The organism is Variovorax paradoxus, from assembly GCF_902712855.1.
GTDB lineage: Bacteria > Pseudomonadota > Gammaproteobacteria > Burkholderiales > Burkholderiaceae_C > Variovorax > Variovorax paradoxus_Q.
The window spans coordinates 1,183,083-1,240,753 of the sequence record NZ_LR743507.1 but is presented as its reverse complement, the minus strand read 5'-3'; the positions used below and the strand labels follow the sequence as shown (position 1 = coordinate 1,240,753).

Below are 57,671 nucleotides of genomic sequence, written 5' to 3'. Positions count from 1 at the left end.
AACAACTGAAATGGAAACGCGCGCGCCGCAGCTCATGGCCGCGCTCCGCCGTCCGGTGCGGTCGCTGAGCGGCGCAGCAGCGCGGCGAACACCTGGCGTTCGCCGGCCTCTGCGGGCGGCTGCCCACCACGCACGCGCACCTCGGACATGTCGGCCTGCGCAGAGGCCACGCCGAACAGGCGCGGCGCGCTGTACGGCGTGGCGGGCACGGCCATCACGAGCAGCCGCGCATCGCCGGCGGCGTCGAGCCACGGCAGGTCGAAGCGGCGCGCCGAGGGCTGCTCGGGCGTGCCGCGCTTGAAGCGGTTGGTCTCGCCGGGCTCGTCGGGATAGACCGACTGCAGCGCGCCGCGCGCATCGATGCCGGCAACCACGAGATCGATCGAACGGCCGCTGGTGTTGCGCACGTTCAGGCGCACGCGCTCGCCGGGCGCCGGCGAAGGCAGTGCGCCGGCGGCCTGCGCCTGGCCGAGCGGCTGGCTGCGCACGAGCCGGTCGCCCGCCCAGGTCTCGAGCACCGCGTCGAAGCCGTCGAGCTGGCCGCCGCTGCCGTAGGCCTGCAGCTGCGCGAGCCACTTGAGTTGCGCGAGCGCCTGCAGGCGCCTGCGCAGCGCGGCGGTGTCGGGCACGGTGACGGTCGACACGCTGGCACCGAACAACGGCGCGAGCGGTTCGAGACGGTGGCCCGCGGGGCCCAGGTCGGTCCATCGCACGTCGGCCGTCGCGGGATCGTCGGCGATGCGGATCGCGGCCGGGTAGTCGAGGCTCAGGCCGGCGGGCAGGGGCCTGTCGGCGCGCACGCGCAAGGCCGTGGCGGCGGGTTCGGCGATTGGCGTGACGCTCCAGAACGCACTGCCCGGCACGTCGCGCAGCGGCGCGGGCACCGCGAATCCGCTGTTGCCGAGCCGCACCTGCGCGACGGTGGCCGGCGCGCTGCGCACCTTGCCGTCGTCCAGCGTGGCGAGCACGCGCACGTCCTGCTGCGCGGCAAGGCCGTCGAGCAGGCCGGCCTTGACCGCGAGGCTGTCGCCGCTGCGCTGCGCGCGCCACACCGGGCGCGTGGAAGCGGGCGCGTTGCTGTTGGCGAACAGCGGCGCGTCGAGGTTGCCCTCGGCCACGGGCGACGGCAGCTCGCGCGTGGGAAAGCGCTGGGCGAGCTCGTCGATGACGGGCGGGTACAGCGCGAGCACGCCATCGAACAGGTCGCGCCAGGTGGCAGGCCTGCGAGCGAGCGCCTCCACCACGGCCCAGGTGAGCAGGCCTTGCGGGCGGGCGTCGCGCGCCTTGCGCGGCAGGCGCAGCTCGGGCGTGATCTGGTGGCTCTCGGAGGCGAAGAACGCGACGTAGCGCGCACGCGGGACGGCCTCCGCGGGCGCGGGCAACGCCGGTGCGCGCGCGGGCGGCGCACCGGCCGCCAGCTGCGCGGGGCGCAGGCCGCGCCAGCGCACTTCGTCGTCCGGCGGACCTTCGGCGGTGGCGGGCGCATCGGCCGTGCCGCGTGTCATGGAGTTGGCGGAGCAGGTGTCGAACACCGAGGCGATGAACACGTTCTTCGCCAGGAAGGACTGGATCCACACATCGAAGTCGGCGTCGCGCAGGTCGCCGGTGAGCACCGTGTCGCTGCCGAGCGTGCCGCGCACATCGCGCGCGAGGAAGTTCTCGGACAGGCCATCGGCTTCCTGGTAGCGCTTGGCGATGTCGCGCAGGCGCGTGCCGTGGCCGGAGAAGTAGAGCAGCACGAAGTCGCCGCTCCTGGATTGCGCAAGCAGGCGGGCCAGCGCCTCGTGGATCGCCTGCGACTCCGGCAGCGCCGCGCCGCTCACGCCGTCGGCGAGCACCGTGATGTCGGCAGCGCCGAAGCCCTGCCTGAGCAGCGCGTCGCGCATCAGCATCACGTCGTTGCGCGGCGCCTGCAGCCACAGCGCCTGCGGCTGGTTGACGAGTTCGGAAACGCCCACCAGCAGCGCGCGCTGCGTGGCGAAGGCGAGGCTGCCGCAGGCGAGCAGCCAGAGCACGAGGAGCGCCTGCAACAGCCGGAGCTGCCGTGCGCCTTCGGGTCTTGGGGAGCGGCGCGCGATGGTGCGCCGCTTGCCCCCACCCTGCCCTCCCCCGGAAGGGAGGAGAAAGACATTGGCTCCGTTTGCGCGAGCCAGTCCCGCATTGCTCCTTCCCCCTCTGGGGAAGGCTGGGATGGGGGCAGGCTGAGCGCCCGTTGGATGCGCCGCTCGCCCCCGCCCCTGCCGTCCCCCGGAAGGGAAGGAGAAAGACACCGGCTCCGTTTGCGCGAGCCAGTCCGCATTGCTCCTTCCCCTCTGGGAAGGCTGGGATGGGGGCAGGCAGAGCGCCCGTCGCATGCGACGTCGGCCCCCACCCTGCCCTCCCCCAGAGGGAGGGAGAAAGGAAGCGCCTGCTTGCGCAGAAGCCTCGAACGAGGCCGCGCAGCGCGCCTCGTGGAGATGCAGGGCGCCCCCGCTCCTCCCCGCCCCGGAACGGCAGCGAGAACGACGGCGCATGCGCGGCGCGCTTCATGGCCGCTGCTCCGTCGCCGGGCCGGCCGCTTCGACCAGCGGCGATGACGCCAGCACCGACAGCGCATCGACCGGCTCCGGCACGCGCAGGCGCCACGCGCTGCTGCCGCCCGGTCCGCTCACCACGTCGGCAGAGATCGACTGCAGCAGCCGGTCGGCCTCCTCGATGCGAACGCCCGGCTTCCAGCGCACGAACAGGTCGGCGCGCGCGGGTGCGGGCGCGGCGGGCGCCGCGCGGAAGCGCACCTCGTCGTCCTCGGCCGCGTCGCGTCCGCCGAGCAGCCCGACGTTCTGGATCACCACGCACAGCGCGAGCACCGCGAAGGCCGGGCGTGCCCAGCCTTCCGCGCCGAACCAGCGGCGCACGCTGCCCCACCACCCGCCGCCGGGCCTCGCCTGCGGTTGCGCGCGCGGCGGCGCAAACGAAGCGGCGATCTCGCCTTGCGGCGGCACCAGCGCACGGCTGAGCGCAAGACCCGCGTCGCGGTACAGCGCCTGATGGTCGGCGCGCGGGTCCAGCGGCCCCAGCGGCGTGCCGGACAGCACCGAGAACGCGCCGCCCACGCTGCGCAACGCGATGCGCCCCGGCTCGGGCGCGATGGCCGGTGCGGCATGCGCAGCCCATTCGTCGTGCACCGCGCGGATCGCGGCCAGCCGCGTGGCCGACACCTCGCCGAGCACGCGCGCGCACCACTGCGCGCCCGGCGCGAGCGTGAGCACGTTCCACGCCTGGATCACGCCGAACATCGGCTCGAAGGGTTCGTCGTCGGGCTCCAGCAGCACGTCGAAGGCCGAGGCCCAGTCGGGCTCGCCGGCGGCCATCCAGCCTTGCCAGCGTTCGCCCTGGATGCAGCGGTCGAGCAGCACGCCGAGCAGCCTCCCTTCGTGCACCACGCTGACAAGGCGGCCCGGCGCCCAGCGGGCCGTGAAGGCGCGCCGCGCGACCGCCTCGCGGCGGCGGGCCAGTTCGGCGAGCGGCAGCAGCAGGTCGTGCAGCGGCAGTGCGGGTTCGGCTGCCGGAGCCGGCGCCAGACCCGGCGGCGTGACGACCGCCGTGTGGCCGTCGCCACCGGCCGGGGAACCGGGCACGGGCGGGCCGGTTTCGAACGCGCGGCGGATCACGTCGAGCGGGGGCCAGAGATCGGTGGTCATGGCGTCTGTTCCTGAATCGGCTATGTCTTCAGACATAAGACGCTTCAGCCCCCAGGATTTTGAAGACCTGCAGGATCGCGGCCATGTTGTCCGCCTCGATGGCGATGCCCAGCGTCTGCTGGAGCCAGCCGCCGAGGCGGGTCTTCGCGTAGTCGGCGGTGAGCCCCTCGCGCTTGTGGACGAGGCCCAGCCGGCCCGCGCGGTAGTGGTACGACGCGATCGCATGGCGCGAGGCGATGCCCGACAGCCCGCCCTCGGCCTCCTTGCCGAAGCCTTCGCACAGCAGCAGCCGCTCGGGCTCGGGCAGCCCCGCGATGAAGGCGCGCGCGGCCAGCTGCACGCGCTGCACGCTCAGGCCGTGCTCGGCCAGGCAGCCGTCGAGCTCTTCGCTGGCGCCAACCTCGTCCTCGAGCTGCGCCTCGGTGATCTGGTCGCCGATCGAGAGCTTGCGGCGGAACGCGCTCGCGCGCGTGCAGTCGATGAGGTAGCGGCGGAAGTACGCGCACAGCGCGAAGGCGGTGGACGGTGCGCTGTGGCCCGCGCGCTCCTCGGCCTCGCCGGGATCGGCAGGGTCGGCGTTCAGCCGCAGCACCTTCACGTAGATGAACTGCGCCACCAGCTCCTGGCGGCCTTCGCCCAGCACCTGCAGCTCGGGCGGGTTGCACGCCCCGAGCGCCTCGCCCACGATGCGGTACATCGCACCCATGTCGTCCGGAGACAGCGTCTGCCTGCACCGCCAGAGGCGGACGAGGTCGGCGCTTTCAGCGGACGACAGTGTCTCGATCATTGGCACACCCCCAGGCTTCGCGCACTGCGTGTCGCTTCTCCTTCCCCCTTGCAGGGGGCACCACCGGCGGCCCGGCAGAGCCGGTTCCGCGGTGGTCCTTGGCACACCCCCAGGCTTCGCGCACTGCGTGTCGTTTCTCCTTCCCCCTTGCAGGGGGCAACACCGGCGGCCCGGCAGAGCCGGTTCCGCGGTGGTCCTTGGCACACCCCCAGGCTTCGCGCACTGCGTGTCGCTTCGCCGGCCAGCGGGGTGACCATTGGCCCGGGGGCTTGCATCCTTCGATCCTTCAATCGTCGACGCAGCTGCCTTCGGAGGGCACCAGGCATTGCGGCAGGTTGGCGCCCACGGGGCCGCCGCGGGTGCGGATGGCCGACGAGGTGGCGGCCTGGGCCACGGCGAGGCCGCGCGGCAGCAGGATCCACAGCTGGCCGCGCTCCTTCATGCGGCGCGCATTGGTGGCGGCCTGCTGGCCGTTGCCGAAGAAGTAGTCGGCCCGCACCGCGCCGCGGATGGCACCGCCGGTGTCCTGCGCGATGGTGAGGCGCTGCATCGGAGCACCGCTGCCCGGCGTGCGCGTGGACACGAACACCGGGTAGCCCAGCGGCGTGCTGCGCGGGTCGACCGCGATGGAGCGACCCGCTGACAGCGGCACGCCGAAGGCGCCCACCGGCCCGCCGACCGGCGAAGTGGCTTCCTTGAAGAACACGTAGCTCGGGTCCTTGATGCCCGAGCCCGCCACGGCGCCCGCCGCGCGCCGCCCCGGCACCACGACCGGTCCGCTGGCCGCCGGCCGCGCGAGCGTGAACCCGCGCGTGCGGATCGCACCGCTGTCGACCGCGCCGGCCGCACCGATGTCGTCGTCGTCGCCGTCGTCCAGCTGCAGTTCGATGGACGAGCCGCGCACCTTCACCGGGCTGCGCGGCTTGCCGTTGGCGGCCTGCGCCAGCGTCGGGCGGAAGGGCTGGCCGTTCTGCTCGGCATAGGCCACGCGGATGACCTCGCCGCTGGCCAGCTTGATGCGGCCCGAGCCCTGGATCTGCATCTCGTACAGCGCGGTGGCGCTGCTCACGAAGGCCAGCACCTTCGCGTTGGGCGCGCCCTTGGTCTCTATCTCCTCGCGGGTGTAGTACGGCAGCAGCTGCTTGCCCTCGACGCGCAGGCGCACCTTGCGGTCGAGCGTGTCGCGCGCGATGCCCGAGAGATCGAGCACGTAGAGCCCCGGCGCGCCCATGTCGCGCGTGCTCAGGCCCGTCTGCACGACCACGTTGCGGCCTTCCACGCGCGCGGCGACGGTGCCGTTGCCCGCGGGCAGCTTGCGTGCATCGGCGAACAGCATGTCCTCCGGCTGGCCGTACACCGGGTAGATGAACGGGGCGCCGTACTGGCGCGCGCCCGCGATCTCGGGCTCGAAGTAGCCGGTGACCACGCCGTCGGGGCGGCGGTCGTCGTCGCGGATCTGGTAGGCCGAGAACTCGCTTTCGAAGAACCCCCGGATGGCATTGGTGCTCTTGCCGTCCACGCGCAGCGCGCGGGCGCAGACGTCCTTCCATTCGGCGCCGCGCCCGGTCAGCACCTTGCAGCTGCCGAGGAAGGCGGGCCAGCTCTCGGAGAAGTCGTCGCGCGACCAGCCCGGCACCGCGTCGAAGCTCACCGAGGTGTAGGTCGCGAGCTGCGTGGAGAAGGTGCGCGCCTGGCCGGCCACGCTGGCACCGGCCGGCGGCGGCGTGCGCGCCGTGGTGGCCGATGCGTCTGGCGTGGTGGCAGCAGCCGTGCCGGTGGCGGACGGCGGCGGCGCGGCACAGCCGGCGAGCGAGGCGATGGCGGCGGCGATGGCCCAGCGAAGCGCCGGGGCGAGGTGTTGCGGTTGCGATGGTGCGGCGTTGGCGGTCATGAAAATCTCCTGGTCCGGACAGAGCCGGCCCGAGGGGCCGGCGCTCCCTTCAGACGATTACTTCTCGACGATTTTGAAATTCGCGACGCCGTATGCGTCGTTGCAAGGGGTGCCGGGCGCGCACACGGGCTTGCCCAGCAGCGGTGACGGACCGGTGCCGCGCGTGGCTTCGAGCGCGGCCAGCACCGGCAGCGGAAACACCGGGAACACGCCGTCGTTCTGCACGCCGGCGGCGCTGAAGTCGCGCTCGTGCTCGCTCACGAGCACCGCGAACTGGTCGGTGCCGGCCGGCCCGCCCGCGTCCATCGGCCACGAGGCGCGCGGCAGGGAGAGCGTGCCGCCGGCATTGATCTTGTTGTACTTGTCCAGCAGGTTCGGGAACAGCAGGAACATCTCGCCGCCGCTGGACAGCAGGAACACATAGACGAAGCCTTCGCGCTTGCTGCGGACCTCGAAGGCGAGGCGGTCTTTGCCGATCGCGACCTCCTGCTTCTTCGGCGCGGCGGTCACGTCGAAGCCCGGTGCGGCGCCGGCCGCAAGCGACTGGATCGACTCGGTGGGCGTGCGCGGCGCCGGGGGCGGTGGTGGCGGCGGCGGCGGAGGGCGCTGGGGTGCCTCCGCCACCTTGGTGTCGGGCGGCGGCGCGGACGTGCCGGTTGCGGTCGTCGTCGTCGTGGCCTGCCTTGCGCCGCTGTCGGCGGCGTTGTCGCTGCCTCCACGGCCCTGCATCCACCACCAGCCGCCGCCGGCCGCGGCCGCGAGCACTGCGATCGATGCGATGGCGACGGCGGCCTTGCTGCTCTTTCCGCCGACGCTCGAAGGCGCGGGCGCAGGCGGCGGGGCATTGCCTGCGGACCGGTTCGTGGTCTTGCCGGTGCCGGCGATGACCGTTGCCGCATCGGCGTTGGCGTTGGCCGTACCGGCGCTGCGTGGCGGCTGGGTGCGCGGTGTCGGCGCGATGCTGTGGCCGGTCTCGAGGTCGAGCGCCGCGCGCAGCTCGGCCATCGACTGCGGCCGCTGCTCGGGCCGCACGCCCAGGCCCGCGTCGATCGCCTCGAGTAGCCGCATGCTGTAGCGCCCGCGCAGGATCTCGTTGCCCGCGAGCGGCACGTAGCTGTCGGACAGCAGCCGCGCCACCGAAGGCGGCGGCGCGCGCCCGCACACCGCCACGTGCATCACGGCCGCGAGCGCATACACGTCGGTCCATGCGCCCTGCGACATGTCGGGCATCTCGGCGTACTGCTCGATCGGCGCGTAGCCGGGCTTGAGGATGACCGTGATGGCCTGCGTCTTGTCCGTGATCACGCGGCGCGCGGCGCCGAAGTCGAGCACCACCGGGCGGCCGGAGCCTTCGAGCAGGATGATGTTGTCGGGCGCGATGTCGCGGTGGTAGCAGTTGGCGCCGTGCATCACCGCGAGCGCCTGCGTGATGCCGTCCATGATGCGGATGAGCCAGGCCTCGTCGACGCCCGCGGGAATGGCCACCAGCGCCTCCCGCAGCGTTTCGCCCCGGTAGAAGGGCATGACCATGTAGGTGGTGCCCTTTTCCTGCCAGAAGCGGTAGACCTTGAGCAGCGACGGGTGGTCGAACTGGGCGAGCAGGCGGGCTTCGTTGATGAAGCTGCGCATGCCGAGGTCGAAGGTTTCGCGGTGTCTTTCGGACAGGGGGACGACGGTGCCGTCGTGCTGCCTTGTCGACAGGGAGGTCGGGAGGTACTCCTTGATCGCGACGACGCGCTCCAGTGTGTGGTCCCAGGCTTCGTAGACGACGCCGAAGCCGCCCTGGCCGATGACGCGCGTGACTTCGAATTCTGCGAGGCGGCTGCCTACGGGGAGGAGGCCGGCTTCGGTTGCACCTGTGGCGGGGCTGGTGACGGGGCCTGTCGTGGCCTGCACGGCGCCGGCCGTGATGACCGTGGCTGACGTGTCGCCTGTCGCCGCTGGCTGCGATGGCGGATTTGACCTGGGGACTACACGGGTGCGGTCGTCTTCGTTGGAGTCGGTCATTGACTGGCTCCTTGCTTGGTTTTGCCGATTGATTGCTTCCCGGGGCCGGGTCTCGCCCCGGCAGGCGACCTACTTTTCTTTGCTTCGCCAAAGAAAAGTAGGCAAAAGAAAGGCGACCCCACTGTCTGCGACCCCTTCGCTTCGCTACGGGGCAACCTGCGGTGCTCGCGTTTCGCGGGGTCCGCAGAACTCGCTTCGCTCAAACAGCTGCGGCCCTGATCCGCGAAACACTGCGCTCCTCGGCGCAGCCAGAGGGGGTGGGAGCGGGAACCACACAGGCCTTTGCTTCGCTCGGCCACTGATGCACAGCAGGCGCGCAGCGCCTGCTGTGCTTGCTGTGCTTGCTGTGCTTGCTGTGCTTGCTGTGCTTGCTGTGCTTGCTGTGCTTGCTGTGCTTGCTGTGCTTGCTGTGCTTGCTGTGCTTGCTGTGCTTGCACGGCTTGCACGGCTTGCACGGCTTGCACGGCTTGCACGGCTTGCACGGCTTGCACGGCTTTCAGTGTGTGCAGTGCCTGCTGCGTGTGCTGTAGCTGGTGTGCCCATCGTGCCTGCCGCATCTGCGATGCCTGTTGCATCTGTCGCGCGTGTTGCGCGTACGGTGCTTTGACCGAGCAGCTGTATTCGCTCAAGCAGTCGAACCCTGCCGCATCGCCGAGCGCAGCGAAGGCCTGTCCAGTCGACTCAAAGGCCGAGCGAAGCGATGGCGCGTGTCGATCCCTTCTGGCTGCGCCGAGGAGCGCAGGCGTAGGAGGGATAAGGGCCGCAGCTGTTTGAGCGAAGCGAGTTCTGCGGACCCCCTCCTGCGCCGAGCACCGCAGGTTGCCCGTAGCGAAGCGAAGGGACGCAGACAGCAGGGTCGCCTTTTCTTTGCTTACTTTCTTTTGGCGAAGCAAAAGAAAGTAAGTCGCCTGCCGGGGCGAGACCCGGCCTCGAAACAGCAACCGAGAAGAGGCCTTCATCACCCCTCCTCCGCAAACCCAAGGAACAAAGCATCGAACTGCTCATCCCGAGGCAGCCCGGTACTCAACATCCGAATCCCATGCTCAGCGGCAGGATCACTCAACCAGAGCGAAGCCCCCGCCAGAGGCAAGTCCAGCGATTCGACCGAAATCTCAGGCACACCAGAAGAAGCGCCTTCAACGAACAGCCGATGCAACACAGCATCGAACCGCAAAGCGTCGAGATCACCATCGAGCCCTTCCAACGCAGCCCGCGTCGCATGAGCCCACCACCGCAACGCAGCAGCCAGCGCCTCCCCCTGCAAGCACCCAGGTGCCGAATCATCGAGCTCGATGGCCAGAGCAAACGGAAAGTACCGCCCCACTCCATCGACGGAAGGCATCAGCACGCCGATCCACGCCTGCTCCCCCGCCACCTGCCGACCGAGCGCAAAGCACCACAGAGGCGCCTCCAGATACCGCTCGGTCCAATCCGCCCGGTCCCGCAGCCGCGACATGCCGCGCTGCAGCCACTGGTCCCACACCGCGCGAAACGATTCGGGCAACCGCCTATGCGCGAAGTCCCCCATGCCCGGCAGCTTGCCGAACCACCCCGGCAGCGCGGTCGATGCCAACAGCGGTGCAGAAGAAGAAGCCTGGCTCACAGCCCCTCCGGACAGGCAAACTCGCGCAGCTCGCGCAAGCGAATGGGATGCTGCACGCTGTTCGTGGTCACCTCGAAGCGCGTCTTGCGCGCACCGATCTGGAAGGTGATGAAGAACTTCTCCGGCGCGTCGCCCGCTTCGAGCTGGCCGTCGTCCAGCGTGCGGAACAGCGCCCAGGGCCCGTCCACCGCCGATCCCGAACTGCCGGTGGTCGAAGGCGGGCTCACCTGGATGCGCACCTGGTTGCTGCCCTTCGGCCCCGGCCACTGCACCGCCATCGGCACCACCGGCCCGTGCGCGTACTTCACGAGCTGTCCGTCGACGTCGAGGATGAACTGCGTGATGCCCGCGTCCATCTCCACCGGCTTGAAGTCCAGGCGCATCGACGGGCCGCGCCCGCCGCCGCGGAAGAAGATCTCCTTGATGCGCGCGGCGCGCTCGAACTGCGCCAGCGCCTGCGTGGTGACGGCACCGCGCTCGGCCACGGGCTTGTAGCGCCACGGGCGGGTGCTGGTGTCGACCAGCGCGGCCAGGCGCTTCTGGAAGAAGTCGTCCATCAGGCCGCCGGGGCCGAACATCTGGCCGAAGTCCTCGGGCAGCACGTCGCGCTTGCTGCTCTGCACGAAGGGGTAGCGACCGGCAATGGCGCGCGCGCAGAACTCGGCCACCGGGCGCAGGTCCTGGCTCAGGTTGCCGCGCTCGGCCACCTGGGCCTGCGTGGCGCCGGCCTGGCTCAGGTTCTCGATCATGCTGCGCACCGGCTCGGGCAGGCGGCCCGCGTCCGACTTGAGCTTGCCGGCCACGTCGCCCGGCGGCGGCGAGGTGCGGCCCTTCACGGCCGTGTCGACCGCGTTGAGGTACACGTACACCTCATTGAAGAGCTTCAGCGCATCGTCGATGGGCGCGGGCTGGCTCGGTCCGCCCGCGGTGACGAGCCGGCGCAGCGACTCGAAGCGGTCGTCCACGATGCTCTCGATGCGCTTGCCCGGCGCCACCTGGCGGCCGGGGTCGGCGCCGAACAGGTCTTCCAGACCCTTGCGCGTGTTGCGCACGGTCTCGGTCGCCTTGCTGACGACGTCCTTGTTGGCATCGGCCGCGGGAATGAGCGTGGTCTGCCTGACCACCGCGCGCAGGAAGTTCGCGAGCGGCGAATCGACGCCCGACAGGATGCGCGCGGTCTCGATGTTCTTGTCGAGCCCGCTCACGCGGATCAGGCGCACGTCGGCCAGCAGCGCCTCCCACTGCTTGACGTACTCCTCGAGGTACAGGCGGCGCACACGGTCGGTGAGCGCGCCGAGCGCGGCCACGTCGCGCAGGCGGTCGGCGGCGTTGCGGTCCTGGCCGAGCACCCACGGGTCCTCGTTGGCGAGCAGGCCGGTGAGCACCACCACTTCGTTCTGGAAGCGCTTGTGGTAGCCGTCGTAGGTGAACATGCCCGGCACGCCTTCGGAGAGCGGCTTGCCGCTGATGCGCTCGAACACCAGCGGGCCCGAGGGGCCGGTGGCCTGGGCGACGCTGAAGGCCGGGATGTCCTTGCTGGCGCGCTGGCGCTTCAGGCGGCTGAACACGCGCTGCTCCAGCGGGTAGCTCGCGAGCACGGCGCGCACGCTGCGCACCAGGTTCTCGTCCATCTTGAGCGGCGAGCGCGGCGGGCCCTGCGCGATGAGCACGTCGAGCTGGTCCTCGAGCGCCTTGCGCTGGTCCTCGGGAATGCCGCGGTCGAGGTTGCGCGACCAGTCGAGCGTGATCCAGGCCTTCAGCGCCTCGGGGTCGAAGTGCTCCGGCTGGTAGAGCATCAGGTAGCTCTTGAGCGCCTCGTAGGTGAACTCGAGGTTGTCCTTCTGCGCGGTGCGCAGCTGGTCCTCGATGCGCTTGGCGATCTGCGGCAGGAAGGCGTCGTTGAGCGCGCGCTGGTGCGTGAGCATGGCGGCGGCGTCGAGCTTGTCGCCCTGGTAGAGCCCCAGCGTCATCGACAGCGGCTCGTCGCCCTGCCGGTTCTCGGGCGTCTTCCAGATGTCGCGCAGGCCCTGCAGCACGGGCGCGACCTCGACCAGGTTCTGCACGCGCGCGGGCAGCGCGGCCAGGTTCTGCTTCGCGGGTTCGACGCGGGCCTCGACCGACTTCAGGTAGTTCATGTTCTGCAGCGTGCTGTAGCCCCACGCCGCGAGCAGGCCGACGGTGACCAGCGTCATGGTGGTGACGCCGGCGACGCGCAGTGCGTGGCGACGGCGCTCCAGCTTCACGTCCGCGCCGGCCAGGCGCTGCTCGGGGAACACCACCTCGCGCAGCAGCGAGGTGAGGAAGTAGCTGCGCCCGCTGCTCTTCTGCGGCGCGAGCATCGCGCGCTCGATGCCGAAGCTGCGCGCGAGGCTGCCCATGACGCGATCGATCGGGCTGCCCTCCTGCGTGCCGCTGGTGAAGTACACGCCGCGCACCCACGGCGGCTGCGCGAAGCGAGAGCCGGTGAACACCTGCTCGAGCAGGTCGGACAGCAGCGGCCCGATGGAGCCGAACTGCGCCGGAAAGCCGAAGATCGCCGCGCGGCGCGTGCCGTCGGTCTCGCGCTGCATGCGTGCGATGAGACCGTCGTTGACGCGGTCGTGCAGCAGCGCGAACTCGCGGTGGAAGGCGGCCGACAGCCCCTTCTCCTCGAGCTGCACGTTCTCGCCCGCCGGCAGGGTGAAGCCGAAGACCTGTGCGCGCTGTTCCTTGCCGAGGTCGTCGAAGTAGTCGGTGAAGCCGTAGAGCAGGTCGCTCTTGGTGACCAGCACGTACACGGGCAGGCGCGTGGTGAGCTTGCCGTCGAGTTCGAGCAGGCGCGCGCGGATCGAGGCCGCGAGCTGCGTGCGCGCCTCGGGGCCCTGGCTCAGCAGGTCGGCCACGCTCACGGTGAGGAACACGCCGTTCAGCGGACGGCGCGGCCGCGCCTTTTTCAGCAGGCCCAGGAAGCCTTCCCATGCGCTCTTGTCTTCCGACTGGTGGCTGTCCTGCGTGGTGTAGCGGCCGGCGGTGTCGATGAGCACGGCCTCGTCGGTGAACCACCAGTCGCAGTTGCGCGTGCCGCCCACGCCGCGGATGGCGCCGGGGCCGAACTTCTCGGCCAGCGGAAAGCTCAGGCCCGAATTGACGAGCGCGGTGGTCTTGCCCGCACCGGGCGCGCCGATGAACACGTACCAGGGCAGGTCGTACAGGTAGCTGCCGCCCGAGATGGAGAGCCAGTCGCGCCAGCCCGGCTTCTTGCCGGCGGCGTGAAGGCGCATCTGCTTGAGCGTGGCGACCGCCTCGCTGAAGCGCGTGTCGAGGATCTGCTGCTCGCCGCTGACGGGTGCGCCCGTCCTGGCGGCGGCGGGCGCCTTCATGAGCCCGTCGGTCAGGTGCCGGCTCGCGCGCCGTGCGCGCCAGCGCCGGTACAGCGCGCGCAGCACCACGACCAGCACGATGACGCCGATGACGATGGCGCGCACCGTCTCGCTCTCCAGCGGCGCGAGCGAACCGATCTTCACCAGCGGGCCGATCCACCAGACCAGCACCGCGACGACGATCAGCGCAAGCAGCGTCAGCAGCAGCGGGCTGAACAGGAAGCCGAAGATTTTCTTGATCATTTCGTCGCTCCCGTGGCGGGCGCGACCGGTGCCGGCACCGCCGCCGCGGCCGTGGTGAGCCGCTCGGGTTCGGTCAGCAGCACGATGTCGACGCGCCGGTTGCGCGCACGGTTGGCGGGCGTGTCGTTGGCCGCGACCGGCTCGGCGTCGGCCTTGCCGTCGGCGCGCATGCGCGCGGGGTCGACCAGCGTGGAGAGCGCGCCCTTCACCGCGTCGGCGCGCGCGGCCGACAGGTGCCAGTTCGACGGATAGCGCAGCGAGCGGATCGGCTGGTTGTCGGAGTGGCCGGTGATCAGCACCTCGCCCTTCACCTCGGCCAGCGCCTGCCCGATGCGGCGCAGCACCGGCAGCGACTGCGCCATCGGCTCGGCGCTGCCGGAGCCGAAGAACGAGTCGCCGCGCAGGCGCACCACGCTGCGGTCGGCCTCGTCCGTCACCGTGACCAGGCCCTGCTTGATCTCTGGCTCGAGGAAGCGCGCCAGGCGCGGCGTCTTCGCGGGCAATGCCGGCGGCGCGATCTGGAGTTGGGGCGCACGCAGGCCCGACACCGCGGCATAGGTGGTGTCGGAGCGGTAGTTGAGGGTGAGCCGCAACCCGAACCAGGCGAGCGCGAGCAGCAGCGCGAAGCCGGCCGCGAACACCCACAGCGGCAGCGACTCGCGCAGCCGCACCGTGCCCGCGCCCTGCCCGCGCCAGTGCGGCGAGAGCTCGGGCTCGACCGCCGGGCGGTCCTTCGCGATCAGGTCGGCCAGGCGCTGGCGCACCGAGTCGAGCTGCGCGCGGCCGTTGTCGACGACGCGGTAGCGGCCTTCGAAGCCGAGCGCGAGCACGCTGTAGATCAGCTCCAGCAGCTGGCGGTGCGTGGGCACGTCCTGCGCGAGCTTGGCCAGCAGCTGGAACACCTTCTCGCCGCCCCATGTCTCGTTGTGGAACTGCACCAGCAGGCTCTGCTTGTTCCAGCCGGCCTGCACGCCCCAGGGCGTGTTGGCCACGGCCTCGTCGAGCGCGGTGCACAGCACGTAGCGCGCGGCCAGCACCGACTCGTTGCCCACGCCCGCGCGTCGCGCGCCCTGGTCGAACTGGTTGACCGCCTCGGCGGTGGAAGCGCGCAGCGCCGGCACATTGGGCGGCTGCGCGAGGTTGCGCAGTTTGCCGATCAGCACCAGCAGCTTGCCGGCGGCAGAGACCAGCGGGTTCAGCAGGCCCAGCTCGCCGACGTCGGCGGCCGGCACCGGATCGGCGCCGCCGAAGAACGGTGCGGGCGCCGGTGCCGGCGGCATGCCGCCCGGTGCGCGCGGCTTGGGCTTGATGACAGTGCGCTCGGATTCGAAGGCGGCAAAGGGATCGGGAGGCGTGCTCATGATGGCTCCACGCAGACGGTGCCGGTTCGTGGAATGCCGCGGAACCGGCCTGGCCGGACCGCTGGCGTTGCCCCCTGGAAGGGGGTTGGCTTGGCGACACGAGGCGCGCGAAGACGGGGGGTCATGCGCGTATCGCCCAGAAAGCCAGGTCCAGCCCGGGGAAGTCGCCCGCGATGTGCATCGCGATGCCGCCGGACTGCTCGAGCTGGCGCCACAGGTCGCTGTTGCGCGTTTCGAGTTCGAAATAGTTGGCGCCCGTGTGGAACGGAATCTGGCGCGGCGCCACCGGCATCGGCGTGAGCGTGACGCCGGGCAGCGCGAGGTTCACGAGGTCGCGGATGCGCTCGACCGGGCCGATCTTCACCTGCGTGGGGAAGCGCGCGCGCAGTGCCTCGCTCGGCATGTTGGCGTTCACCGCGAGCACGAAGGTGGCCTTGCGCTGCAGTTCCACGTCGGTCACCACCGCCACGCGCACGCCGTGCTTGCGGTCGTGCAGGTCGATGCGGATGGCCGACTGCTCGAACACCATCGAGAGGCTGCGGCGCAGGTCGTCCATCACCGGACGGAAACTCAGCGCGAGGTCGTCGTGGATGTAGGGGCCGAAGCGCGCCACGCGGCGCGAGTCGCGAAAGCTCGACAGGTCGCCGGCCAGGCCGAGCGCGTGTTCGAAGAAATGCTGCGGGTGCAGCATCGCGCTTTTCGCCAGGTGCGCGAAGATGGCCTCGTTGCGGTTCACGGCCTGCAGCAGCATGAAGTCGGCGATCTCCGCCACGCCGCCGGTGCCGCCTTGCGTCATGCGGCCTGCGAGGGCTTCGCCGCGCTGCCGCAGCAAGCCCAGCAGTTCGTCGAGCCACGCGCGGATGACCGCATGGCCCGCCACGTCGAGCAGCGGCGGCAGCATCGCGCGGTCGAGCTGCACCTGGTTGTCGACGCGGCGCTCGACCACGCGTGCCACGCCCACGGTCGTCCAGGCATCGGTCGCTTCGCCGGCGCGCATCAGGCGCGTGTGGAGCTGGCCGAGCTGCAGCACCGCGGTGCGTTCGCCGGCGGTGTTCGAGTCGGGCACTTCGGACTCGAGCACGCGGTGGCGCACCAGCTCTTCATAGTCCTCGGCATCGGCCTCGCGCGCGCCGGCGCGGCGCAGCGGCAGCGCCAGCACCACGGCCTCGTCGCGCATGGAAGAAGGAATGTCGATCGGGTCGGGCAGCGGATCGACCGCGGGCATGTCGAACACGGTGCCGTCGCCGAAGACGCCGACCGCGCGCACCAGCGCCAGCTTGCCCAGCGTGAGCGCGGCCGCGTCGATCTCGAGTTCGGCAAAGCCCCAGGCGTAAGGCGTGGTGGAGCGCAGCAGCACGTGCCGCGCGTGGTCGGCATGACGCTCGCTTTGCTGCAGGTGCTGAGGCTGCAACAGCATCCCCTCGCTCCAGACCACTTTTGTTCGCCAACTCATCCGCGCTCCGTCAACGGCAAGGGTGCCGGGAAGAAAGAAACACGAAGTTTCCGGCGCCAGGAGCGGGAGGCAAATCCGCCTTAAGGCCTAGCTAACGGCCTAGGCGAGGGGGAGAGGAGGTACGGCGAAGGGAGTAGACGGGGCGTTCGGTGCGGTGCAAGGGGCGCCGATGGCGCGGCGGAGCGGAGCCGCCGCGCTCCGGCGGCACCCCGAATCATCCGCGAAGCGAGTCCGCCCGGCGCGCCCCGAATTTGGCGTCGGCCGCGTGGATCTTCAAGGCGGCCGCTGCGCTGCCGGCCTCCACAGACCCCATGCACGCATACCCTTTGCGGATCTGCCATCGCGCGCGCAACCAGTTGCCGATGCTTCCGAGGACGATGCTATTCAGGAAGCCGAACAAGGCAATCGCGCCCAAGGTGGCCTCGCCCTCCCCTCCGATTGCCTTCGCGATGCCGGCAACCAGCATGCCAAGCGCCAGAAGCGCCAGCGCAAGCGGCCACACGCCATGGCACAGCGCCCATATCCACCCGAAAAGGAACGCCGTCCAGCTCCATTCTTCCTTGATGGCTGCCACGTCACCCGAAGGGTGCTCGAAAATCTTGTAGCTCTTCATTTTTTTCACTCCCATTTCTGCTTTTTCTTGATCTCGGCGATCTCTGTCGCCCCACACACATCGGCGCGTCTGGCCTGATGACCTCCCTTCCCTTCCCTTCCTTTCTTTCCGCCGCAATGGCGTTCGATTCAAGTCAGGTGGCGGTCCGGACCGCAGCTTTCGATATGCGTCAGTGCGCGGATCGAGCTCTGTGACCATGGGGCCGATCGCATCGACGATGTGTCGCGGCCACTCCACCTTCTTTGAAGTGGCGATCTGGCACCCGCCAGCGCCAAGAACTGACAACGTTCGACTGTCCGTGACGCCCGGATCACAGTGGCGGCGGCCGCCCGGGCCGCAGCGCGCCGTACTTGTCCGAGCGCAGGTCCGGTTCGTTGATCAGTCGCCCGATGGCATCTTTGATCTCCTTCGGTGGTTCAACCTTCTGCGCAGTCCACACGGTCAACCGACTGAAGAGCAGCCAGTTCACATACAACGGCACGGTGATGGGCAGGCCGATGTGCTTGAAGAGCGCCCGCCATGGCTGCTCTTTCCAGTGGCGAGCCGGCTGATCGAGAAGCGGCACGACAGCACCCAAGTCGCTCCATCGCATGTGGGCCCCCATGTTCGACGCCGGCGGAAGCCGCCCTCCACGAGCGGCGCGCTGCGGTTTTCCATGTCGCGTCCCCAAGCACCCGTCAGGCAAATCCGCTGAAATTCGATGACGTTGGGGTACACGCCCGTGAGGCAACTTTCGTGACTGGCCATGCTCCCCGCGTGACGCCGCCTGTCATCGCGCTCGACCAGACCAAAGACACTTCCTGAGTCGCGATGCTTGTCGGTGCTCCTGCCGTTGACGTCGGTGCCGTCCGTCGTCGGCGCTGCTCCTGGGCGAACAGCCAGAAATAATGAAGCCAAGGCGATGGCGATCCTCGCGTAGACGTCCTGCTTTCCAATTCAACATCCTTCATCACATCTCCGGAGGCGGTCCTGGACGCAATCCGCTGTGCTTGTCGGTGCGCAGATCCAGTTCTGTGACCAAGGGGCCGATCGCATCGACGATGTGTTGAGGCCACTCCACCTTCTGCGCAGTCCATACGGTCAAGCGGTTGAAGAAGAGCCAGAGGATGTAGAGCGGCACGGTCACCGGCATCCCGATGTACTTCAAGAGCGTCTTCCAAGGCTGCTCCTTCCATCGCCGTGCCGGCTGGTCGAGGAACGGCACGACGGCGCCAAAGTCGCTCCATGGCTGGTACACGCCCATCGTCGACTGCGGCGGGAACTCACCCACCGTCAAGGGCGGGGCCTTCTCCTCCATGTAGCGGCGGATGTACTCCCACAGCGCCGGGACGATTTCGACGTTCGTGAACTCGAAGTGGTCGACGATGGTGGGGTCGGTGCTGCTTTTGCGCACCAGGAAGACCAGATGGTGATTGCGCTGCGCCGCCGCGCTTGACACCTGTACGGTGACATGGTGCTCGGCGTCGATCAGCCGCCATTCATAAGCCGTCAGGATGGCCTTGCGCGGTCCGAGGCCGCCCCAGCGCCGCTGGCCTTTGGAGACGACCTTGTAGACCTTGCGGTGCTTGCGGTCGAAGTAGAGTGGTTGGTCGGCAGGGGAAAAAAGCTCGATGTATGCAAAGAGCCCGAAGAGCGCCCATGCGATGGCGTGCCAAAAGACGATAGATACATACCCCTTCAGTTCGAGAAGGCCGGGAACAATAAGCGTTTGCAAGAAAATTGTTCCTAGCACTCCCGACGCGAATCCGTATGTCACCCAGAAGCCGCCGCCCTCCAGGAACGGCATGCGTTGAAATTCGATGGTGTTTGCATGCACGCCGGTCAACCGACCCCAATGGTCGGACTGTCCGGATGCAGCGACCTTCTTCCTGTAACGCTGCACAAGGCCGGGGAGTTTATTCGCCGATCTGTCTTTCTCCGTACTGCTGCCTTTGACGTTGAGCCCGAACATGGCGTCATCCCCACGTGCCCGGGGCATCAAGGAATAACGGCGGCATCTCGCTCTGGGGCACATTTACTCTGTTCGCATTGCGCTTTCTCTCATTGGCCTCCATGGCTTCGAAATTCACGTTAATCATGTCGAACTCCCACGTTTCTGTAGCCATGTTGTTGTAGGAGAGTTTTCGATCTGTGCCGAAGTAGCTTCGGCTCACCCATCGCTGAAGGTTGTTTCGCTCGGAGGCTGCGCCGGTCACCGCGAATACCACTCCTAGAACGAGCATGCCCCAGCCTAGGGTTGTGACAGTTGTCAGCACAAGACCACCAAGGGCCGCACCGCTCATCCCGACGATTGCAGTGACAAGGGCACGTTCGACGCCACGCTGCAGGAGGACCTGAGCCACTCGCTGTGCACCTGCTCCGATGAAACGACTGGATGCGCCGCTGCTCAAGGCATCGGCCACAACGGCAATGTTGAAGAGACTCTGCATCCCGAAAGCGGCAGACGAAGCAAGATGCGCCTCGTAAGCCATGTTGTCGCCTTGCGCATGTGCCTTTTCTGACTTGCGGTACGACAGGTATGCATCGATCGCCCCGGTCGCCAGTCCCGCCATCGCCAGCGCGATGCGGATGTTGGCGAGCTTGGCCGTGACGACGGCGCGGGTTGATCGATCAGCCGCGTCGACCACGTTGGGCGTGCGCGAGAGCATAGATCTGTTTGCCGCACCGCGCAGTTCCACCAGCGATGCAGTGAAGCTCATCAGGCCGCTGAAAAGATTCAGCCCCTGGTCAAAGCGCTCTCGCCGGTCGGGTCTGTCGAAGGACTTCCAGAAGTCTCGCACCGCCCAGACCAGCCCTGCCGCCTGCACGATTGCCACCCCATAACCGAGCCGGCGGTCTGCCTGGATTTCGGCTTCGACATTGGCTCGTCCGGCTGCAAGGTGGTCTTGAAGATGGCGTCGGCTCCGTGGTGAGACCTGCTGGAGATTCACGGACCTGGCGTACTCGTCGAACCTGGCAAGCTCCTTTCCGCCCTTGCTGCGCGGAGAGCTTCCCGGCGCATGCGCCCGCTCGCTCGGTACTTCATGGAGCAAGCCATCATGCGCACCGATATGCCAGATACGTTTCACCATCACCTTGCCGTTCACCTTCCGGTTCTTCAGCAGTGACCGGCGATCCGCATCGGAATAGAAGCCCCGGTGCTCCGTCGAATGCATGTGGGCATCGACATCGGCAAGGTCCCAGACCTCGCTGAGCACCACGGGCAGGTAAGCCTGTCCGCTGTCCACGGCTGTTCTCATGGCCTGGAGCAAGGTTTGCTCCACAACACTCAGGTTGACGATCTTCTTCATGCGCAATTCATCCGCGCCAGGGAGATCCAGGACCTTCTGCCTGTGAAGCGCGGCCACACCCTGGAACACCGCTGCTGCCATGGCGGCAAGATGGCCCGCGGCCAGCCCCACCACGATATTCACCATCCAGCTGTGCTTGCGGCCCCATGACGCCGTCAGCATGCCCTTGAAGATGTCCACCACCTTGTCGCGCATGTTGTTTTCGTTGCTGCGGTCCCACTCGCCATCGAGCATGGCCGCCACCTGCTCGACGACCGATTTTTGGTTGCCCACCATGGCTCTCAGGGCAACAGCACGCGGATCGACGATGGGCAGCGTCATCGTGTGATCTCGATAGTCATTGATGCAGGCCTGAATGCTCAACGGCTGCGGCACATGGATGCGATCGCTTTCCTGTGCATAGATCAACCCATGACTCACGGGATCTGTCAGCCTGTTGGGCGCGTCTTCGTCGAAGTGATGTTCGAAGTAAGTCAGAGTATCCCGGCGACGCATCGCGGCCAGCCAGTCACGCTCGAAGGAAGCGAGCGCTTCGGCTTCGGCATGACGGTCCTTCCGAAACGCGGCCTCCCACGCTGCACGTCGCGGTTCGTCGATCTGACTTGACACCTGCTCTCGCCAAAGGCGGTTGAAGTTGGCAATGCGGCTTCGGTGGATTCCGGCCTGCTGCCTCAGGTTGTCGGGTTGAAGCATGCGACCATTGGCACTACCGTCTTCCGCTTCGCCTCCGGTGCTTTCCCAGATGTACCCCATCTCCTTGACATAGGTGCTGTCCTTGACCGCATCCCATTTCTTGGCCGAAGTGCTGCCGTATGCATAGGCTTCCGTACTCGTGGCTGCCGCTGCCTCGAATGCCTCCTTGAGGCCCTTGAGCAACTGGTTGCTGGCAAGCGGCCAGGCCACCTCAGGCGCCAGCAGCCTCTGCTTGTGGACCCGATCGACCGCCAGCCGGATGCCGTTGAGATCGGCCGCAAGGCCAACCGGATCGGGAACGGCCACCACCATCGGCTGGCCTTGGTGGCCATCGCTCTGCTTGCGCATGACCTCGGCCATGGCGCGGGCTGCCTGCATGGCCGCGACGTGGCCGGCTGGATAGAACGGCGTCGCCTCTTCTTCAAAGCCGCCGTGCTTCAGGTGCTGCACCGCATAGTCGGCCACGTGCGCATTGAGCATCGGCGCCTCCGCCGCAAAGCCGTGCGCCGGTGGCAAGCCACCAAGGCTCAGTTCAACCATGCCCGACGTTTTCAGGTTCCTGGCCACGCGGGCCTTGATCGCGTCACTCCACCAGTTCATGCTGAAACCGACCCACACCGTGGCAATGCGCTCGGGGTCCGCGATACAGATCGTTCGCATGTCGTGCGGGTGCGTCACCTTCTTGTCGCAGGCGAAGCTGCTGTCTTCGAACACAAATTCGCCCTGACGGATCAGCGCTGCCTTGTCGTGCACCCGGTAAGCAAGCCAGCGTCCGACCTGGCCCTCCGGCTTTTCGCCGGGAAAAAAGACGTAGACATAGCCCTCGCGGCGCAGCAGGCGCAAGGCATATTTCGATTTCGCCTCGAGAGGGGGCAAGCCGAATGCCGAGACGGTGCCTGCATGGGTGCGGATTGCGGCACTGCCTTGGGGTGCAATCTCGGGGTCGGTAGCAACGGCTGTGGGCCGCACGAGCAGGATCGACAGGCCGCTCTTCTGGCATTTCTTGCAGGTCATGGTGTTCGGTGAAAGCGTGCAGAGATGGATCGTTCGAATCAGGACCAATGGCAGCGAAGCGCTCGCAACCTGTCGGCCAGAAGCTGCTGCGTCTGGTGTGCCCGGTCGATGCATCCCTGCAGTTCGGGGAACTGCTCGAAGGCCGGGAACCGCAGTGCCTCGACCACATAGGCGGCAAGATCCACCGGCTCATGCAAGCCGCGAGAGCGGGCGCGTTGGAGCACTGCCGACACCTGGGCCAGCGCGTCGTCCGGCAGCGGATGCCGAAATCCTTGCCATGCCATCAGGCTTCGATTGACGACCTCGGCTTCGGCCACGAGTCGCCGGTGCGCCACATCCAGCCGCAGGGACTTGTGGGCGACCGGCCCCTCCCGACCTTGCAGCACACGCAGCTTGAAGTTGGAGTCCAGATAGATCCAGCGCGCGATGCCCGTCAGTTGCTGCGCCCAATCGATGCCGCATGTCTCGACCGGCGGTTGGAACGGGTTCAGCAACGCGAGAACACGGCGATCGGCCAGTCGCAGATAGCGGGTGCGAGAGCTTGCATCTGCAATGAGCAGCGCCCCCAACTGTCGCGACAGGGCTGAGCCGCCGTTCCCGGCATGCGGCTGAAGCCACCCACCGATGCGGTATGCGCCGCTGCCGTTGATGCAGGCACGCAGATGTTCATGCGCTGCCCACTCGATGCTCCGGGCCAGCAAGGGGTCTTGCGCGTCCTCGAGCTCGATCACGTAGGGCCATCGTGCTGCAGGCACTTGCGTTCCTTCGCCCGGTACCGCATGGCGTGGATGGCCGTCGATCGGCGGTTCCACGTCGCCCAGGAAGGGATCGATCAGAAGATACACGGCACCGTCGTGCAATTCCTGCCGGAGCGACGTTTCGAGGGCATTCAGCAGTGCCTGCGGTACCTCGTTCCATGGCCATTCGGGAAAGGCTTCGTCCGAGATGGTCTGCGGGGCCTGCACTTCAGATCAGTCCCGCGCCGCCGGCCACGGCCTTGCTGTCGGAAGGCGAGCAACCGTCGTAAGTCTGCGGATTCAACGGCGAACTGGCAGGCCCCGCCTTGACATGGCTGGCCGCATGCTCGACCCACGCGCCTGTCGTGCCATGCAGGATGCCTGCGTTGCTCCACTCGGTGAAGCTGCCCCCGCCATTGACCACCACCTTCACCGGTGCGCTGATGCAGATTTCGGCGGTGGTGCTGGTGATCCGCACGGCCTTCCTTGCCGCCAGATCGATCCGGTCCTTGTGCGCCTCGACCTGTACCTTGCCGTTGCCGGCAATCCATTTCATGCCGTTCTTGAGCGCGAACAAGCGGATGCCATCCTTGGCGCTTATCAGCAAACGCCTGGCAGCGCTGAAGCTCGTGTGGCCTTCGCTGGAGATCGCGACGTGGTCTCCGGCTTGCAGATGCAGACTGCCAGGGGTGGTGGCGGCGATGCCGGCCGCACTGGCAAGCACGAGGTGCGGCTCTTCCAGTTCGGGGAAATGGCCTTGGGACGCGTTGCCGTCGCTGCCCTTGATGGCACCGGCCTGTGCCTTGAGTGCGGTGGCGACAAGGGCTTGGTCCCGTCCGCTGTCCTGCAGCTTCGCCGTCGTCGCCGCTTCGGCCAGTGCGTCGTGCTGCTCGCATGCAGCTTTCAATCGGTGGGTCGTCTCACCCATGTCCTTGGCGTGCCGAGCAGCAGCGGTGCGCGCTTCGGTGGAGATGAGCAGTCCGTCCTGCGCCCGCAGCACGCCATGGCCGTCGGTGCGCAGCTCGAAGCCCTCGCCGCGCGGCTCCTTGCGCCCGGCGTTGTCTTCCACGCGCGTGATGAACCCCAGGCTCAGGCTTGAGCTCTGGTGGTCGCTCTTGAGCTGCGCCTGGATCCGGCCCTCGGTGTCGTCCATCAGCAGGTGGTTGGAGCGGCCCGCCGCACCGTTGCCGCCACCGGGCGTCAGCTCCCGGCTTCGGAAGCCGCTCAGCGCGCCCTGGCCGGGCAGCGCCCACGGCGGCATGTTGACCTGGTTGTGCACGCGCCCCGTGCAGATCGGCAAATCCGCATCGCCACCGATGAAGCTGACGACGACCTTCTGGCCGATGCGCGGCAGGTGGATGCCGCCCAGCTGGTTGCCAGCCCAGGGTGAGCTCACGCGCAGCCAGCAACTGCTGTGCGCATCGCTGCCGCCGATGCGGTCCCAGGGAAACTGCACCTTGATGCGCCCGAGCGCGTCGGTCCAGAGGTTCTGTCCTTCGGGGCCGACGACCCGCGCGACCTGCGGGCCGTCGCAACGGGGCTTGCGCTGCGTCAGGGCGGGGCGAAGCGGCTCGGTGACCGGATGCGCTGTGAAGTCGACCTCGACCCGCCATTGCTGCTTTCTGCCGGAGGCTTCGCGGGGTTGGCTGTTCTCGCCGATGTCTTCGATGAGGAAGCGGGTGTCCAGCACGAGGTATTCGGCGTTGGCCTTCTCGCGAGGATGTCTGGTCAGCCTGAAGGTGCGCCCGGGCACCATGCCCCGGAGGTTGCCGCTGGCCTCGGCCCTGGCACCGTGGGTTCGAAGGGCCTGCATGCGCAGCAGGGCCAGCAGGTTGCCTTCGCTGCGAGGGTCGTGGGTGGCTGCATTGCCCGCGCCGGGCTGGGCGTAGTGGCTGCCACCCGTGCCAGCATGCCATTCGTAGACCTGCGCATCGGCATGGCCCGTGGGGCGTGGGTCCTTCCGGCTCGCACCCAGGTCGGCCCGCGGCCGGGTGTAGTCGTAGTCCCGTGTCGCATACCGCCCGCTCGCGAGATGGCTTGCGGGCACGAAGCTGTGGATGTATTCCGCATCGAGCTTCCAGCCCGGGGCGTGGTACTCGACCTCCCGGTACATGGCACTGTCTGCCTGCCCGTAGGCCCCCATCGCATCGCACAGCACCAGGCGGTGCCTGCCGTGCGAATGCTCGAAGTGGTAGCTGATGCCCCACTCCTGGCACAGCCGGCTGAAGAAGGCGAAGTCGCTCTCGTTGAACTGGGTCTGGTAGTCGCGTGCGGGGTAGGTCTCTACCAGGCGCTTGTCCACCGGGAATGCGTAGTCCGCGAGCAGCGCGTCGAGGATCTGCACGACCGTCCGGTCCTGGAAGATCCTGCAGTCGGTGCGCAGCGTGGCCAGGTGCAGCCAGGGCCGCAGCGTGAGCTTGTACTGGACGTGGCGGCCTTCCTCGCCCCAGAGGGCCGCATCGGTGATGAGCGCGTTGATCTGGCGCACGCCCGAGGCACCGTCGTCCAGGGCGATCTCGCAGCAGGCCTCGCGGCCGACGAACGCATCGAGATCGAAGTTCGCGGCCATCGACGCATCGAGGTTGGATGCATCGGGCGTCTTGAGCAGCAGCTCGTATTCGAAGAGGGCGTTCAGTGCCTCATGGCCCGACAGTCGCACGGGCTCCAGGGCAGGACGGCCCTGGCGCTGAGGGATCGCGGAGGAGCTGACCGAGAGAGTGCGCGGCATCGACGACTTCCATGGCAAGGAACGTGGTCGAGGCAGTCTGCGCGGGCGTCACGGATGGCTCTGCAAACAATGGTCATCGTCGACAAGCTGCGCGCAGAAAAGCCCGCCGAATCGGGAGATATGTCAGGGCCGGACGGTCACCGGTCCGCGCGCAAGACCTCGACCTGTTCGGCGTAGATCTTCTCGATGCGCTGCAGCCGTTGCTCGCGCGCGGCCTCGTTGACCCACGACGCCGCCATTGCGCGCTGCTTGCCCAGATGGTGCTCGAGCCGCGCTTCCGGCAGCAGGGCACTGTCGTCGGCGGCGACATAGCCGTAGGCCGCGCGCAAAGTCTTGAGCACCTCGCGCTCGGCGTTGCCGCGCGCGCCCTTGCCCTTGCCGTAGTCCGTGAGGAACTTCTGCAGCTTCGCCTGGAACTCGGGCGGGTAGTCGCGCCGCACCACCATCGGCGCGCCGGGCGGCGGTTCGGACTCCCAGATCACCTGCAGGCGCTCGGCTTCGATGGGGAACTGCTGGCGAAAGCGCTCGAGGTCGGTGGTGTTGTTGGTGGCGACGTCGGCGTCGCCGTTGGCCACGGCGAGCGCGGTGGCCTGGTGGGTGCCGACGAACTCGCTGCGGAAGCGCGTCTCCATCTCGATGTTGTTCGGCAGGAAGAGCTGGCTCTGCGGCACGATGAAGCCGGTGACCGAACGGCTGTCGCCGCGCGCGAGCCGCCATTTCTCGGGCTGCGCGAGCATGCCCTCCAGCGTGTTCAGCGGTCCGGCCTTGCGCGCCAGCAGCACCGCGCGGTGCTCGGGCACGCTCGGGTGCCGAGCGATCTGCGCCACCACCTTCATGCGCCGCTGCATGACGGCGTCGAGCGCCATCTTGGCCGAGAGGAACGCCATGTCGATCTCGTTACGGCCGATGGCGCGGTCGAGCTCCTCGTACGACGGCACCGAGTACGCGCTGACCGCGATGCCGAGCGCGCGGCTCATGTCGGCCATGAGCGGCGTCCACAGCGCGCGCGATTCGACGGTGCCGCCCAGCGGCAGCACGCCGAAGCGGATCAGCCTGATGGCGGCGGGCGGGGTCTTTTCCGCCCTTTCCGCCCTTTCCGGCTTTTCCGGCTTTTCCGCGCGATCGGCCCTGTCCGGCCTGTCCGTCCGCTCGGTCTTCTCGTTCGCCGCGGCCATGCCCTGCGCCTGCACCGGCGCGTGCCCGGCGAGCAGGCCCGCCGCCAGCGCCAACGCCGGCAACCACGCGGCCAGGCACGCCGGGCGCTTCAAGGCGAGACGTCCTTCAGCACGCTGACCTGCTCGGCATACCCGCTGTCGATGCGCTGCAGGCGGGCTTCGCGCGCGGCATCGTTGACCCACTGCGCGGTCATGGCGTTCTGCCTGGCCAGCTGGTAGGCCAGCCTGGCGGCGGGTTGCAGCGAACTGTTGTCGGCGGCGACGAAGCCGGCCAGGTCGTGCAGCGACTTGAGCACCACGCGCTCGGCGTCGCCGCGCGGACCCTTGGCGCGCCCGTAGCCAGTGAGGAAGGCCTGCACCCGCTTGCGAAGGTCGGCCGAATACTCGCGCCGCACCACGATCTGGGCGTGCGGGATCAGCTCCGACTGCCACAGCACCTGCAGCCGCTCCGCCTCGGCCGGAAAACGCAGCTTGAAGCGCTCGAAGTCGGCGGTGTTGTTGGTGGCCACGTCGGCCTCGCTGTTGGCCACGGCCAGCGCGGTGACCTGGTGGGTGCCCACGATCTCGCCCTGGAAGCGCGTCTCCATCGCGATGTGGTTCGGCAGGAAGAGCTGCAGCTGCGGCACGATGAACCCCGACACCGACTGCTTCTCGCCGCGCGCCAGCCGCCAGCGCTCCGGCTCCGCCAGCAGGCTCTTCAGCGTGTTCAGCGGCGGCGCCTTGCGCGCCAGCAGCAGCGCGCGGTAGCCCGGAAGGCCGTCGTGCCGCACCACCTGGGCAACCACCTTCATGCGGCGCTGGGTGACGGCGTCGAGCGCCATCTTGCCGGAGAGGAAGGCCATGTCGACCTCGTCGCGCTGAATGGCCTGCTCCAGCGCCTCGTACGAGTTGACCGACAGCACGCTCACCGGCCGGCCGATGGCCCGGCTGAGCTCGGTCAGGAGCGGGTCCCAGTCGCTGCGCGACTCGAAGGCGCCGCCGAGCGGCAGGATGCCGAAGCGCACGGGCCCGTCCAGCGGGTTGCCCTGGGCCGACGCCCACAGGGGCAGCCCCAGGAACAGGACCATCGCGGCCACGCGGAAAGAGCCTGGAAAGCCGGCGAATCGGCGCAAGAAAGCCTGCATTGTTGAACCGAAAGACATAGAGCCGTTGCGCATCGGCGGGTCTAACATGGGCGGCGCGGACGCCATTAGATATCAATTGCTAACAAACTTCGTGATGTTTTTCCTGTCTTCCCGGTTCGGAAAGGGGCGCCTAAGCTCGGCATCCACATGCCCGACGCCCTCATGAACTGGAACTTCCGCGTCCTTCGCAGCCTGGCCCGCCTGACCTTTGCGCAACAGCTGATCCTGCTGGCGCTGGTGCCGGCCACGCTGGCCACGCTGGCGGCCATCGCGGTGCTGACGCGGCAACACCTGGGCAACCTGACCGAACTCATGCGGGCCAACGCGCAGACGGTGGCGCTGCAGGTGGCCACGGTGGCGCAGGCGCCGCTGGCGCGCATGGACCGCCGGGCGCTGCAGCGCACCGCGCAGTCGGGCAGCTACCAGCCGAACGTCCAGCAGGTGCAGATCTGGACCGAGGACGGCGAGATCGTGGCCAATTCCGAGACCATGGACCGCGCCCGCGACGAAGGCCTGCAGGTGGTGGTGCCGATCGTGAGCGACGACGGCCGCCACAACGGCAAGGTGATGGTCGAGATGAGCCTGGCGGCCGTGCAGAACGCGCGCCGCTCCGTGTGGCTCAACGTGGGGCTGGTGCTGGCGATCAGCATGTTCGGCGTCGGCCTGGCGGGCTGGTGGGCGGCACGGCGCATCAGCGAGCCGATCCGCGCGCTGGGCAAGGCGGTCGACCGCCTCGGCGCAGGCGAGGACGCCAGCGTGGCGATCGAGGGCACGTCGGAGGTGCGCCACCTGCAGCACGGCTTCAACCAGGCCGCGCGCGCACTGGCGGAAAGCCATCGCCTGCTGCAGAGCCGCATCAACGAGGCCACGGCCGAACTGGCGCGCAAGAACGCCCAGCTCGAAGTGGCCAGCCAGGCCAAGACCCGGCTGCTGGCCGCCGCCAGCCACGACCTGCGCCAGCCGCTGCATGCGCTCACGCTGTTCTCCGACGGGCTGGCCAACGGCGAGACCGATCCGGTGAAGCTGCAGCGCATCGGCCACATCCGCGAGTGCGTCGATTCGCTCGACCGCCTGTTCTCCGAACTGCTCAACCTGTCGCAGCTCGACGCCGGCGTGCTGCAGCCGCAGTGGATCGACTTTCCGCTGGACCGCCTGTTCGACGAGATCAGCCGCAACTTCCGCCCCGTGGCCGAGCAGCAGGGACTTCGGCTGGTGGTGCGCAAGACCGACGTCTGGGTGCGCTGCGACTACGTGATGCTCTCGCGCATCCTGAACAACCTGGTGTCGAACTCGCTGCGGCACACCATCGAAGGCGGCGTGCTGATCGGCGCGCGGCGGCGCGGCAAGGGCGTGCGCATCGACGTGGTCGACACCGGCGTGGGCATCGCCCGTCAGCACCAGGAGCGGGTGTTCGAGGAGTTCTACCAGGTCGAGCCCACCGGCCGCCAGGCGGCGCGCGGCACCCGCGGCATGGGCCTGGGCCTGGCCACGGTGCAGCGGCTGGCCGAGCTGCTGAACACGCGCGTCGAGCTCAGCTCGCGCGTCAACAAGGGCACCTGCGTGCGCGTGCTGGTGCGTTCCGCGCCGGCCGCGCTGCCGGCGCCCTCGGCATCGCACGCGGTGGCCGCGATGGAGGAGGAAGAAAGCCTGGCCGGCGTGCGCATCATGGTGATCGACGACGAGCGCACCATCCTCGAAGGCCTCACGGTGGTGCTCGCCAACTGGGGTGCCGAGGTGATGCCCGCGCAGACGCGCGCCGAGGCGCTGGCGCTGGCCGACGGCTGGCAGCAGCCGCCCGACGTGGTCATCAGCGACCTGCTGCTGCAGGGCGGCGACAACGGGCTGGACGTGATCGGCGCGCTCGAGCGCCATCCGCGCGGCATCGGCGCGGGCACCGCGCGGCTGCTGGTGACGGGCGAGACCAAGCCCGACCGGCTGCGCGAGGTGGCGAGCGCGGGCATCACGGTGCTCTACAAGCCGGTGTCGCCGCGGGTGCTGCGCCAGGCGATCCAGGCGCAGCGGGTGGCCGCGGCGCTGGCGGTAGGCGCCTAGGCGCACTTGCAACGCCGCGCGCCTTGATCGGGCTGCCGTGGCAGGCCTTCGCAACGCCGGAAGCAGGGGGTAGAGCCCCTGGGTAGTCCATCAGGCATAGGCCGTGCGACTGCCGGCTTGTGGAATCCGTCACGCAGGCAGGCCATCGCCGACGCGGACATAAGCCCTCCGCCTTATCGCGCGAAGCAGGGCCCGTCCTTACATTGGATCATCGCCCCTTGCTGCGGACGCAGTCCATGCCTTTTGCCTCGAAACCCGCTTGCCAGCCCTTCCCCGGAAGGCTGCGCCACGCCGCGTCCGCGCTGTCGGCGAGGGTGGCGCTGGTGGCGCTCGCAGCAGCGGCGGCTTGCACGGCCGGCAGCGCCTCGGCGGCCAGCCTCACGGTGCTGATGGGCGACGACGCCGCGGCATCGTCCGAATTCGTGCAGCAGCTGCGCGCCGACCAGGAACCCGGCGGCAAGTTCGAACTGGTGCGCCTCGCGCCGGGCGGCGCCGATCCGCAGCAGGCGGCCGAGGCCGGCGGCAACGACACCGAGCGCGCCGCCAACGCAGGCGTGCGCACGCGCAGCCTGCGCCCCGCGCCCGACGCGCCGATCACCATGGCCGTGGGCCCCGCCGCCGCGCGCGCCGCCGTCGAGCGCCCTGGCCAGGAGCCGCTGGTGCTGGCGATGCTCAGCCGGCTCGAATACGAATCGCTGAAGGCCGCCAGCCCCGCGCTGCGCCGCGGCGACCGCCGCGTGGGCGTGCTGCTGCGCGACCCGGCCATGGCCGACCAGCTGGCGCTGATCAACGCCGTGCTGCCGCAGAAGCACCGCATCGGCGTGGTCGCCACACCGGAATCGGAGCCGCTGGTGCGCGAGCTGCAGCGCGCCGCGCAGGGGGCCAGTCCGGCATGGGACCTCCGCGTGGAATACGCGCCCGACGCGAGGTCGCTGGCCAACGCGCTGCGCCAGGTGGTGCCGCAGAGCGATGCGCTGATGGTGCTGCCCGACCTGATCGGCGACAACCAGGCGGCCACCCTGTCGGTGCTGCGCGCCGGCGCGGGCGCGGGCATGCCGGTGTTCGGCGCGAGCGAAGGGCTGGTGCGCTCGGGCGGCCTGGCCGCGGCGGTGTCGACGCCCTCGCAGCTCGCGCAGCAGGCGCGCCTGCTCGGCCAGAAGGTGGCGAGCGCCGCCGGCAACAACAACGGACCGCTGGTGGAGGCCGCGACGCCCGCCACCGTGCGCGTCAATGCCACCGTGGCACGCGGACTCGGCCTGCGGATGCCGGAGGAACGGGAGCTGACCGACCGGATTGCGGGTCCCCGATGACCACCGCTGCGCCCTCCCACAGCCCGGCACCCGCCGGCGCAAGCGGCACCGGCGCGCCCGTGTCGTCGCCGATGCCGCTGCAGCCTTCCATGCCGCCGCCACCGCCGCCGCCGACGCCTTCCACCCACACCCTCGTCGTGCGCGGCAACCTGCAGCGCGACCTCTTCCGCCTCGGCGTGGTGCCGTGCGCCGCGGTGGCGCTGGCGCTCACCGGCTGGTTCACGCACAACCGGCTGCAGACGCTGGAGGCGGCCTTCGACGCCGAAGGCCAGGCGGTGGCGCGGCAGGTGGCGGCCATGTCCGACCTGAGCCTCTACGCGGGCGACCTGCCGGCGCTGCAGAACGTGGCCAACGCCGCGCTGCGCGGCGGGCAGGTGACGCGCGTGGAGATCAGCAACAGCGCGGGCGTGTACGTGACGGCCGGTCCCAAGACCACCTCGCTGGCGCAGCTGCGCATGTTCACCTCGCCGGTCACGCTGCGCGAGGCCTCGCGCGCCAGCGCCTTCGCACCCGCGGGCTCCACCGCCGCGGGCGAGACGCCCATCGGGCTGGTCCAGACCTTCCGCGACACCACCGCCTATACGCGCGAGCGCAGCCGCTCGCTGTTCGCCGGCGTCGGCATCGCGCTGGTGGCGCTGATGGCGGCCTGGGCCTCGGTGCGCCACATGGCGCGCACGGTGGCGCGGCCGCTGCGGCGCGTGTCGCGCACCGTGGCCGCGCTGGAAGCCGGCCATTTCGAGATGCGCTGCGACGTGGTCGAGGGCGGCACCCGCGGATCGCACGAGCTCGCGGTGCTCGCGCACGACATCGACCGGCTGGCCGAGCGCCTGCAGAGCAACCGGCAGATCAGCGAGGAGCGCGTGCGCGAGGCCACCGCCGTGGCGCTGCAGCGCATGGCCGAGGCCGAGCAGGCGGCGCTGTCGCGGGCGCGCTTTCTCGCGGCGGCCAGCCACGACCTGCGCCAGCCGCTGCACGCGATGGGCCTGTTCATCGACGGCCTGCTGCCGGGCGCATCGCCAGCGCAGCGCCCGGCCGTGCTGCGGCTGCAGGAAAGCACCGAGTTCATGGGCGTGCTGCTCGACGACCTGCTCGAGATCTCGCGGCTCGACGCGCAGGTGCTGACGCCCTCGATCGCCAAGGTGTCGCTGGCCACCCTGTTCGATCAGCTGGACGCACAGCATGCCGCCACCGCCGTCGAGGCCCGCGTGCGCCTGCGCTGGAGCGACCGCGGCCTGGCGGTGCGCACCGACGCGGCGATGCTGCAGCGCATCGTCGGCAACCTGGTGGCCAACGCGCTGCGTCATGCGCCCGAGGGCGGCACCGTGCTGGTGGCCGCGCGGCGCAGCCCGTCCGGCGTGCGCATCGAGGTACGCGACAACGGCGTGGGCATCGCGCCCATCCACCAGGGCCGCATCTTCGAGGAGTTCTACCAGGTGGCCAACACCGAGCGCGACCGCCGCCGCGGCTTCGGGCTGGGGCTGGCCATCTGCGCGCGCATCGCCACGCTGCTGGGCACGCGCATCACGGTGCGATCGGCGCTGCAGGCGGGCAGCACCTTCGCCTTCACCTTGCCGGCCGCACGCCTGGCCGACGTGGTGCCGCCCGAGCCGCCACCGCTCGCACCGACGCCGCTGGCCGGCCTGCGCTGCCTGGTGGTGGACGACGACCCGGCCATCCTCGACGGCAGCCGCACGCTGCTCGCGCAATGGGGCTGCGAGGTCGAATGCGTGTCGACCGGCGCCGAGGCCATCGCGCGCATGGGCACCGGCGACCCGCACTACGACGCCGTGCTGTGCGACCTGCAGCTGGCGGGCGAAGGCGACGGCGTCGACGTGATCGATGCGGCCAAGCGCCTGCAGCCGGACGCGATGGCGGTGCTGGTCTCGGGCGCCACCGGGCCCGAGGTGCTGCAACGCCTGCGCCACGGCGGGGTGATGCTGCTGACCAAGCCGGTCGCGCCGGCCAAGCTGCGCGCGCTGCTGACCACGCGGCGCCAGCTGCACGTGAGCTGAGGGTTTCGGTCAGGCCAGGGCGTCGGCCCGCGAGAACTGCCGCCGGTACGCCGTGGGCGATACCTTGAACGCCGACATGAAATGCTTGCGCAGCGACACCGCCGAGCCGAAGCCCGCGCCCGTCGCCACCTGCTCGACCGGGTGGTCGGTGGTCTCCAGCAGCCGCTGCGCCAGCGCCAGGCGCTGGTTCTGCACCCACCGGCCGACGGTGGTGCCGGTCGATTCGCGGAAGCGCCGGGTGAAGGTGCGCCGGCTCATGAGCGCACGGCGCGCGAGGTCGTCGAGTTCGTGCGGCACGTCGAGATGCCGGCCGAGCCATTCGAGCAGCGGCGCGAGGCGGTCGCGTTCGGCCGCGACGGGCACCGGCTGCTCGATGTACTGCGCCTGCCCACCCTGCCGGTGCGGCGCCACCACCATGCGGCGCGCGGCGCGGTTGGCGGTGTCGGCGCCATGGCGCACGCGCAGCAGGTGCAGGCAGCAGTCGATGCCCGCGGCCGTGCCGGCGGAAGTGAGCACATCACCGTCCTCCACGTAGAGCACCTCGGGCTGCAGCCGCACCTGCGGATATTGCCGCGCGAAGGCCGGCGCCAGCTTCCAGTGCGTGGTGGCCGGGCGCCCGTCGAGCAGGCCGGCCTCGGCCAGCACGAAGGCACCGAGGCACAGTCCGACCACGGTGGCGCCGCGCCGGTGCGCCGCCTGCAGCGCGCGGATCAGCGCCGGCGGCGCGGCGCTGCCGTCGTCGCGCCATGACGGCACCACCACGATCTGCGCACGCCGGATGGCCTCCAGCCCGTGCGGCACGCCGAGCGTGAAGCCCGCATTGGTTCGCAGCGCGCCGGGCTCCGGCGCACACACCCGCAGCCGGAAGCGCGGCGCGCCGCTTTCGGTGCGGTCCTCGCCGAACACCATGCAGGGCACGGACAGGTGGAAGGGACTGATGCCGTCGAAGGCGACGACGGCGATGGTTTCGACGGCCGGTGCTCGCATGGCCCGATCTTATCGACGAATGGCTTCCGGGCCACTGTCGGCAAGCGGCGCGCGGGAGAAGAATCGGGCCATCCGAAACCTGGAAGAGAAGGAGTCTCCATGAGCAACGCCCCGCGCCGCGCCCTCGTCGTGATCGACGTGCAGAACGAATACTTCGAAGGCGGCGGCCTGCCGATCGAACACCCGCCCATCGCGAGCACGCTGCCCAACGTCACCAAGGCCATGGACGCGGCCCGCGCCGCCGGCACGCCAGTGGTCGTGGTGCAGCACCATGCGCCGAAGGGTGCGCCGGTGTTCCAGGCCGACGCCCACAACGGCCAGCTGCATCCCGAGATCGCGAAGCGGCCGCGCGACCACCTCGTGACCAAGGCCACGCCCAGCGTCTTCACCGGCACCGACTTCGCCGACTGGCTTGCGAGCCACCATGTCGACACGCTCAGCGTGGCCGGCTACATGACGCAGAACTGCGACGCCTCCACCGTGTTCGAGGCGATGCACCGCGGCCTGAGCGTGGAGTTCCTGGCCGACGCCAGCGGCGCGCTGCCTTACGAGAACGCGGCGGGCAAGGTCAGCGCGGAGGAAATCCATCGCGTCTTCAGCGTGGTGTTCCACAGCAACTTCGCAGCCGTGACCACGACCGACGCCTGGATCTCCGCGATGCGCGAAGGCCAGGTGATCCCCAAGGACAACGTCGTGATGTCCAACCGCCGTGCAAGAGGCTTGACGTAACCCCCCAGGCTTCGCGCACTTCGTGTCGCTTCTCCCTCCCCCCTGCCGGGGGCGATACCTGCGGCCCGGCAAAGCCGGTTCCGCGGGTATCGCGCACCCCCCAGGCTTCGCGCACTTCGTGTCGCTTCTCCCTCCCCCTGCCGGGGGCGATACCTGCGGCCCGGCAAAGCCGGTTCCGCGGTATCCCTGGCCTCAAGTCCTGGCCTGAAGTCAGGCCGGGTCGGGTCGGGGCGGCTGCCGAGGACTAGAAGTCCGCGCAGCCGTTGCGCTTTTCGGTGTCGACGCAGCTCGAGAGGTTGGGGCGCGAGCGCACGCGGGACCATTCGCGTGCGAGCACGTCGGCGCCCTGCACCGCGCGGTCGCCTTCGAGCGACCCGGTGGCGAAGCAGATCGGCGGCGGGCCCATGTTGCGGTCGTACAGCCAGGTGACGGGCAGGTCGCGCAGCGTGTCGGGGCGCGGCAGGTCGGGCATGCCGGCGACGAGCAGGTTGCCCGGCACCACGTTGACCGCGTAGCCCTCGGCCGAGGTGAAGGTGCCGTTGATCGGGTACACGCCCAACGGGCTGGTGCGCAGCGCCGGCGAGAACATGAAGCCCGCGAAGCCCGCGCCCGTGTCGCCCAGGATCAGGCCGTCGAGCGTGTAGCTGAACAGCGGGTTCGGAAAGCCGAAGGGCCGGGTCGCGTTGCCGATGCGCACCGTGGCCACCGGCTGCTGCGCATAGATGAAGTGGTTGGCGCCCGCGGGAATGCCCACGGTGCACAGGCCCGAATAGGCGCAGTGGTAGAGGTTCGGATACAGGCCTGAGCCGGCGAGGCCGCCGCGCGTCTCGCCCACCCAGGTGTCGGCCCATACGCGCCATGGCGCACCGGTGATCGCGTAGCCGCCGAGGTTCTGGAAGCGCGAGCCCGCCACCAGGTCCGTGCCGCCGGTGCTGCTCACGTTGGTGCCCAGCAGCAGGTCGCCGCTGAGCGTGCGCACGAACACCGTGTCGGCGGCCATCGAGGTGGCCGACACGGCCTGCGGCGCGTTGCCCGCGGCGTCGTAGCCGGTGACCGACACCGAGCCCAGCTGCACCGTGTCGACGTCGACGTAACGGAACGCGCCCGCCGCGCCGCCGCCGACGGTGGCCGCGCTGACGTTGTTGGCCGCCTGGTCGAGCAGCACACTGCCGCCGGTCGAGCGCGCCAGCAGCGTGCCGGCGGTGATCGGCGCGGCGGCGGTCTGCGTGATGTCGCCGCCCGAGACCAGGCCGAGCTTCGCCACCGCGACCGCGCCGCCGAGCCGGATGCCGCCGCCGCCGTTCTGCAGAGTCAGCGCGCCGGGCAGGGTCAGCGGCCCCACCACGTCGATGCCGGCCGCATGCGCGTTGCTGCCGGCCACGATGGTGGGCGCATCGAGTTGCGCGAACTCGGCGGCCGACACCGCGAAGCCGGTGGCCGCGGTGCCGCCCAGGGTGATCGGGTTGGCCGTGCGGTCGACCGCGTTGCCCGCGGCGTCCACGCCCCCGGGGCGCAGGTTCAGCACGTTGCCCGCGCGCACGTTGCCGGCGATGGCCAGCGCGTCGGTGGTGCCGTTGTTGCTGGCGCGCAGCACGACGTTGTTGTTGCCATCCACGCGCCCGCCCGTGGCGATGGTCACGCCCGTGCCGTTGGCCTGCGACTCGCCGGCGATGTCGATGCTGCCCACGCCCAGCGTGGTCACCAGCGCGTTGTTGGCAACGAGCACGCCGCCCGACGTGGCGCTGGCAACGCCGGGCGTCACCAGGCCGCGGATGCCGATGTTGCCGTCGACGCTGCGCACCGTGACGTTGCTCAGGTCGACCGCCTGCACCGCGATCGGCCCGGTGCTCGGGTCGGTCACGCCGCTGCCGATGCCGGTGATGCCGATGTCGCCGCTGGTGGTGAGGATCTGGCTGGCGCCGGTGCCCGCGCCGATGCGCACGCCGGTGCCCCCGGGCGCGGTGCCGGTGATGCTCACGTCGCCGGTGCTGCTCTGGATGGTGGCGCCGTTCAGTTGCACCGTGGCGCCGAAGCCCGAAGTGGGCGTGCCGCGCTTGCCGGTGATCTGCACCGCGCCGCCGGGGCCGGCGTCGCCCAGCGCGGTCGTGCGCGTGTCGATGGTGGTGTTGGTGATCGAGATGGCCTGGCTGCCCGTGCCGCTGGTGTCGGCCGTCATCGTGACGTCGCCGCCGTTGGTGTTGATCTTCGCGCCGCTCATGAAGATCGAGCCGTTCTGCCCGCCCACGCCGGCGTTGAGCACCACGTTGAGCGCGCCGGAGTTCGACTGGATCGAGTTGTTGCTGAAGGCGTTGATGTTGTGCGCCGCATCCAGCTCGAAGGTGAGCGGCGAGGCGCCCTTGCTGCGCACGATGGCCGCATCGGCCGCGAAGGTGATGTTGCCGTCGGTCGCGACGCCGCCCGTGCCGGTGGTGATCGTCACGCTGGTGCCGCCGTCGAGCGCGTTGTTGATGTCGCCATCCTGGATGGTCGAGGCGGCCAGCGGGTCGAAGGGGTTGCCGGTGAGGCTGCCCGAGGCCACGCCGTGCGCGATGTTGACGTCGAACGGGTCGATCAGCCAGCTGCCCGCGGTGCCGACCGGCGCCGACGCGTCCACCCGCAGGCCGAGCAGCGCGAAGTGCGGCGCGGAGGTCTCGATGGTGCCGCCGTTGCCGCCCGCGCTGCCGCCGCGCGCCGACAGGCTGCCGTAGCCGCGCAGCGTGTCGCCCGCGATCACGTTGATCGTGCCGCCGTTGCCCGTGGCCGACTTCGCGTCGGCGCGCAGGCTGGCCTGCGCGTCGATGGCGATGGCGTTGCTCGCGCGCACATCGATGGTGCCGGACTGCCCGGCGCCGCCGGCGTCGATGGTGGGCCGGTCGTCGTAGACGTCGCTCACCAGCACGTTGCGCGCGGCGATGGACACCGTGCCGCCTGCGCCGGAGGTGCTGGACACGTCGAGCACCGCGCCGGACGGGCTCGGCGCCAGGCCCACGAGGCCCGGGGGGTCGACGCGGGTGTTCACGCGCACCACGCGCACGTCGCCGCCGCGCCCGTCGATGGCCACGCGCCCGCTTTCGGCGCGCACGCCCTGGCCGGCCTCGACCTGGATTTCCACCGCGTTCGCGTCCGCGCCCAGCAGCACGGTGCCGCCGTTGTTGACCACGTAGCTCTTGCCGCCGGCCGTGCCGGCGATGCTCACGTCGCGCCCCTGCCCCGCAGAGATGCTGCTGCCCGTCATGGACACGCCGTCTCCCGCGTTGAAGCCCATGCCGGTGCCGTTGTTGGCCGCTGCCGCCGAGGTGACGAACGCGGTGCTCGCGAGCAGGCCCTGCGTGTCGCTGCCGGTGCCGTCGATGCTGACGCGGCCGCCCGCCGCGATGGTGGCACCGCGCATCGAGATGCCCGCCGCGTTCCCGGCGGTCACCTGGGGCGCGCCGATGCTGCTGGAGACGATGCTGTCCGCATACACCGCGACAGGGTCGTCGGTGGTCCAGCTTCGCGAGCTGCCGATGATCCGGACGTCGCCGGTGCCGGTGCTCAGCACCGAGTCGCCCGCTTCGGTGCTGCCGAGCAGCACGCCGTTCGCGCGGATGGCGCCGCGCCCCTCGATGTCGATGCTTCCCGCGCCGGTGGCCAGCGTGCTGCCGAGCACCGCCACGCCATCCGAGCTGACCCGGTAGTTCGGGCCTTCGACCGTCTCCTGGCTCACGCCCTGCCCGCGCAGGGTGATCGAGCCGTTGCCGCCGCAGGCCGAGGTGCCCGTGGCGCAGGTGGAGAGCGAACTGCTGCTCAACGTGATGCCGGCCTGCCCGCTGTAGAGATCGCTGCCCTCGGCGCTCACGACGCGGCCCTCGGCATAGCCGGTGTCGGCCTTGCCCTGGCCGTAGAAGCGGATGTTGCCGCCGTTGGTGGCGATGGAGGCGGCGTCGATCAGGATCGCGCCGCCGAGCTCGGAATTGCCGGCGTTGGCGTCGAAGTCGACGTGCAGCGCGCCCGCCGTCGACCTGATCGACGACGCGTTCCGCATGACGACGTCGTGCAGCGAATCGACCGTGAGGCGCGCGTCGCGCCCCTGCGACTTGACCACCTCGGCGCTGAACTGGAACACCACGTCGTTCGTCTCGCCCTCGACGGAGCCGGTCGACAGCCTCACGTCGGTGGCGCGGCCGAGCGCATCGCCCAGTGCCGCCGCGCTCACGCGCGTGCCGTCGACCGTGCTGCCGTAGCCGGCGGCGTCGTAGGCCGGCACCGTGGTGTCGACGTTCAGCTCGCTGCGCGCGCTCGCGTTCCACTGGCCGTTGGCGCCGGTGGCGCCGCCCGCCGCGTCGATGCGCGCGCCGTCGGCCACCTCGAGCACGTCGCCTGCGGTGCCGATGGTGCCGCCCGCGCCGCTGCCGGCACCGCGCGCCGCGATCTCGCCGGAGATGTGCGTGTGCGGCGAACCGATGTCCACCGCGCCGCCCGCGCCATTGGCACCTGTCGCGTTGGCGCTGATCCTCGCGTCCGGCGCCATCGTCACGGCGGCGACGCCCTTCACCGACACCGCGCCGCCGCTGCTGCCGCTGGCGTCCGCGTTCAGCCCGGCCATGCGGATGTAGTCGCCGCGCGCGGTGATCGAGCCGCCCGCCACGCCGGCCTCGCCGCCGCTCGCGTCGAGCGTGCCGCCCAGCAGCATCTCGCTGCTGTTGCGCGGCGACACGCCGGTGTCCAGCACGATCTCGCCGTTGCGCGAGGCCAGCGAGCGCGCCCGCACCACGCCGGTCTGGCTCACCACGAGCTGGCGCGCATCGACGTCCGCCGCGGCCGCCATCAACACCACGCGCCCGCCGTCGGCCGTGACGCTGCCGCTGTTCATGAGCTGCGCGGTCGCGGTCTTGTCCACGGCCTGCAGCTCCGCGAGCTTGAAGGTGGTCTGCCCGTCGGCCGGGATCTTGAAGGTGGTGAGCCCGTCGCCCTCGAAGTCGAGGTTCAGCGTCACCTTGCTGGCCGACACCAGGCCGGCCGAGCCGCGCGCGACGTTGATGTCGCCTTCGTTGCGCACCGACCCGCCGAGCAGCGCCACCGTGCCGTTCGGCGAGGTGGTGGCGATGGTCGCGCCGCCCTCCACCTTGACCTGGGCCACGCTGCCTGCGTCGCCGACGAACAGCAGCTGCTCGTTCTTGCCGAAGACCTTGTCCATCGAGCCGGCCGGCATGAAGTTGTCGTTGGCGATGTCGAGTGTCGACGCCACCAGCCCGCCCACGTTGACCGACGCGCCGCGTCCGAACACGATGCCGCTCGGGTTGACTAGGAACACGCTGCCGCCCGGCAGGTTCGGGTTGCCCGCGAGCGAGGTCCGCAGCGTCCCGTCGATGCGCGAGGCGAGGATGGAATTGCCGTCGCCCACCACGCGGTTGAGCAGCACGGCGCGCGTGCTCGGCTGCGCGATGTTGACCGTGCCGCCCGCGCCGATCGAGAAGGTCTGCCAGTTGACGATGCCGCGCTGGAACGGCTGGTTGATGTTCATCACCCCGCCGCCCTGGGTCATCGTGACACCGCCGGCGACCGGCATGAAGCCGCCGGGCAGCACCTGCGCCATGGCCGGCGCCGCGCCTGCGCAGATCAGCGACAGCGCGATGGGCCGCAGCTGCAGGCGCCGCAAGGACGCGCGCGAAGAAGGAATGCGTTGCTTCATGTCAGTGCTCCATCACGCTGCCGCGTGACCGCGATGCTCGACCGTGACCCCGATGTCCGAAACCGGCGCAACCCATTCGCGGGACACCGCGGAACCGGCTTCGCCGGGCCGCAGGTGTCGCCCCCGGCGAGGGGGAAGGAGTAGCGACACGAAGTGCGCGAAGCCTGGGGGAGTGCCATCTCAAAATGCCTTGATGAACTGGACGTAGAGCCGCGGATTGCGGCCGCCCCCGTCGGTCAGCGCGGGCGCGGTGCCGTCGCGCCAGGCGAGCGTGGCGTTGAGCGAGAAGTTGCCCGGGCGCGACCAGCTCAGGCCCACGCCGTAGCCGCGCAGGCTGTGGCTGTTGATGCCGTCATAGGGCGTCGGGTTGCGTACGATCTTTCCGCGCGCCGCGTCGTAGAACAGGAAGGGCGTGAGCTCCTCGTTCACCGACCAGCGCCACTCGACCGTGCCGATCAGGCCCTGGTCGACCAGCAGCTCGCCCGAGGGGTACGCCCGCACCGCGCGCGCGCCGCCGAGCGCGAGCTTCTCGGACGCGTCGAGGTTCTTGCTCGCCCACTGTCCGCCCAGCGAGAGGTACAGCGAATGGCGCGGCACGATCGACTGCAGGCGCGAGAACTGGAAGCTCAGCTTGGTGAAGCCGCCTTCGGTGTCGTGGCCCCCGACGCCGCGGTCGAACTCGCGGCTCTCGGGGTCGCGGATCGACAGGTTGCCGTGGTACAGCGTGCCCGAGCTGGCCCAGTAGCCGCCACCCAGCAGTTCGTCGCGCCGCTCCCAGCTCCAGCCCAGGCTCAGCCCGTTGACGCGCTTCTTCGAGCTGAAGTCGGCCGCGCGCAGCTCGTCGGTGAGGTCCTTCACGTCGACGCCCAGGCGCAGGAACAGGTTCTGCTGGCGCTGGCGGATCAGCGGATAGTTCAGCGAGAAATCGAGCACGTTGGCACGTCCGCGCGCATCGAGGTCGATGAACTGCCCGCCGAGTTCGTAGCTCACGCGCGACAGGCCGACGCCCGCGCGCAGGCCGCTGGTGCCGATGGGCGCCTCGTAGGCCACGCGGCCGAACTGCAGCGCGTTGCTGTCGGAGACCATCACGCGCATGTCGAGGTTGTCGCCGATGCCGAAGGGGCTGAGCCAGCGCGCCGTGCCGCCCACGCGGTAGCGCCCCGACTCCTTCGTGCCGTGGTTGTCGGCCTCGGCCGTGAAGGCCCAGCGCGGCGCGGCCGCCACCTCGACCGAGAGGTCGGTGGTGCCGGCCTGCGTGCCTTCCTGCAGGCCCGAGGACACCTTCACGCCCGGCTGGTCCGACAGCAGCAGCATGGCGCGTTCGTAGGCCGGTGCGCTCACCGCCTCACCGGGCTGCAGCGGCGCCAGGAAGCCGCGCACGCGCGCCTCGGCGATCGGCGCATCGGGTGCGACCACCACGTCGACCTTGCCGAGGCGGCCCTCGATCACGCTGATCTCGACGATGCCGTCGCGCACCGTCTGCACCGGCACCACGGCCTGCGCGAGGAAGTAGCCGCGCTCCTTGTAGCGCGCGGTGATGGCCTTGGCGAGCTCCTCGAGATCGCCGAGCGTCACGTCGCGCCCGATGTAGGGCGTGGTGATCGCCTGCAGCTCCTCGTTGCTCAACGCCTTCACGCCGTTCAGGCGCAGGTCGTTGAGCCTGAAGCTCGCGCCGGCGGCGCCGCCCGTGCCGCGCGGCGGCGCAGGCAGGCTCTGCGGAGCGACCGCGCCCGTGGGTGCCTGTGCGATCGGACGGTCGCAGCTTCCGCAAGGGTCCGTGGCCGGCAGCAGTTGCGTGCCGTTGCCTTCGGCTTCGGCGGCCTGCGTGCGCTGGGCTGCGACCAGCAGCGTCGCGCCCATCAGGGCCGCGACCGCGAAGGCGATCGGCGTGGGACGTCGAGCGGCGCGCTTCTCAGTGACCATGGCAGTTCTTCATCTTTGTCATGCGGGACGCCGCGCACGGCGGCCCGGCACGGCGTGCGAAAGGACAGGGGGCGAGCAGCGACATGTCTAGCCTCCGACCGTGAGGCGCCAGTTGCCGATCAGGTTGAACGGCGCCCAGAAGAAGGGATGGGACATCTTGGGGTCCTTCAGCACCGCGAGCTGTCCGGCCTGCATCGACTTCTGGATGTCTCGACCCTTCGCCAGCTCGCTGTAGAGCGTGCTCATGAGCACGGCGGTGGCGTCGTCCGACACCGGCCACAGCGAGGCGATCAGGCTCGAGCTGCCGGCCGACAGGAACGAGCGCGTGAAGCCCAGCACTTCGTCGCCCTGCGCGATGCGCCCCAGGCCCGACTCGCAGGCCGACAGCGTCACCAGCGCGGTGCCGTCCATCGGCAGGCCGAGAATCTCGTGCGCCTCCAGGAAGTTCTGCTTTCCGCCTTCGTTGGCCAGCAGGATGCGCGAGTACAGCGGATCGACCGCGTCGGCCTCTGCGTGCGCCGCCACGTGCATCAGCGGCGAGCGCGAGGCCACGTCGCGGAACTGCGTCTTGGTGGCGGCCGCGCCCATGTACAGCGTGTTGCGCGGGAACAGTTGCGCGAGCTGCTTCACCTCGGTCTCGGCGCCGGGCAGGTCGTACTTGTCCTCGATGCGTGGATTGCCGAAGGCCACCAGCGAGGCGTTCACGCGCGGCGTGCGCTGCGCCAGCTGCACCGCGATGCTGATCGACGGCGCCACCGCCACCGGATGCGTCTCGATGATGTAGCGGCCGTCGAGCCGCAGCGCCTGGAACGGCAGGTAATGCAAGGGGCCGTGCGGCACGATCACCAGCCGCTGCCCCGGCGCGAGCCCGAGCGGTCCGAGCAGCGCCGCGCCGAGCTTGTCGGCGTTGGTGATGGCCGTGCGGCGGCCGCGCACGATGGAATTGCGGAAGGTCTCGACCAGCTCGTTGAGCTCGTCGCGCCTGACCGCCACCGTCTTCTCGGCGATGCCGGCGGGGCCCACCACCCACACCACGAGGCGGTCGGGCAGCGAGTGGAACTGCACCACGCGCTCGTCCGCCGCCAGCGTGCGCTGCAGCGTGGCGAGGTCGACGGTGTTCGCGGCCTGTTCGCTGATCTTCGCGCGCCCGCGCACCGCATCGAGCAATGCGCGCGACCGGCTGTGCTCGCTCACCTCGAAGGCCTGGCGCGCATCGCCCGCATCGCTGTAGATGGCCACGCCGCGCTCGAACACCGTCTGCAGGTCCGAGAACAGGCCCATCTTCACTTCCTCGCTGCGAAAGCGCGCGCGCACCTTGTCGACGTCGCCCAGCGCGCGGCCCACGGCCTCGGCCGCGGCCTGCTTCTGGCCCAGCGCCAGTTCGCTGCGCGCCACGCCGTCCCAGGCCCAGAGGCGGTAGTACTCGGTGTCCGCGCCCACCTGCCGCGCGGTGAGCTCGCGGTACATGTCGCGCGCCTCGGCCGGCTTGTTCTCGGCCAGCAGCAGCCGCGCGCGGGTGCGGTCGAGCTGCGCGGTGAGCGGCGCGTCCTTCGGCGCCGCCATGGTGCCGAGCACCTCGCGCGCCCGCACGGGGTTGCCCGATTCGATCAGCGCATTCACCAGCGACGCCTGCACCAGCGGCGCATACCGCGCCGAGCTGTTGGCGAGCGCCTCGTCGTAGCTGAGCACTGCGCCCGCGAAGTCGCCGCGGCGCGTGCGCACGTCGCCGATCACCTTCTGCACCGGGCCGACCACCAGCTTGGGGTCGCGCGCCGGATGCCGCAACGCTTCGCGCGCGAACTCCTCCGCCTTCTCGAGCTGCCCCGAGTAGCTGTACACGATCGCCAGGTCGCGGTTGGCCATGGCCATCAGGTTCGGGTCGTTGGTGGCGTTGGCCAGGTGCAGCGCCTTGCTGGCGGCGCGCACGCTCTGGCGAAACTCGCCGGCCTCGGCCAGCGCCACGGCCTGGCTGCAGTACTGGTAGCCCGAGAGCTTCACCGCGTCCTGCCCGTAGAGCACCGCGCCCTCGCTCGTCAACGCGAGCAGCGTGTCGGTGTCGTCCAGGCGTGCCTGCTCCATCCTGCTGGCCGCGGCTTCGGCGTTCGACTCCGCCTGCGCCGAAGCCTGGCGCTGCTGCGCCGATGCCGAAGGACCGAAGCCCAGGAGAAGAATGCCTGCAAGACCGAGCGCTCCTGCCGCAGCCGCACGACGGCGTGCCGGGCGCTCCCATCCCCATCTCGAAAACCAAGCCATTGGACCCCCGCGCGCGGCCCATGGGAGCCCGCCGGAAGCGGGCCGTGGGCGCTGCAGAAGTGCGCGCCGTTCAGGCCTCGTGGGGAAAGTCTAGGAGCGGGGGGTGGCGTGCGCCTATTCGCAATACGGTCTAGCGCGAACGGACTAGGGTGTGTTCACACCAGCTCCGGCGTCGCATCGGACGACGAAAGGAAGGCCTGCCACACGGCGCCGGAAGCGAGGTAAGCAGGCCCTGAACGCTCAGGCGGGCACCGCATCCACATTGGCCCGGTCCCAGTGCCGGTGCTTCGCGATGGCGGCGATGAAGTCGTTGGCCACCTGCGCGGCCGCGCTCGTGTCGCCCATGTTGGTGACCGGCGTGGCCGCCACGATCACGCCCGCGGGTGCATCGGCCGGCTGCGTGCCGGGTTCGATGCCCAGCGTGGAGAGCAGCTGCACGCCCTCGCCAACCGTGCATATCGCCTTGCAGTGCTTGTAGGCTTCCAGCACGAAGTGCACCGCGTCGCCGATGCCCTTCAGGGCCGCCGCGCTGTCGCTGCCCGCGGGCACCAGCACCGCGTCGAACATCACCGAGGGGGTGTTGGCGAAGGTCATGTCGATGTCGATCTGCCGCTTCGAGGCGCTGGCCACCGTGCCCAGGCGCGGGCCGACCACCTTGCATTGCGCACCGGCCTGCTCGAGGGCATCGCGAATCGGCTTGAGCGAGGCCGAGTCGACACCGTCCGCCACGAGGATCGCGACCTTGCGCGTGCGGATGGAGCCGTCGCCGGTGTCGGCCATGCTCAGCGCCGGCGACTCGTCGATCGGCAGCTGGATGCGATGCTCGCGGAAGCCCGCGCGGCCCGAGGCGGCCCTGGCATCGGGCTCGCCGATGCCCAGCGGCTCGGCCACGCGGCGTGCGAGCTTCTCGTCGACATGCGCGAGGTTGTCGACCATGCGCTGGCGGATGGCCGGCACCTCGAGCTTCGACAGCTCGAAGCGGAAGGCCGCGATGATGTGTTCCTTTTCGGCCGCGCTCTGGCTGTTGAAGAACAGCCGCGCCTGCGTGAAGTGGTCGTCGAACGACGGGCTGCGGCGGCGCACCTTGGGCGGATCGATCTCCTCGGGAAACGACTGGAAGCCGTTGCTTCCGCCGTCCACGCGGAACTCCGCGCCGCTGCCCAGGGTGTTGGGCTCGTAGGCGACCTGTCCGCGCGCGATGGTCTGGCGGTGCATGCCGTCGCGCTGCATGTTGTGGAACGGGCAAACGGCCTTGTTGATCGGCAGCTCGTGGAAGTTGGCGCCACCCAGGCGGGAGATCTGCGTGTCGGTGTACGAGAACAGCCGCCCCTGCAGCAGCGGGTCGTTGCTGAAGTCGATGCCAGGCACCACGTGGCCCGGATGGAAGGCCACCTGCTCCGTCTCGGCGAAGAAGTTGTCGGGGTTGCGGTTGAGCACCAGCCGGCCGATCTTCTGCACCGGCACCATCTCCTCGGGAATGAGCTTGGTGGGGTCCAGCAAATCGAAGCCGAGCGAATGCTCCTTGTCCTGCGGGATCATCTGCACGCCGAGCTCCCACTCGGGGAAGTCGCCGTTCTCGATGGCTTCCCAGAGGTCGCGGCGGTGGAAATCGGCATCCTTGCCGGCGATCTTCTGTGCCTCGTCCCATACCAGCCCGTGGATGCCGAGCTTGGGCTTCCAGTGGAACTTCACGAAGTGGCTCTCGCCGCGGCTGTTGATGAAACGGAAGGTGTGGACGCCGAAGCCTTCCATCATGCGCAGGCTGCGCGGGATGGCGCGGTCGCTCATGGCCCACATCAGCATGTGGGTGCTCTCGGGCATCAGCGAGGCGAAATCCCAGAAGGTGTCGTGCGCGCTCGCGGCCTGCGGCATCTCGTGGTGCGGCTCGGGCTTCACGGCGTGGATCAGGTCGGGGAACTTCATCGCGTCCTGGATGAAGAACACCGGCATGTTGTTGCCCACGAGGTCGTAGTTGCCCTCGCGCGTGTAGAACTTGACGGCGAATCCGCGCACGTCGCGCACGGTGTCCGCGGAGCCGCGCGAGCCCGCCACGGTCGAGAAGCGCACGAATACCGGCGTCTTCGCATCGGGGTCCTGCAGGAAGTCGGCGCAGGTGAACTGCGACATCGACTTGTAGACCTGGAAGAAGCCGTGCGCCGCGGAACCGCGCGCATGCACGGCGCGCTCGGGGATGCGCTCGTGGTCGAAGTGCGTGATCTTCTCGCGCAGGATGAAGTCTTCGAGCAGCGTGGGCCCGCGCAAGCCCGCCTTCAGCGAGTTGTGGTTGTCTGGAATCTGCAGGCCCTGGTTGGTGGTCAGGGTCGCCGGATGCTCCACGGTAAAGCCCTCCAGCTGCTGCTGCTTGGCGCTGGCGCCGTCGCTCGCCTTGGAAGCGCTGGTGCGGCGGCCTGCGGCGGCCTTGTTCTGCGGCGTCATCGTGGACCTGGAATCTTTCATGGGAAGGGCGCTCAGCCCATTTCGTTGTTGTCGAGGAACATGTCGAGCACATTGACCAGTGCGACCAGGCAGATGCAGCCGGCAACGGCGGCCACGGCCCACACGAGGATTTCGTCGCCCCACGCGGTGGTGAGCGAGTCGAAAAGCGAAGAAAACTCCATGATTCCCTCCAAGGAAACGGGCTGGGCGAGGTGGCGAAGGCGCATTGCGGTGCAGCGCACCCGGACCGGGCGCAGACTCGCCGCAAGCGAAATGCAAGGTTATGTTTCGCGCCGCATCCGACCCGTAGTGGCCGCCCTCCCCAGACTGTGGGAGAACCCAGGTGTGCGCGGTAGGAGCGCGCCGACAGCGCCACGCCCCCGCCTACGCGGGGTCGCGCGTGTTGACCGCGAGGGATTCGCGCCTTCATCCATACGATTGCCAGAAGGGTGGCACTCATCGTGCTTGTCACCTTGCTTGTTGCCTCCGCGCACCGGCCGCACTGTCCGGATCACCAGGGAAGAAGAGCACCCATGCAGATCAGGATCGGCTTCGACATCGAGCTCGGCGTCACCGCCCCCACGGCGTTGATCTACATGCTGCAGGTCCACCCTTCGCGCGCAGCCGACATACAGGGCGAGGAGAACATCACCATCAGCCCGCCGCTGGCCACCGACTTCTACCTCGACGGCTTCGGCAACCAGTGCGCGCGCGTGCATGTACCGCCCGGCGTGAGCAGCGTGCGCCTGCGCAACGATGCGGTGGTCTACGACACCGGCTGGCCCGACCCGGTGGACCACGGCGCGATCGAGCATGCACCGGCCGACCTGCCGGTGTCCACGCTGCCCTTCCTGCTGCCGAGCCGCTACTGCGAGGTCGACGGCGAGCTGCTGCAGTTCGCCTGGGCCAATTTCCTGAACGTCACGCCGGGCTGGCAGCGGGTGCAGGCGATCTGCGACTTCGTGCACCGGCACCTGCGCTTCGATTACGGGAGCGCGCGCGCCACGCGCACCGCCTTGGAGGGCTTTCGCGAAAGAACGGGCGTGTGCCGGGACTTCGCGCACCTCGCGATCACGTTGTGCCGCTGCATGAACATTCCGGCGCGCTACGTGACCGGTTACCTCGGCGACATCGGCATTCCGCCAGTGCGCTCGCCGATGGATTTCAGCGCGTGGTTCGAGGTGTACCTGGGCAACAGATGGCATACCTTCGATGCGCGCCACAACATCCCGCGCATCGGCCGCATCGTGATCGCCCGCGGCCGTGATGCGGCCGATGTGCCGATCACCATGGTGTTCGGCGAGAACAGCCTGCAGCGCTTCGAGGTTACGACGGAAGAAGTGATGCAGTAGGGCCCGGTCTTGCCCCTTCCCCCTCTGGGGGAAGACTGGGATGGGGGCAAACGGCGCATGCCAGGCGCCGTGCTTCATCGAGCGCCGCGTGCCCCCACCCCTGCCCTCCCCAGCGGGGGAGGGAGAAATACAAGCCTTTCTTGAGATGCCTTGCTCCTTCCCCTCTGGGGAAGGCTGGGATGGGGGTAAGCGGCGCGTGCCAGACGCAGCGCCTCATCGAAAGCCGCGTGCCCCCACCCCTGCCCTCCCCCGGAAGGGCAGGGAGAAAGACGAGCCTCGCCTGAGATGGCTTGCTCCTTCCCCCTCTGGGGGAAGGCTGGGATGGGGGCAAGCGGCGCATGCCAGGCGCAGTGCCTCATCGAAAGCCGCGTGCCCCGACCCTTGCCCTTCCCCAACGGGGGAGGGAGAAATACAAGCCTCGCCTGAGATGCCTTGCCCCTTCCCCCTCTGGGGGAAGGCTGGGATGGGGGCAAGCGGCGCATGCCCGGCGCAGTGCCTCATCGAAGGCCGCTTGCCCCCACCCCTGCCCTCCCCCAGCGGGGGAGGGAGCAAGACCGGATCGCGCTACGGCTCGTAGCCGAGCAGCTTCATCGCCGCCGCCAGACCCTTGCGGCTGCTCTCCATCGCGGTCCACGGTTCGTTGCCCACCTCGAAGCGCTCCGCCGCATTCGCAACGGTCCACTGCGACGCGCTCGTGAGGTCCGGCAGCTCTTCCCACGCCAGCGGCACCGACACGCCGAGCCCCGGCCGCGACCGTGCGGACCAGGCGCTCACCGTGGTCGCGCCGAAGCCGTTGCGCAGATAGTCCACGAAGACCTTGCCCACACGGTTGCGCGGCCCGCTCTTGGCGACGAAGCGCTGCGGGATGGTCTGCGCCAGGTGCACCACCACGGCCTGCGAGAAGCCCTTGACGGTGTCCCAGTCGTACTGGCGGCGCACCGGCACCACCACGTGCAGGCCCTTGCCGCCGCTGGTCTTCAGGAACGAGGGCAGGCCGAGCTCGTCGAGCAGCGTGCGCACCAGCATGGCTGCATCCTGGATCTGCGGCCATGCCACGCCTTCGCCGGGATCGAGATCGAAGGTCATGCGATCGGGCTTGCCGATGGCGCGCGAGGTGGCGTTCCAGGTGTGCAGCTCGATCACGTTCATCTGGGCCGCACCGAGCAGGCCCGTCTTCGTGTCGATCTGCAGCAGCGGTTCGTGGCCGGGGTCGAGCGCGGGGTCGAGCAGCTTCACGCCCGGGATCTCTCGGTTCTGGATGTGCTTCTGGAAGAACAGCTCACCGCCCACGCCGTCGGGCGCGCGTACCAGCGACACCGGCCGCCCGCGCAGGTGCGGCAGCATGAGCGCGGCCACGCTGTCGTAGTAGGCCGCGAGCTGGCCCTTGGTGATGCCGCTGTGCTTGTCGATCACGCGCTCGGCGTGGCTGATCTTGAGGGCCATCGTTGCCTTTGCTCCCGGGGTTTTCTGGGTCTTCGCCGTTGAACTCGCCGCCATGGAGGAAGGTGCAGTGCCGCCGACCGGCTGCGCCCGCTCACGGCGGATGTCGCGCGCGGGCTTGTCGGCGCGCAGGCCCTGGAACACCGAATGGCGCACGCGGTCGTCGCGCGTCCATTCGCCGAACGAGACCTCGGCCACCAGCGTGGGCCTGACCCATTGCGCCTTCACGCCGGCGGGCCGCGGCTCGAAGGGGCACTTGTCGGTGGCGAGCTTGTCCAGCCGCGCCTTGATGTCGGCGAGCCGGTCCGCGTCGAACCCGGTGCCCACGTTGCCGCAGTAGCGCAGCCGGCCCGTGGCCTCGTCGTGCACGCCCAGCAGCAAGGCGCCGAAGCCGGTGCGCGAACCCTTGGGCGCGGTGTAGCCGCCGATCACGAACTCCTGCCGCTGCTGGTTCTTCAGCTTGATCCAGTCGGGCGAGCGGCGCGATACGTACGGCGAGCCCTTGCGCTTGCCGACGATGCCCTCGAAGCCGAGGCTGGCAGAAGAGGCCAGCAGGTCGCGCGGCGACGCCTCGAACGCCTCGCTCAGCCGCAACGGCGCGGGCGGCCGCTTGCCCAGCAGCTTCGCGAGCCGGGCGCGGCGCTCCTCCACCGGGCGTTCGCGCAGGTCCTCGCCGTCGAGAAAAGGCGCATCGAACAGCCAGTAGGTGATGTGCGACGTGGAGCCGCTGTCGAAGGCGTTCTGCAGCGCCTGGAAGTCGGGCGCGCCGTGCTCGCCCTCGACGGTGATCTCGCCGTCGAGCCACGCCGCGCCCGCCGGCAGCCTTGCCAGCGCCTCGGCCAGCGCCGGCAGCTTCGCGGTCCAGTCGTGGCCGTTGCGGGTGAAGCACCGGACCTTGCCCTTGTCGATGCGCGCGAGCAGGCGGTAGCCGTCGAACTTGAGTTCATAAAGCCAGTCGCCGGCCTCGGCGGGGGGTGCCGTGGCGAGGGTGGCGAGCTGGGGCTGCAACGCGTCGGGCAGAGCGGCTTTGCCGGCGGCCTTCTTCACGACCTTCTTCACGACCTGCTTCGCGGCCTTCTTTGCAGTCTTCCCGGAAGCCTGCGCCGCGCCGCCCGCCGCCCTCTCCGCCCTCTTCTTCGGCGGCTGGCCCACCTCGTCCACGTCCAGCCCGGTGATCACGCTTGCGGGCTGTGCCGCGAGCACGTCGTAGTCATCGAGCGGGCGCGCTTCGTCATCGCGCTCCTTGATGAGCAGCCAGGGCTCGTGCGATTCGCCGTCCTTGCCGCGCATGCGCACCAGCGTCCAGTGGCCGTGCAGCTTCTCGCCGCGCAACTCGAACTTGAGCCTGCCGGCCGCGAGCGACTCGCGCGCGTCGCCGACGGGCAGCCAGTCGCCGCGGTCCCACACGATCACGCTGCCGGCGCCGTACTGCTTCGGCGGAATGGTGCCCTCGAAACCGGCGTACGAGATCGGGTGGTCTTCCACGTGCACCGCCATGCGCTTCACGCTGGGGTCTAGGCATGGGCCCTTGGGCACCGCCCAGCTCTTCAGCGTGCCGTCGAGCTCGAGTCGGAAGTCATAGTGCAGATGGCTCGCGTGGTGCTTCTGGATGACGAAGGACAGCGTGCCCTTGCCCCGTTTGCCGCCGGCCCTGGGCTCCGGCGTGCGGCTGAAGTCGCGTTTGTCGTGATAGCGGGCCAGCGCCTGGCGCGCAGAGACGGCGGTCGATGCGGTGGTGCCCATCCGGATCGTCCCCGGTCAGGCGGCGCGGCGGCGGGCCGGCACGGCCTTGGCCGATCGCGCGGCCTTGGCGGGCGGCTTGCGCTTCTTCGCGGCGGCCTTGCGCGCGGGCGGCGCGGCGTCGTCTTCGGCTTCCTCGTCGTCGAAGGCAGAGGCGGACGCCCTGGCCTTGCCGCCGCCCTTGCGCAGGCTGCGCTGCAGCAGTTCGGTGAGATCGATGATCCTGGCGCCGCGGCCTTCGCCGGACGTGTCCTCGGCTGGCTCGGGCTGCGTCACGGTCTCGGTCTGGCCGGCCTTCACCTTGCGGTCGACCAGCCGCAGGATCTCGTCCTTGAACTCGTCCTTGAATTCGCCGGCGTCCCAGTCGGCGCTCATGTCGTCCACGAGCTGCGCGGCCATGGACAGCTCGCGCTCGCTCAGCCCCGCCTTCTTCGCGTTCTCGTCGGGCAGCGGAAGGTCGTCCCACGAACGGATGTCGGTGCCCCAGCGCAGCAGGTTCAGCACCAGCCCCGGTCCCACCGGCACCAGCGCCGCGAGATGCTGCTTGGTCTGGATCACCACGCGCGCCACGCCCACCCGGCCGCTGCGCTGCAGGGTCTCGCGCAGCAGCGCGTACACCTTGGCGCCTCGGTTGATCGGCGCCACGTAGTAGGGCCGCTCCAGGTACACGAAGGGAATGCCGCTGGCCGGCACGAAGGTCTCGATCTCGATGGTCTGCGTGGTCTTGGGATAGGCCGCCGCGATCTCCTTGTCGCTGAGCACTACGTATTCGCCGGGCTCGTACTCGACGCCCTTCACGATCTGCTCGCGCGCGATCTCCTTGCCGGTCTTCTTGTTGATGCGCTTGTAGCCGACCGGGTCCATGGTGCGCCTGTCGAGCCAGTCGAAGTCGATGCCATGGTTGGTGGTGGCCGAGTACAGCGCCACCGGGATGTGGACGAGGCCGAAGCTGATCGCGCCCTTCCAGAGGACGCGGGGTGCGGGGGCTTTTCGAGAGACAGGCATGGGGCGCACTCCTTCGGCCTGCGAATGTGCGCCGCCTGCCGTCCGTGCGGTGTAGGAAAGCGGCCCGAACCCCTTCCGCCGGATGGAGCGGATTCGGGGCGGGCTCAGGCGGCGCCGCTCACCGGCCCGAGCCGACGCTCGCTCGGCCGCGCGAAATAGAACCACTCGGTGCCGGGCAGCGCCACCGCGTTGGGAAACACGATGAAGCCGTCGTCGGGCGCGCTCACCAGCGTGCCGTCGTGGCGCATGCCGACGGGCTCGCCGCGCTGCACTTCGTCGAAGGTGGCCCAGTCGCGCACGAAGCTGTCTTCCTCGTGCAGGCGGTCGGTGACGGCCGCCAGGCGCAGCAGCCGCGGCGGCTGCGCAGGCCCGCCCGACAGGCCCTCGGGCAGCGCAGCCATGCCCAGCAATGCCAGCGTGCGGCGGATGGCGCGCCATGCCACCTCGGGGGCCTGCGGGTCCAGGTGCTGACCGCATTCGAGCGTGACGCCGTAGCCGCCGCAACTGCGGATGTATTCGTTGGTGCCGCGGCCGAAATCGAGCGCCGCCTCGTCGGCCGGCGCCCCGCCCGCGCGCTGCGAGAGGCCGGCGGCGTAGATGTCGAGCCAGCCTTCCACCACCACCGGCGTGCCGATGTGCAGCGCGAGCTGGCCTTCCTCGTACGAGCGGGCGAAGGGCTCCAGCGTGCCGGTGTTGTCGCGCGGGCCGATCATCGAGAAAGCCTCACCTTCGCTCTGGAAGGAATGCAGGTCGAGCAGCACCTCGTGGCGCGCGATGAGCGGCGCCAGCACGTTGGTGACGCGGGCTTCGTAGTCGGCCGGCTCGCCGCTCGGGCGGAACAGGCGGTTGAGGTTGCGCTCGCCCTCGCGCTGCAGGCGGCGGCGTGCCAGCGGGTTCGCGACCGGCACCATGGTGAGCTCGCCGCGCAGCAGCCGCAACGCGCCGCTGCCGAATTCGCCAAGCACGCGCTCGATGCCCAGGGTGCCGGAGATCTCGTCGCCGTGCACGCCGCCCACCACGAGCAGGCGCGGTCCGGGGGTCAGCGAGGCGAACGTGTGGATGCGCAGGCTGTCGGTGGCGACGCCGTCGAAAGGATCGGAGGACATGGCCGGATTATTGCGGCGCCGCGTCCACGAACGCAAAGGTGCTATCCGATCCATAGCATTCGAGCGAGCACCTACAAGGGCAGGCTTGCATGTCCTACCGTGCCAGCCAGGAGGCGGCGGCACGCTGGCCTTCCACGACAAGGAGTACCGCCATGAACACGAAGACCGAGCCCAAGACACAACCCGGGGAACCGGGCAAGGATGCGGAGGGCGGCAAGACCAAGGTGCAGCAGGACGGCGAATCGGCGCCGCGCCTGCCGCACGAGCACGACCAGTCGTCGGACAGCCAGCACACGCAGGACGGGCAGGCGCCCGAAGTGGGACGCAAGGCGCACGACGACGTGGAGCGCGGGATGGTGGACACCGACCGCGGGCCGGTGGCCGACCGCGTCTACAACGACAAGGTGAAGCGCTGAAGGTGCCGCCTGAACGTGCCGGCTGAAGGTGCCGGCTGAACGTGAGGATTGAACGGCGCGGGCGGGGCCGGCCGCGTCAGGCGCCGGCCACGCCGGCGAGCTGCTTGCGCATGTCGGCGATCACCGCGCCGTAGTCCTTCGCGTTGAAGATCGCGCTGCCGGCCACGAAGGTATCGGCGCCGGCCGATGCCACGCGCGCGATGTTGTCGACCTTGATGCCGCCATCGACCTCGAGGCGGATGTCGCGTCCGCTCTGTTCGATGCGCTTGCGCGCGAGTTCGATCTTGCGCAGCGCCGAGTCGATGAAGCTCTGGCCGCCGAAGCCGGGGTTCACGCTCATGATCAGGATCAGGTCGATGTCGTCGATCGCCCAGTCCAGTGCTTCCAGCCCCAGCCCCGGATTGAACACCAGGCCCGCCTTGCAGCCGGCCGCCTTGATGGCCTGGATGCTGCGGTGCGTATGGGGCGAGGAATCGGGGTGGAAGCTGATGTAGTCGGCGCCCGCCTGCGCGAAGGAGGCGGCCAGCGCATCCACCGGATGGATCATCAGGTGCACGTCGATCGGCACCGGCGTGCCGTCCGCGGTCTTGGCGTAGGGCTTGAGGGCCTCGCAGATCATGGGGCCAAAGGTCAGGTTCGGCACGTAGTGGTTGTCCATCACGTCGAAATGGATCCAGTCGGCACCGGCCGCGATCACGTCGGTCAGTTCTTTGCCGAGGTGCGCGAAGTCGGCGGACAGGATGGAGGGCGCGATGCGGAACGGGGTGCTCATAACCCCGGATTCTCGCAGCCGTTCGAAAGTCCGACGAAAGGGCTCCGTTACCATGCGCCCCATGTCAAACAGCCCCTTCAGCGTCCAGGTCGAGCCGCGCTACCTGGCCGACCAATCCTCTGCCAAGGACCACATCTACACGTTTTCGTACACGGTGACCGTCACGAACACGGGGTCGGTGGCAGCGCAGCTGATTGCCCGCCACTGGCTCATCAACGATGCCTCGGGCCATGCGCAGGAGGTCAAGGGCCTCGGCGTGATCGGGCAGCAGCCGCTGCTCGCGCCCGGCGAATCGTTCCGTTACACGAGCGGCTGCCGGCTGCAGGCCCCCAGCGGCACGATGCACGGCAGCTACTTCGTGGTGACCGAGGAAGGCGAGCGCTTCGACGTGCCGATCCCCATGTTCGTGCTCGAGGCGGACGTCGGCGGCGCGCCGGTTTCGCGCGTGCTTCATTAGCACTCCCCCACGCTTCGCGCACTTCGTGTCTCTTATCCTGCCCCCTCGCCGGGGGCGACACCTGCGGCCCGGCGAAGCCGGTTCCGCGGTGTCTCTTCCATCGAATCGCTGAACCCCCGACTCCCATGGCTGCCGCTTCGCGCGACCTGCAGGGGCTGCTTGCCGGCCTCGACCCGACCGCCGATGTGGCGCAGCGCCACATCTGGCTCATCGATCTCTTCGACTGGCTGCGCGGCGACCGTGCCTCGCCGCAAGCGGCGATGGGCCGCGTGCAGCTGCTGCTCGACGCCATCGAGGCGCGCCCCGAGCTGCGCGAACGGATGCGCGCCTGGTGGCGCGTGTTCACGCAGTCGGTCGACCTGACGACGCTGCTGGCCGACTACGGCTTCGCGCCGCGCACGGCCTTCGCCAGCGAGCTGGGCGAACGCCTGCGCCGCAAGATCCTGCCGGGCACGCCGGAGACCACCGACGCGTCGGACCTGTTCCGCATGGTGCTGCCTGGCGTGTTCGACGCCCGCTGGATCGCGCTGCTCGACGAAACACAGCTCTCGCGCATCGGTGCGCTGCTGGCCGGCGCGGCCATCGACGACGACGGCGTGCCGCGCTGGCGCCACACGGTGATGGACGCAGTGACCTACTGCGCCAGCCAGGTCGTGGCGGCCGGCTTCTCGCCCGAGCTGCGCCTGCGCATGAGCGCCGAACTCGGCGCTGCACGGCCCTTCCATGCGCTGATGGCCGACCTGGACCACCTCCGCGAGCAGGTGTTGGCGCAGCCGTGCGACGAAGAGGCGCTGCAGGCGGCCTTCATTGCCTTCCGCGACCGGCTCGACGCCTGCCGCGCGGTAGCCTCGTCGGTCTATACCCACCTGGAGGACAACGGCATCTCGGTGGGCCTGGTGTTCCGGCTGCGCCAGTTGCGCGAGCGCGTGCTGCGCATCCGCGAACTGCTCGACTGCGTGATGGCGCCGCAGCCGGGGCCGAGCGTGGCGCGGCTGGTCGGCCGGCTGGTGCTGGCCGGCGGCGAGCGCAACAGCATTCGCGCGCTGGTCGCATCCAACTCGTCGATGCTGGCGGCCAAGGTGACCGAGCGCAGCGCCGAGACCGGCGAGCACTACATCACCCGCGACCGCGCCAGCTACGCGCAGATGGTGAAGAAGGCCGCGGGCGGCGGCGCGCTGACCTCGATCACCGTGCTGCTGAAGTTCAGCATCTATGCGCTGGGCCTCTCGGCGTTCTGGAGCGGACTGGCTTCGGGCCTGATGTACGCCGCCAGCTTCGTGGCGATCCAGCTGCTGCACCTGACGCTGGCCACCAAGCAGCCGGCCATGACGGCGCCGGCTTTGGCGGCGCGGCTGCGCGACATCAAGTCGGACGCCGCGGTGGGCGCCTTCGTCGACGAGGTCGCGAACCTCGTGCGCTCGCAGGTGGCTGCGGTGCTGGGCAACGTGCTCGTGGTGGTGCCGGCGATGCTGGGCGTGGCGCTGCTGGTGCAGCTGGCGCTCGGACGGCCGCTGCTCGACGCGGCCAACGCCGCGGCCACGCTGAAATCGCTGTCGCTCGCCGGCCCGACCGCGCTTTTCGCGGCAATCACCGGCATCCTGCTGTTTTCGGCCAGCATCGTCGCCGGCTGGACAGAAAACGCCTTTGTCCTGCATCGGCTGGACTCCGCGATGCGTTACAACCCCCGCATCGGCGCATTTCTGGGCGCCGCCCGGGCCCGTCGTTGGGCGGACTTCATGCGCACGCACATCTCAGGCTTCGCCTCCAACATTTCGCTCGGACTCATGCTCGGACTGCTGCCCGCATTCGCGGGTTTCTTCGGGCTCGGGCTGGATGTACGGCACGTGACACTGTCGGCCGGGCAGATCGCCGCGGCCGCGGCCTCCACGGGCCTGGCGGTGCTGGAGCATCCCGCGCTGTGGTGGGCGGTGGCGGCCATCCCGGTCATCGGCGCGCTCAATGTGGGCGTGAGTTTCTATTTCGCTTTTCGGCTGGCGCTGCGCGCGCACAGCGTGAGCCTCGGCGACCGCGCACGCATCCGCAGCGCGATCTGGGCCCGCTGGCGCAGCCGGCCGGTGAGCTTCTTCCTACCTGCATGAACCTGACGAGCTTCTTCAACGATCTGCTGGGCTTCTGGTCCGAATGGGTGCGCCCTTCGGCCGGCCTGCCCACCGTGCTGTGGTCGCTGCTGCTGGCCGCGGCGGCGGCCTCCGGCCATCTCGTCCAACGCTACCTGGGCCTGCCCAAGGTCA

General features: G+C 69.6%; 36 protein-coding genes (1 of these 36 only partly in view). 9 read left to right on the top strand and 27 right to left on the bottom strand.

What is annotated here, in order from left to right; genetic code table 11:
* Positions 1 to 32: 32 nt before the first annotated feature.
* The 17 genes from AACL56_RS05645 to phnD (AACL56_RS05565) all read right to left on the bottom strand — a co-directional run bounded on the left by AACL56_RS05645 (position 33) and on the right by phnD (AACL56_RS05565) (position 27,758).
* The gene (locus tag AACL56_RS05645) at positions 33 to 2,015 is read right to left on the bottom strand and encodes a caspase family protein (protein WP_339088846.1); all 1,983 of its coding nucleotides are present in this window, start codon (positions 2,013 to 2,015) and stop codon (positions 33 to 35) included.
* Positions 2,016 to 2,525: 510 nt separating this feature from the next.
* A complete protein-coding gene (locus AACL56_RS05640) occupies positions 2,526 to 3,680 on the bottom strand; it encodes a hypothetical protein (RefSeq protein WP_339088845.1) in 1,155 nt (384 codons plus the stop codon).
* 28 nt (positions 3,681 to 3,708) lie between these two features.
* Positions 3,709 to 4,467 (bottom strand): hypothetical protein, encoded by a 759-nt coding sequence (locus tag AACL56_RS05635; RefSeq protein WP_339088844.1) that lies wholly within the window; start codon positions 4,465 to 4,467, stop codon positions 3,709 to 3,711.
* A gap of 286 nt (positions 4,468 to 4,753) precedes the next feature.
* Entirely contained in the window at positions 4,754 to 6,358 is a 1,605-nt protein-coding gene (mltA, locus tag AACL56_RS05630) for a murein transglycosylase A (protein WP_339088843.1), read from the bottom strand.
* Between the two features lie 57 nt (positions 6,359 to 6,415).
* Positions 6,416 to 8,365 (bottom strand): serine/threonine-protein kinase, encoded by a 1,950-nt coding sequence (locus AACL56_RS05625; protein ID WP_339088842.1) that lies wholly within the window; start codon positions 8,363 to 8,365, stop codon positions 6,416 to 6,418.
* Between the two features lie 958 nt (positions 8,366 to 9,323).
* Positions 9,324 to 9,968 carry a type VI secretion system-associated protein TagF gene (gene tagF, locus AACL56_RS05620; RefSeq protein ID WP_339088841.1) on the bottom strand — a complete coding sequence of 215 codons (645 nt, stop codon included), beginning with the start codon at positions 9,966 to 9,968 and terminating at the stop codon, positions 9,324 to 9,326.
* Positions 9,965 to 13,570, bottom strand: coding sequence for a type VI secretion system membrane subunit TssM (tssM, locus tag AACL56_RS05615; protein WP_339088840.1), 3,606 nt, complete (start codon positions 13,568 to 13,570; stop codon positions 9,965 to 9,967). The genes tagF and tssM overlap by 4 nt, the downstream gene beginning before the upstream one ends.
* On the bottom strand, positions 13,567 to 14,931 hold the full coding sequence (locus tag AACL56_RS05610; RefSeq protein WP_339088839.1) for a DotU family type VI secretion system protein: 1,365 nt from the start codon (positions 14,929 to 14,931) through the stop codon (positions 13,567 to 13,569). Before AACL56_RS05610 ends, tssM begins: the two co-directional genes overlap by 4 nt.
* Before the next feature lie 121 nt (positions 14,932 to 15,052).
* Positions 15,053 to 16,384, bottom strand: coding sequence for a type VI secretion system baseplate subunit TssK (gene tssK / locus AACL56_RS05605; protein ID WP_339088838.1), 1,332 nt, complete (start codon positions 16,382 to 16,384; stop codon positions 15,053 to 15,055).
* A 214-nt stretch (positions 16,385 to 16,598) separates the two neighbouring features.
* Positions 16,599 to 16,997: a DUF2628 domain-containing protein gene (locus tag AACL56_RS05600; RefSeq protein WP_339088837.1), complete on the bottom strand. Its 399-nt coding sequence runs from the start codon at positions 16,995 to 16,997 to the stop codon at positions 16,599 to 16,601.
* A 310-nt stretch (positions 16,998 to 17,307) separates the two neighbouring features.
* A complete protein-coding gene (locus AACL56_RS05595; protein WP_339088836.1) occupies positions 17,308 to 17,574 on the bottom strand; it encodes a hypothetical protein in 267 nt (88 codons plus the stop codon).
* Between the two features lie 372 nt (positions 17,575 to 17,946).
* Positions 17,947 to 18,948 carry a DUF6708 domain-containing protein gene (locus tag AACL56_RS05590; RefSeq protein WP_339088835.1) on the bottom strand — a complete coding sequence of 334 codons (1,002 nt, stop codon included), beginning with the start codon at positions 18,946 to 18,948 and terminating at the stop codon, positions 17,947 to 17,949.
* Between the two features lie 4 nt (positions 18,949 to 18,952).
* Positions 18,953 to 21,994, bottom strand: coding sequence for a T6SS effector BTH_I2691 family protein (locus AACL56_RS05585; RefSeq protein ID WP_339088834.1), 3,042 nt, complete (start codon positions 21,992 to 21,994; stop codon positions 18,953 to 18,955).
* A 38-nt stretch (positions 21,995 to 22,032) separates the two neighbouring features.
* Complete coding sequence (locus AACL56_RS05580; RefSeq protein ID WP_339088833.1) at positions 22,033 to 22,959, bottom strand: hypothetical protein; 927 nt, start codon at positions 22,957 to 22,959, stop codon at positions 22,033 to 22,035.
* A gap of 1 nt (position 22,960) precedes the next feature.
* The gene (locus tag AACL56_RS05575; RefSeq protein ID WP_339088832.1) at positions 22,961 to 25,459 is read right to left on the bottom strand and encodes a type VI secretion system Vgr family protein; all 2,499 of its coding nucleotides are present in this window, start codon (positions 25,457 to 25,459) and stop codon (positions 22,961 to 22,963) included.
* Between the two features lie 137 nt (positions 25,460 to 25,596).
* Entirely contained in the window at positions 25,597 to 26,727 is a 1,131-nt protein-coding gene (phnD, locus tag AACL56_RS05570; RefSeq protein WP_339088831.1) for a phosphate/phosphite/phosphonate ABC transporter substrate-binding protein, read from the bottom strand.
* A complete protein-coding gene (gene phnD, locus AACL56_RS05565) occupies positions 26,724 to 27,758 on the bottom strand; it encodes a phosphate/phosphite/phosphonate ABC transporter substrate-binding protein (protein WP_339088830.1) in 1,035 nt (344 codons plus the stop codon). The genes phnD (AACL56_RS05570) and phnD (AACL56_RS05565) overlap by 4 nt, the downstream gene beginning before the upstream one ends.
* A 147-nt stretch (positions 27,759 to 27,905) precedes the next feature.
* On the opposite strand from phnD (AACL56_RS05565), the gene AACL56_RS05560 reads away from it, so the two are divergent.
* The 3 genes from AACL56_RS05560 (at position 27,906) to AACL56_RS05550 (ending at position 33,132) form a co-directional block, all read left to right on the top strand.
* Positions 27,906 to 29,810, top strand: a complete 1,905-nt coding sequence (locus AACL56_RS05560) for an ATP-binding response regulator (RefSeq protein ID WP_339088829.1) — start codon at positions 27,906 to 27,908, stop codon at positions 29,808 to 29,810.
* A 236-nt stretch (positions 29,811 to 30,046) separates the two neighbouring features.
* Positions 30,047 to 31,120, top strand: a complete 1,074-nt coding sequence (locus AACL56_RS05555; RefSeq protein WP_339088827.1) for an ABC transporter substrate binding protein — start codon at positions 30,047 to 30,049, stop codon at positions 31,118 to 31,120.
* Entirely contained in the window at positions 31,117 to 33,132 is a 2,016-nt protein-coding gene (locus AACL56_RS05550) for an ATP-binding response regulator (RefSeq protein WP_339088826.1), read from the top strand. Before AACL56_RS05555 ends, AACL56_RS05550 begins: the two co-directional genes overlap by 4 nt.
* 9 nt (positions 33,133 to 33,141) lie before the next feature.
* On the opposite strand, the gene AACL56_RS05545 is transcribed toward AACL56_RS05550, so the two are convergent.
* A complete protein-coding gene (locus AACL56_RS05545) occupies positions 33,142 to 34,119 on the bottom strand; it encodes a GlxA family transcriptional regulator (protein ID WP_339088825.1) in 978 nt (325 codons plus the stop codon).
* A gap of 99 nt (positions 34,120 to 34,218) precedes the next feature.
* Between AACL56_RS05545 and AACL56_RS05540 the strand changes: the two genes are divergently transcribed.
* On the top strand, positions 34,219 to 34,848 hold the full coding sequence (locus AACL56_RS05540; RefSeq protein ID WP_339088824.1) for a cysteine hydrolase family protein: 630 nt from the start codon (positions 34,219 to 34,221) through the stop codon (positions 34,846 to 34,848).
* A gap of 244 nt (positions 34,849 to 35,092) precedes the next feature.
* Here the strand turns inward: AACL56_RS05540 and AACL56_RS05535 are convergent, their stop codons facing one another.
* The 5 genes from AACL56_RS05535 to AACL56_RS05515 all read right to left on the bottom strand — a co-directional run bounded on the left by AACL56_RS05535 (position 35,093) and on the right by AACL56_RS05515 (position 47,313).
* Positions 35,093 to 40,519: a filamentous hemagglutinin N-terminal domain-containing protein gene (locus AACL56_RS05535; RefSeq protein WP_339088823.1), complete on the bottom strand. Its 5,427-nt coding sequence runs from the start codon at positions 40,517 to 40,519 to the stop codon at positions 35,093 to 35,095.
* 180 nt (positions 40,520 to 40,699) lie between these two features.
* On the bottom strand, positions 40,700 to 42,442 hold the full coding sequence (locus AACL56_RS05530; RefSeq protein ID WP_339088822.1) for a ShlB/FhaC/HecB family hemolysin secretion/activation protein: 1,743 nt from the start codon (positions 42,440 to 42,442) through the stop codon (positions 40,700 to 40,702).
* Between the two features lie 87 nt (positions 42,443 to 42,529).
* Complete coding sequence (locus AACL56_RS05525) at positions 42,530 to 44,695, bottom strand: CHAT domain-containing tetratricopeptide repeat protein (protein WP_339088821.1); 2,166 nt, start codon at positions 44,693 to 44,695, stop codon at positions 42,530 to 42,532.
* 240 nt (positions 44,696 to 44,935) lie between these two features.
* Positions 44,936 to 47,131: a catalase HPII gene (katE, locus tag AACL56_RS05520; RefSeq protein WP_339092804.1), complete on the bottom strand. Its 2,196-nt coding sequence runs from the start codon at positions 47,129 to 47,131 to the stop codon at positions 44,936 to 44,938.
* A 32-nt stretch (positions 47,132 to 47,163) separates the two neighbouring features.
* Positions 47,164 to 47,313, bottom strand: coding sequence for a hypothetical protein (locus tag AACL56_RS05515; RefSeq protein WP_339088820.1), 150 nt, complete (start codon positions 47,311 to 47,313; stop codon positions 47,164 to 47,166).
* 351 nt (positions 47,314 to 47,664) lie between these two features.
* On the opposite strand from AACL56_RS05515, the gene AACL56_RS05510 reads away from it, so the two are divergent.
* Positions 47,665 to 48,483 (top strand): transglutaminase-like domain-containing protein, encoded by an 819-nt coding sequence (locus AACL56_RS05510; protein WP_339088819.1) that lies wholly within the window; start codon positions 47,665 to 47,667, stop codon positions 48,481 to 48,483.
* Positions 48,484 to 49,047: 564 nt separating this feature from the next.
* Here the strand turns inward: AACL56_RS05510 and ligD are convergent.
* The 3 genes from ligD to AACL56_RS05495 all read right to left on the bottom strand — a co-directional run bounded on the left by ligD (position 49,048) and on the right by AACL56_RS05495 (position 53,774).
* On the bottom strand, positions 49,048 to 51,666 hold the full coding sequence (gene ligD, locus AACL56_RS05505; protein WP_339088818.1) for a DNA ligase D: 2,619 nt from the start codon (positions 51,664 to 51,666) through the stop codon (positions 49,048 to 49,050).
* A 15-nt stretch (positions 51,667 to 51,681) separates the two neighbouring features.
* The gene (locus AACL56_RS05500; protein WP_339088817.1) at positions 51,682 to 52,668 is read right to left on the bottom strand and encodes a Ku protein; all 987 of its coding nucleotides are present in this window, start codon (positions 52,666 to 52,668) and stop codon (positions 51,682 to 51,684) included.
* 104 nt (positions 52,669 to 52,772) lie between these two features.
* Complete coding sequence (locus AACL56_RS05495) at positions 52,773 to 53,774, bottom strand: succinylglutamate desuccinylase/aspartoacylase family protein (RefSeq protein WP_339088816.1); 1,002 nt, start codon at positions 53,772 to 53,774, stop codon at positions 52,773 to 52,775.
* Positions 53,775 to 53,926: 152 nt separating this feature from the next.
* Between AACL56_RS05495 and AACL56_RS05490 the strand changes: the two genes are divergently transcribed.
* Complete coding sequence (locus AACL56_RS05490) at positions 53,927 to 54,190, top strand: hypothetical protein (RefSeq protein ID WP_339088815.1); 264 nt, start codon at positions 53,927 to 53,929, stop codon at positions 54,188 to 54,190.
* 76 nt (positions 54,191 to 54,266) lie between these two features.
* Here AACL56_RS05490 and rpe read toward each other — a convergent pair whose 3' ends face one another.
* The gene (gene rpe, locus AACL56_RS05485) at positions 54,267 to 54,962 is read right to left on the bottom strand and encodes a ribulose-phosphate 3-epimerase (RefSeq protein WP_339088814.1); all 696 of its coding nucleotides are present in this window, start codon (positions 54,960 to 54,962) and stop codon (positions 54,267 to 54,269) included.
* Between the two features lie 61 nt (positions 54,963 to 55,023).
* Between rpe and apaG the strand changes: the two genes are divergently transcribed.
* From apaG to AACL56_RS05470, 3 genes are all read left to right on the top strand, one after another.
* Positions 55,024 to 55,419: a Co2+/Mg2+ efflux protein ApaG gene (gene apaG / locus AACL56_RS05480; protein WP_093127075.1), complete on the top strand. Its 396-nt coding sequence runs from the start codon at positions 55,024 to 55,026 to the stop codon at positions 55,417 to 55,419.
* A 125-nt stretch (positions 55,420 to 55,544) separates the two neighbouring features.
* Positions 55,545 to 57,518, top strand: a complete 1,974-nt coding sequence (locus AACL56_RS05475; RefSeq protein ID WP_339088813.1) for a site-specific recombinase — start codon at positions 55,545 to 55,547, stop codon at positions 57,516 to 57,518.
* Positions 57,515 to 57,671, top strand: partial view of a cation:proton antiporter gene (locus tag AACL56_RS05470; protein WP_339088812.1) — the 5' portion only. It continues 1,115 nt past the right edge of the window; only the first 157 of its 1,272 coding nucleotides appear in the window; it begins with the start codon at positions 57,515 to 57,517; its stop codon lies off the right edge, out of view. The genes AACL56_RS05475 and AACL56_RS05470 overlap by 4 nt, the downstream gene beginning before the upstream one ends.

Excerpts from the sequence above, each read along its gene's own strand:
- AACL56_RS05640 (WP_339088845.1), bottom strand. The coding sequence starts at position 3,680 with ATGACCACCGATCTCTGGCCCCCGCTCGACGTGATCCGCCGCGCGTTC.
- AACL56_RS05635 (WP_339088844.1), bottom strand. The coding sequence starts at position 4,467 with ATGATCGAGACACTGTCGTCCGCTGAAAGCGCCGACCTCGTCCGCCTC.
- mltA (WP_339088843.1), bottom strand. The coding sequence starts at position 6,358 with ATGACCGCCAACGCCGCACCATCGCAACCGCAACACCTCGCCCCGGCG.
- AACL56_RS05625 (WP_339088842.1), bottom strand. The coding sequence starts at position 8,365 with ATGACCGACTCCAACGAAGACGACCGCACCCGTGTAGTCCCCAGGTCA.
- tssM (WP_339088840.1), bottom strand. The coding sequence starts at position 13,570 with ATGATCAAGAAAATCTTCGGCTTCCTGTTCAGCCCGCTGCTGCTGACG.
- AACL56_RS05610 (WP_339088839.1), bottom strand. The coding sequence starts at position 14,931 with ATGAGCACGCCTCCCGATCCCTTTGCCGCCTTCGAATCCGAGCGCACT.
- tssK (WP_339088838.1), bottom strand. The coding sequence starts at position 16,384 with ATGAGTTGGCGAACAAAAGTGGTCTGGAGCGAGGGGATGCTGTTGCAG.
- AACL56_RS05600 (WP_339088837.1), bottom strand. The coding sequence starts at position 16,997 with ATGAAGAGCTACAAGATTTTCGAGCACCCTTCGGGTGACGTGGCAGCC.
- AACL56_RS05590 (WP_339088835.1), bottom strand. The coding sequence starts at position 18,948 with ATGTTCGGGCTCAACGTCAAAGGCAGCAGTACGGAGAAAGACAGATCG.
- AACL56_RS05585 (WP_339088834.1), bottom strand. The coding sequence starts at position 21,994 with ATGACCTGCAAGAAATGCCAGAAGAGCGGCCTGTCGATCCTGCTCGTG.
- AACL56_RS05575 (WP_339088832.1), bottom strand. The coding sequence starts at position 25,459 with ATGCCGCGCACTCTCTCGGTCAGCTCCTCCGCGATCCCTCAGCGCCAG.
- phnD (WP_339088830.1), bottom strand. The coding sequence starts at position 27,758 with ATGCAGGCTTTCTTGCGCCGATTCGCCGGCTTTCCAGGCTCTTTCCGC.
- AACL56_RS05560 (WP_339088829.1), top strand. The coding sequence starts at position 27,906 with ATGCCCGACGCCCTCATGAACTGGAACTTCCGCGTCCTTCGCAGCCTG.
- AACL56_RS05555 (WP_339088827.1), top strand. The coding sequence starts at position 30,047 with ATGCCTTTTGCCTCGAAACCCGCTTGCCAGCCCTTCCCCGGAAGGCTG.
- AACL56_RS05550 (WP_339088826.1), top strand. The coding sequence starts at position 31,117 with ATGACCACCGCTGCGCCCTCCCACAGCCCGGCACCCGCCGGCGCAAGC.
- AACL56_RS05545 (WP_339088825.1), bottom strand. The coding sequence starts at position 34,119 with ATGCGAGCACCGGCCGTCGAAACCATCGCCGTCGTCGCCTTCGACGGC.
- AACL56_RS05540 (WP_339088824.1), top strand. The coding sequence starts at position 34,219 with ATGAGCAACGCCCCGCGCCGCGCCCTCGTCGTGATCGACGTGCAGAAC.
- AACL56_RS05535 (WP_339088823.1), bottom strand. The coding sequence starts at position 40,519 with ATGAAGCAACGCATTCCTTCTTCGCGCGCGTCCTTGCGGCGCCTGCAG.
- AACL56_RS05530 (WP_339088822.1), bottom strand. The coding sequence starts at position 42,442 with ATGGTCACTGAGAAGCGCGCCGCTCGACGTCCCACGCCGATCGCCTTC.
- AACL56_RS05525 (WP_339088821.1), bottom strand. The coding sequence starts at position 44,695 with ATGGCTTGGTTTTCGAGATGGGGATGGGAGCGCCCGGCACGCCGTCGT.
- katE (WP_339092804.1), bottom strand. The coding sequence starts at position 47,131 with ATGACGCCGCAGAACAAGGCCGCCGCAGGCCGCCGCACCAGCGCTTCC.
- AACL56_RS05515 (WP_339088820.1), bottom strand. The coding sequence starts at position 47,313 with ATGGAGTTTTCTTCGCTTTTCGACTCGCTCACCACCGCGTGGGGCGAC.
- AACL56_RS05510 (WP_339088819.1), top strand. The coding sequence starts at position 47,665 with ATGCAGATCAGGATCGGCTTCGACATCGAGCTCGGCGTCACCGCCCCC.
- ligD (WP_339088818.1), bottom strand. The coding sequence starts at position 51,666 with ATGGGCACCACCGCATCGACCGCCGTCTCTGCGCGCCAGGCGCTGGCC.
- AACL56_RS05500 (WP_339088817.1), bottom strand. The coding sequence starts at position 52,668 with ATGCCTGTCTCTCGAAAAGCCCCCGCACCCCGCGTCCTCTGGAAGGGC.
- AACL56_RS05495 (WP_339088816.1), bottom strand. The coding sequence starts at position 53,774 with ATGTCCTCCGATCCTTTCGACGGCGTCGCCACCGACAGCCTGCGCATC.
- AACL56_RS05490 (WP_339088815.1), top strand. The coding sequence starts at position 53,927 with ATGAACACGAAGACCGAGCCCAAGACACAACCCGGGGAACCGGGCAAG.
- rpe (WP_339088814.1), bottom strand. The coding sequence starts at position 54,962 with ATGAGCACCCCGTTCCGCATCGCGCCCTCCATCCTGTCCGCCGACTTC.
- apaG (WP_093127075.1), top strand. The coding sequence starts at position 55,024 with ATGTCAAACAGCCCCTTCAGCGTCCAGGTCGAGCCGCGCTACCTGGCC.
- AACL56_RS05475 (WP_339088813.1), top strand. The coding sequence starts at position 55,545 with ATGGCTGCCGCTTCGCGCGACCTGCAGGGGCTGCTTGCCGGCCTCGAC.